46 protein-coding genes and 2 tRNA genes are annotated in these 54,717 nt (G+C 38.7%); 30 read left to right on the top strand and 18 right to left on the bottom strand.

Annotated features, from left to right (window positions below):
• Positions 1 to 64: 64 nt before the first annotated feature.
• On the bottom strand, positions 65 to 1,273 hold the full coding sequence (locus tag I6F53_RS13725; RefSeq protein WP_197239915.1) for an Nramp family divalent metal transporter: 1,209 nt from the start codon (positions 1,271 to 1,273) through the stop codon (positions 65 to 67).
• Between the two features lie 398 nt (positions 1,274 to 1,671).
• Positions 1,672 to 2,934, bottom strand: a complete 1,263-nt coding sequence (locus I6F53_RS13720; RefSeq protein WP_197239914.1) for a valine--pyruvate transaminase — start codon at positions 2,932 to 2,934, stop codon at positions 1,672 to 1,674.
• 191 nt (positions 2,935 to 3,125) lie between these two features.
• On the opposite strand from I6F53_RS13720, the gene I6F53_RS13715 reads away from it, so the two are divergent.
• A complete protein-coding gene (locus tag I6F53_RS13715) occupies positions 3,126 to 3,500 on the top strand; it encodes a TfoX/Sxy family protein (protein ID WP_197178104.1) in 375 nt (124 codons plus the stop codon).
• An 8-nt stretch (positions 3,501 to 3,508) separates the two neighbouring features.
• Here the strand turns inward: I6F53_RS13715 and I6F53_RS13710 are convergent, their stop codons facing one another.
• Positions 3,509 to 4,171 carry a glutathione S-transferase gene (locus I6F53_RS13710; RefSeq protein ID WP_197178105.1) on the bottom strand — a complete coding sequence of 221 codons (663 nt, stop codon included), beginning with the start codon at positions 4,169 to 4,171 and terminating at the stop codon, positions 3,509 to 3,511.
• A 13-nt stretch (positions 4,172 to 4,184) separates the two neighbouring features.
• The gene (locus I6F53_RS13705; protein WP_197239913.1) at positions 4,185 to 6,479 is read right to left on the bottom strand and encodes a peptidase U32 family protein; all 2,295 of its coding nucleotides are present in this window, start codon (positions 6,477 to 6,479) and stop codon (positions 4,185 to 4,187) included.
• A 296-nt stretch (positions 6,480 to 6,775) separates the two neighbouring features.
• Here I6F53_RS13705 and I6F53_RS13700 point away from each other — a divergent pair, with 296 nt between their 5' ends.
• The 5 genes from I6F53_RS13700 (at position 6,776) to I6F53_RS13680 (ending at position 13,929) form a co-directional block, all read left to right on the top strand.
• Positions 6,776 to 7,885, top strand: a complete 1,110-nt coding sequence (locus tag I6F53_RS13700; RefSeq protein WP_197239916.1) for an endonuclease/exonuclease/phosphatase family protein — start codon at positions 6,776 to 6,778, stop codon at positions 7,883 to 7,885.
• 531 nt (positions 7,886 to 8,416) lie between these two features.
• Positions 8,417 to 9,421, top strand: a complete 1,005-nt coding sequence (locus I6F53_RS13695) for an HlyD family secretion protein (RefSeq protein WP_166419438.1) — start codon at positions 8,417 to 8,419, stop codon at positions 9,419 to 9,421.
• Positions 9,421 to 12,231: a ribosome-associated ATPase/putative transporter RbbA gene (gene rbbA / locus I6F53_RS13690; RefSeq protein ID WP_197239912.1), complete on the top strand. Its 2,811-nt coding sequence runs from the start codon at positions 9,421 to 9,423 to the stop codon at positions 12,229 to 12,231. The genes I6F53_RS13695 and rbbA overlap by 1 nt, the downstream gene beginning before the upstream one ends.
• A 2-nt stretch (positions 12,232 to 12,233) precedes the next feature.
• The gene (locus I6F53_RS13685; protein WP_197239911.1) at positions 12,234 to 13,355 is read left to right on the top strand and encodes an ABC transporter permease; all 1,122 of its coding nucleotides are present in this window, start codon (positions 12,234 to 12,236) and stop codon (positions 13,353 to 13,355) included.
• Positions 13,356 to 13,509: 154 nt separating this feature from the next.
• Positions 13,510 to 13,929, top strand: a complete 420-nt coding sequence (locus tag I6F53_RS13680) for an MAPEG family protein (protein WP_197239910.1) — start codon at positions 13,510 to 13,512, stop codon at positions 13,927 to 13,929.
• A 381-nt stretch (positions 13,930 to 14,310) separates the two neighbouring features.
• On the opposite strand, the gene I6F53_RS13675 is transcribed toward I6F53_RS13680, so the two are convergent.
• Positions 14,311 to 16,158 carry an ABC transporter ATP-binding protein gene (locus tag I6F53_RS13675; RefSeq protein ID WP_197239909.1) on the bottom strand — a complete coding sequence of 616 codons (1,848 nt, stop codon included), beginning with the start codon at positions 16,156 to 16,158 and terminating at the stop codon, positions 14,311 to 14,313.
• 389 nt (positions 16,159 to 16,547) lie between these two features.
• On the opposite strand from I6F53_RS13675, the gene I6F53_RS13670 reads away from it, so the two are divergent.
• Entirely contained in the window at positions 16,548 to 16,952 is a 405-nt protein-coding gene (locus I6F53_RS13670) for a GFA family protein (RefSeq protein WP_197239908.1), read from the top strand.
• 6 nt (positions 16,953 to 16,958) lie between these two features.
• Here I6F53_RS13670 and I6F53_RS13665 read toward each other — a convergent pair whose 3' ends face one another.
• Entirely contained in the window at positions 16,959 to 17,756 is a 798-nt protein-coding gene (locus I6F53_RS13665; protein WP_197239907.1) for a hypothetical protein, read from the bottom strand.
• 148 nt (positions 17,757 to 17,904) lie between these two features.
• Between I6F53_RS13665 and I6F53_RS13660 the strand changes: the two genes are divergently transcribed.
• From I6F53_RS13660 to I6F53_RS13650, 3 genes are all read left to right on the top strand, one after another.
• The gene (locus tag I6F53_RS13660) at positions 17,905 to 18,297 is read left to right on the top strand and encodes a hypothetical protein (RefSeq protein ID WP_197239906.1); all 393 of its coding nucleotides are present in this window, start codon (positions 17,905 to 17,907) and stop codon (positions 18,295 to 18,297) included.
• A 118-nt stretch (positions 18,298 to 18,415) separates the two neighbouring features.
• The gene (locus I6F53_RS13655; RefSeq protein WP_197239905.1) at positions 18,416 to 19,819 is read left to right on the top strand and encodes a M28 family peptidase; all 1,404 of its coding nucleotides are present in this window, start codon (positions 18,416 to 18,418) and stop codon (positions 19,817 to 19,819) included.
• Between the two features lie 116 nt (positions 19,820 to 19,935).
• Positions 19,936 to 20,382, top strand: a complete 447-nt coding sequence (locus I6F53_RS13650; RefSeq protein WP_197239904.1) for a DUF4826 family protein — start codon at positions 19,936 to 19,938, stop codon at positions 20,380 to 20,382.
• Positions 20,383 to 20,453: 71 nt separating this feature from the next.
• Here the strand turns inward: I6F53_RS13650 and I6F53_RS13645 are convergent, their stop codons facing one another.
• From I6F53_RS13645 to I6F53_RS13590, 12 genes are all read right to left on the bottom strand, one after another.
• Complete coding sequence (locus tag I6F53_RS13645; RefSeq protein ID WP_197239903.1) at positions 20,454 to 20,912, bottom strand: GNAT family N-acetyltransferase; 459 nt, start codon at positions 20,910 to 20,912, stop codon at positions 20,454 to 20,456.
• 154 nt (positions 20,913 to 21,066) lie between these two features.
• The gene (locus I6F53_RS13640; protein ID WP_197239902.1) at positions 21,067 to 22,224 is read right to left on the bottom strand and encodes a ribosomal protein uL16 3-hydroxylase; all 1,158 of its coding nucleotides are present in this window, start codon (positions 22,222 to 22,224) and stop codon (positions 21,067 to 21,069) included.
• An 88-nt stretch (positions 22,225 to 22,312) separates the two neighbouring features.
• Positions 22,313 to 23,683, bottom strand: coding sequence for an adenylosuccinate lyase (gene purB, locus I6F53_RS13635; RefSeq protein WP_024611468.1), 1,371 nt, complete (start codon positions 23,681 to 23,683; stop codon positions 22,313 to 22,315).
• A gap of 31 nt (positions 23,684 to 23,714) precedes the next feature.
• Positions 23,715 to 24,317 carry a high frequency lysogenization protein HflD gene (gene hflD / locus I6F53_RS13630; RefSeq protein WP_024589171.1) on the bottom strand — a complete coding sequence of 201 codons (603 nt, stop codon included), beginning with the start codon at positions 24,315 to 24,317 and terminating at the stop codon, positions 23,715 to 23,717.
• Positions 24,317 to 25,417 (bottom strand): tRNA 2-thiouridine(34) synthase MnmA, encoded by a 1,101-nt coding sequence (gene mnmA, locus I6F53_RS13625; protein ID WP_197239901.1) that lies wholly within the window; start codon positions 25,415 to 25,417, stop codon positions 24,317 to 24,319. The genes hflD and mnmA overlap by 1 nt, the downstream gene beginning before the upstream one ends.
• Before the next feature lie 509 nt (positions 25,418 to 25,926).
• The gene (locus I6F53_RS13620) at positions 25,927 to 26,367 is read right to left on the bottom strand and encodes an NUDIX domain-containing protein (protein ID WP_197239900.1); all 441 of its coding nucleotides are present in this window, start codon (positions 26,365 to 26,367) and stop codon (positions 25,927 to 25,929) included.
• Positions 26,360 to 27,046 carry a pseudouridine synthase gene (locus I6F53_RS13615; protein ID WP_197239899.1) on the bottom strand — a complete coding sequence of 229 codons (687 nt, stop codon included), beginning with the start codon at positions 27,044 to 27,046 and terminating at the stop codon, positions 26,360 to 26,362. The genes I6F53_RS13620 and I6F53_RS13615 overlap by 8 nt, the downstream gene beginning before the upstream one ends.
• The gene (locus I6F53_RS13610) at positions 27,046 to 27,375 is read right to left on the bottom strand and encodes a TusE/DsrC/DsvC family sulfur relay protein (RefSeq protein ID WP_197239898.1); all 330 of its coding nucleotides are present in this window, start codon (positions 27,373 to 27,375) and stop codon (positions 27,046 to 27,048) included. Before I6F53_RS13610 ends, I6F53_RS13615 begins: the two co-directional genes overlap by 1 nt.
• A 3-nt stretch (positions 27,376 to 27,378) precedes the next feature.
• A complete protein-coding gene (locus I6F53_RS13605; RefSeq protein ID WP_197239897.1) occupies positions 27,379 to 27,645 on the bottom strand; it encodes a DsrH/TusB family sulfur metabolism protein in 267 nt (88 codons plus the stop codon).
• Positions 27,642 to 27,998: a sulfurtransferase complex subunit TusC gene (tusC, locus tag I6F53_RS13600; RefSeq protein ID WP_007580210.1), complete on the bottom strand. Its 357-nt coding sequence runs from the start codon at positions 27,996 to 27,998 to the stop codon at positions 27,642 to 27,644. The genes I6F53_RS13605 and tusC overlap by 4 nt, the downstream gene beginning before the upstream one ends.
• Entirely contained in the window at positions 27,995 to 28,348 is a 354-nt protein-coding gene (gene tusD, locus I6F53_RS13595; protein ID WP_197239896.1) for a sulfurtransferase complex subunit TusD, read from the bottom strand. The genes tusC and tusD overlap by 4 nt, the downstream gene beginning before the upstream one ends.
• Before the next feature lie 55 nt (positions 28,349 to 28,403).
• Complete coding sequence (locus I6F53_RS13590) at positions 28,404 to 29,069, bottom strand: Bax inhibitor-1/YccA family protein (protein ID WP_197239895.1); 666 nt, start codon at positions 29,067 to 29,069, stop codon at positions 28,404 to 28,406.
• 251 nt (positions 29,070 to 29,320) lie between these two features.
• Here I6F53_RS13590 and I6F53_RS13585 point away from each other — a divergent pair.
• From I6F53_RS13585 to I6F53_RS13490, 20 genes are all read left to right on the top strand, one after another.
• Positions 29,321 to 29,411 (top strand) — tRNA-Ser (locus I6F53_RS13585).
• Between the two features lie 83 nt (positions 29,412 to 29,494).
• Positions 29,495 to 29,585 (top strand) — tRNA-Ser (locus I6F53_RS13580).
• Between the two features lie 164 nt (positions 29,586 to 29,749).
• The gene (locus I6F53_RS13575) at positions 29,750 to 30,619 is read left to right on the top strand and encodes a LytTR family DNA-binding domain-containing protein (RefSeq protein ID WP_197239894.1); all 870 of its coding nucleotides are present in this window, start codon (positions 29,750 to 29,752) and stop codon (positions 30,617 to 30,619) included.
• 119 nt (positions 30,620 to 30,738) lie between these two features.
• Positions 30,739 to 31,560 carry a CPBP family intramembrane glutamic endopeptidase gene (locus tag I6F53_RS13570; protein WP_197239893.1) on the top strand — a complete coding sequence of 274 codons (822 nt, stop codon included), beginning with the start codon at positions 30,739 to 30,741 and terminating at the stop codon, positions 31,558 to 31,560.
• A gap of 11 nt (positions 31,561 to 31,571) precedes the next feature.
• Positions 31,572 to 31,820 carry a hypothetical protein gene (locus tag I6F53_RS13565; protein ID WP_197239892.1) on the top strand — a complete coding sequence of 83 codons (249 nt, stop codon included), beginning with the start codon at positions 31,572 to 31,574 and terminating at the stop codon, positions 31,818 to 31,820.
• Positions 31,821 to 31,991: 171 nt separating this feature from the next.
• The gene (locus I6F53_RS13560) at positions 31,992 to 32,372 is read left to right on the top strand and encodes a hypothetical protein (protein ID WP_197239891.1); all 381 of its coding nucleotides are present in this window, start codon (positions 31,992 to 31,994) and stop codon (positions 32,370 to 32,372) included.
• Between the two features lie 128 nt (positions 32,373 to 32,500).
• Positions 32,501 to 32,959 carry a GAF domain-containing protein gene (locus I6F53_RS13555; RefSeq protein WP_166419653.1) on the top strand — a complete coding sequence of 153 codons (459 nt, stop codon included), beginning with the start codon at positions 32,501 to 32,503 and terminating at the stop codon, positions 32,957 to 32,959.
• Positions 32,959 to 33,237: a hypothetical protein gene (locus I6F53_RS13550; protein ID WP_166419658.1), complete on the top strand. Its 279-nt coding sequence runs from the start codon at positions 32,959 to 32,961 to the stop codon at positions 33,235 to 33,237. Before I6F53_RS13555 ends, I6F53_RS13550 begins: the two co-directional genes overlap by 1 nt.
• A 15-nt stretch (positions 33,238 to 33,252) precedes the next feature.
• Positions 33,253 to 33,903 carry an RNA chaperone ProQ gene (gene proQ / locus I6F53_RS13545; protein WP_197239890.1) on the top strand — a complete coding sequence of 217 codons (651 nt, stop codon included), beginning with the start codon at positions 33,253 to 33,255 and terminating at the stop codon, positions 33,901 to 33,903.
• A gap of 26 nt (positions 33,904 to 33,929) precedes the next feature.
• Positions 33,930 to 35,954: a carboxy terminal-processing peptidase gene (prc, locus tag I6F53_RS13540; protein ID WP_197239889.1), complete on the top strand. Its 2,025-nt coding sequence runs from the start codon at positions 33,930 to 33,932 to the stop codon at positions 35,952 to 35,954.
• A gap of 179 nt (positions 35,955 to 36,133) precedes the next feature.
• Complete coding sequence (nhaC, locus tag I6F53_RS13535; RefSeq protein WP_197239888.1) at positions 36,134 to 37,597, top strand: Na+/H+ antiporter NhaC; 1,464 nt, start codon at positions 36,134 to 36,136, stop codon at positions 37,595 to 37,597.
• Positions 37,598 to 37,643: 46 nt separating this feature from the next.
• On the top strand, positions 37,644 to 40,238 hold the full coding sequence (gene pepN, locus I6F53_RS13530) for an aminopeptidase N (protein WP_197239887.1): 2,595 nt from the start codon (positions 37,644 to 37,646) through the stop codon (positions 40,236 to 40,238).
• Entirely contained in the window at positions 40,239 to 40,460 is a 222-nt protein-coding gene (locus I6F53_RS13525) for a DUF2835 family protein (protein WP_149592249.1), read from the top strand.
• 251 nt (positions 40,461 to 40,711) lie between these two features.
• Positions 40,712 to 42,811, top strand: coding sequence for a DUF1302 domain-containing protein (locus I6F53_RS13520; protein WP_197239886.1), 2,100 nt, complete (start codon positions 40,712 to 40,714; stop codon positions 42,809 to 42,811).
• Between the two features lie 13 nt (positions 42,812 to 42,824).
• Positions 42,825 to 44,189: a DUF1329 domain-containing protein gene (locus tag I6F53_RS13515; RefSeq protein ID WP_166419648.1), complete on the top strand. Its 1,365-nt coding sequence runs from the start codon at positions 42,825 to 42,827 to the stop codon at positions 44,187 to 44,189.
• 132 nt (positions 44,190 to 44,321) lie between these two features.
• Entirely contained in the window at positions 44,322 to 45,317 is a 996-nt protein-coding gene (locus I6F53_RS13510; protein ID WP_165740267.1) for a WD40/YVTN/BNR-like repeat-containing protein, read from the top strand.
• Entirely contained in the window at positions 45,317 to 47,638 is a 2,322-nt protein-coding gene (locus I6F53_RS13505; protein ID WP_166419647.1) for an efflux RND transporter permease subunit, read from the top strand. The genes I6F53_RS13510 and I6F53_RS13505 overlap by 1 nt, the downstream gene beginning before the upstream one ends.
• A 208-nt stretch (positions 47,639 to 47,846) precedes the next feature.
• Positions 47,847 to 52,688 (top strand): NAD-glutamate dehydrogenase, encoded by a 4,842-nt coding sequence (locus tag I6F53_RS13500; protein ID WP_197178137.1) that lies wholly within the window; start codon positions 47,847 to 47,849, stop codon positions 52,686 to 52,688.
• Between the two features lie 120 nt (positions 52,689 to 52,808).
• Positions 52,809 to 53,819, top strand: coding sequence for a quinone-dependent dihydroorotate dehydrogenase (pyrD, locus tag I6F53_RS13495; RefSeq protein WP_197239885.1), 1,011 nt, complete (start codon positions 52,809 to 52,811; stop codon positions 53,817 to 53,819).
• Between the two features lie 120 nt (positions 53,820 to 53,939).
• The gene (locus I6F53_RS13490; protein WP_197239884.1) at positions 53,940 to 54,470 is read left to right on the top strand and encodes a cell division protein ZapC domain-containing protein; all 531 of its coding nucleotides are present in this window, start codon (positions 53,940 to 53,942) and stop codon (positions 54,468 to 54,470) included.
• Positions 54,471 to 54,717: the final 247 nt, after the last annotated feature.

The raw sequence follows: 54,717 nt of genomic DNA, 5'->3' as shown, positions 1-54,717 counted from the left end.
TCGCTTTAGCATTCACTATGATGTGGCTACCAATGTGGGCTGATTAATATATGTACTACAAAGATCAACAGCCCCTAGAAATCAAACTAATTAGTTTGTAACTACTTAGCCCAAAAATTAGGATTAAAACGGGTAGAGTGACTAGGTTTAAAACCACAGAGTTTGTGTAGTTTCCCATAACGCCTTTTTGATTAACCAGCCATACAAGGTAAGTACTAACAATAGGGAGCAATAACCCGTTAGCTGCTTGCGCAAATATAATTACTGCTACAGGGTCTAAACCGAGTGAGGCAACCGCAGCACCAAACAATAAAATAACAATAGCAACGCCTTTAAAGCGTGCGTTACTCATATCGTTTGACCAACCTAACATGCCACACACAGCATAAGCACCAGCAAGTGGCGCTGTAATCGCGCTTGTTAAACCTGCTGCAAACAAGCCAATAGCAAAAAAGTAATGAGCGGCATCACCAAGTAATGGCTCTAGCTGTACGGCCATGTTAGCAGCACTAATTTGCCCCGCATCTGTACCATAAAATGCAACCGATGCAGTAGATAAAATAGCGAGCGTGATCACACCGCCTAAGGTGATTGATAGGCCTGTATCAACATTTGTTTGTTTGATCACTTTTTCCATATCGCTGTTACTGTCGTGTCTAGCAGCGAGCACGCCGGAGTGTAAAAATAAGTTATACGGCACAATGGTAGTGCCAACTAAAGCGAGTATAGTTGTAATAGAACCCTCAGGCATACTAGGGATAAAACCAGCAAATACATCACTGAGCGAGGGTGCAGCCATTACAAGTGTTGAGATAAACACTAAGCTCATTAAAATAACGAGTAGAATTAGCGCGTTTTCAACCACTTTATGTTTGCCGCTATACAGTAAAGCAGCACTTAAAAAAGCAATAAGTGGTGTCCATACTTGAGAGCTAACTTGAGGGAATATTTCAATTAGGCCCATGCTAGCGCCACTTAAGTTACCCGCTTCATAAGCTGCACTGCCCACGCCAATGGCGCTAATAACTAAAAATATAGCCAAAGATTTAAATAAGGGCGTTTGAATATGTGCTCTGAGCGCTTGAGCTAAATCTTGCCCGGTAGCAACGCCAAGGCGCGCCGCCATAGATTGTAATAATATAGTGGCAATTACTGAAAATAGTAATGTCCATATAAGTGCAAAACCAAAGTTTGCACCTGCCACGCTGGCAGTAGTAATGGTCCCTGGTCCAATGAAGGCAGCGGTGACGAGAAGTCCTGGTCCTAATCGCATAATTGACCTTAATAGTGCTATTGCACGTTTTTATTTAAAGTTACATCCAACGTTTAAAAACGATATTTATACGCGATGCCTGTTGTGTCATTGCTGCCACTTACAGTAAGTGCCTTGCAGCGATTATCGCCCCTTGGCTGGTTCTCATTTAACAAGCATATGTTAAAAAAGGTCGCGTAGGATACCAATTTATATATATATTTAAAGGGGATAAAGTGCGTTTGAATAAAGTTTAAGCTAAAAGTGGGTATGAGTAAGTGTTACAAGCTAAGGTTCAAAGTTAAAATAACGCTTACTGCACAAACAAGCAGAGTATTAAATGCAGTAAATTTTAAACGAATATATAAGCCAATCGAGTTAAGTAGGTAATGCCGATATTTATATCGGCATCATTATATTTACTTTATTAGCGATTTAATCACTTCTAAGCCTTTTTTTAGAGTATTGGCATCAGTAGCATAGTTAATACGAATACACTCGTGCTTGTGCGGCCAACTGTCGTCAATGCCAATAAAAAAGTTGTGCCCAGGAATTACATACACATCTTGAGCTTTAAGCTTTTGATACAACACTTCGCTGGTTATTTTTGCATCTTTAAACCACAGCCACATAAAAAATGCGCCTTCAACTTTGTGCAAATAAACAGGCAGTTCGGCAAATACTTCATTAAACAACTCAATCGCTATGTGTGCTTTATTACGATAAAAAGGCAACACGACATTACGGCAAAGCGGGAGTAGTTCGCCGTCGTTAATTAATCGAGTCACTAAGCTTGGGCCAATACTGTTTGGCGATAACACCATACTGCCATTTACGCGCCCGATGGCTTTAATAATCTCATTATTGGCAACTACAATACCGCTGCGTAAACCAGGTAGGCCAAGTTTTGAAAGTGACATACATAAAATAATGTTTGAGTTCCACGTTAGGTTTGCATCGGTGTAAATACAACCAGGGAACGGATCGCCATATGCATTATCAATAATAAGCGGTATAGCGTACTTATGTGCAAGCGCATCCAAATGGCGTACTTCTTCATCGGTAATTACGTTGCCGGTAGGGTTTGTAGGGCGTGATACACAAAGTGCACTAATACTACTGTCGGTTGCTAATACGTTTTCAACTGCGTCAAAATCAATCACATATTTAAATTGTTTTGAGCCATTTTCAGTATTTAGAATTTCGATATCTGGTTTTATGGCAACAAACATATCATCCGATAAACCTTGGTCGGCATAACCTACGTATTCTGGCGCAAGGGGAAATAAAATCTTTTTATGGCTGCCATCAGGCATTTCACCTGCCAGCATATTAAACAACACAAAAAAGTTAGCTTGGCTGCCATTACCTAGTGCTACGTTATCGGCGCTAATATCCCATGCATATTCTTTACTTAGCTGGCCCGCCAATGCAGCTCTAAACTCGTCGTTACCGGTAGGGCCATCGTAAAGGCCAAATACTTGCGATACTTTATTACTAGCAACTAGCTTTTGTAACTCGGCTAAAAACACATCATTTACTTGTGGCACTAATGCGGGGTTACCGCCACCCAGCATAACAATATTAGGATTGTTGCTGTTTTTAGCACCGCCTAAGTCTTCCATTAACTGAGTAATGCCGTTGGGCTGTGTAAATTTAGTGCCAAAGTTTGAGTAGTTCATAATACCTGTTTTACGCTAGTAAAGGGGAGGGCAGTATAGCGTAAATTATGTGCTTAAATTGCATGTTGAGAATAATTCACGGCATTGTTTTATTGTGTACAAGGCCATTTATTTTAAGCATTACAAATACAGTTATTTAAAATACAATTGCGCACAAGTAGTAAATTTATATTAGAAGAAATTAGCTAATTATGGCATTTGATCGCGGTTTAGAAGAAAGGCTTTACGAGTACTTTGAGAGTCGTGACGATTTAAAGGTCAAAAAAATGTTTGGCGGTTTATGCTTTTTACTCTCAGATCATATGTGCTGCGCTATTATCGACGATAAATTAATGGTGCGTACGGGCGCTGATAATTATGAGCATTGTTTAGCTAAACCTCATGCAACCAAAATGGACTTTACGGGTAGGGCCATAAAAACCATGGTATATGTAATGCCTGAGGGGTTTGAGTCAGATACAGATTTAGCTCAGTGGCTTACCATTGTTAGTGACTTTGTTGATTCACTACCGCCAAAAAAGGCGAAACTAAAAAAGGTTAAAGTCGCAAAGCAAATTTCTGTTTAAACAAAAAGTTACTTTTTATTTTTAACGCCGTATAAAAATTCTTCGCCGCAGTCCATATACAAATCAAATTTGGTCATTACTTTGGTAAACATCGGGGCGTGCAAAAATTCGTTTAACCATGCGCGTATGTGTGCATATTCGCTTTGTAAGTACCAGTGTTTATCTACGCGGGCAAACTGCCTAATAAAAGGAAGTAGGGCATAATCGGCTAGGCTTTTTTCATCGCCCATTAAGTATTTATGCGTGGTTAGTTTTGCTTCAAATTGCTTAATAAACCCTTCGCAGGCTTTTTGGTAATAAATTTGCGCCATGTCTTTTGTACGAGCATAAAATTTGTATTTTTCGAGGACTGGCTTAAATTGCGTGTCGTTTAGCTTAATTAACTCAAGCATACGCTCAAGTGCTAGCGGGTCCTGAGTATGCAGTAAATTATGCGGATCGTTTTGTTTAAGCGCCCAGAGCATAATGTCTAGGCTTTCATCTATTACGTGGCCATTAGGTAATAACAAAACTGGCACCGTGCCTTTTGGCGATATTTGCAAAAGATGCGGTGGTTTGTTTTTAGTTTTAATAGCGCGTAGTAGCACTTGTTGCTCTGCCATTAAAATACCCATTCGTGCACGCATTGCGTATGGGCAGTGTTGTAATGAATATAATAATGGCAATGTCATGTTATTACTTACCTTAACTGTTTAAGCCTTCAACATATTGCTGACGTGTTTTTACTTTTACCATCTGATTTAACTGATCAGCTGCTTGTGTTTGCCCGCTAATTAAATTTTGAAAATGGGTGAGTAACACAGTTTTATCTAGTTTTTCTTTATCGCCTGAGCCAATGTCGGTTAAATCAATCATGAACTCGTCAAACTTATCGGCGTAATCGGTCACAATATCCATATTTAAAAATTGCTCATGATTATAAATGCTCGGATAGCCGCCTTTTTGTTTATCAATGGCAAAGCTAATGCCTTTAACATTGGTAACGGTTGTTTCTTTTTTACAGCTCAGCATACAGCTGGCATCAATACGTGGTTTTTTACAGCCAACGGTTTGCTGGAAAAAACACTGGCGGCTGGTCATCATTAGTATTGGGTGATAAATGCTGTACATCATTTTAAAGTTGTTAGGGCGTTTAATACTGCGCATTTGCTGCTTGTTTATTTCGTTTGAAATAAACGCGCCTTTAGCATTTAAATCCTCTTGTAGCGTTAATAACGCATAAGAGTTTGTGGTGTTTAATAACGGGCCTGCAATCCAGTCAATGCCCATTTGCACTGCTTTGTATGCCACGCCGGTGTTATTACTAATAATAAGTTTAGGTTTCGCCACTTCTAGTAAACGCACGGCTTCGTCAAAGTCTTTACCAATTAACACCGCCGGGAACCACGGAATTAACTGCGGGTGCTCTAAAAATACGTTGATGTATTTATCGTTATCGGTTCTAAAGCTCTCAGGTAATTTAAAGTAAACATCGCCATCTGTTAAATCACATAGGTGAACGTCTTTTATGTCCGATATTAAAATAGAGAGTGTTGTTTTGTTTTTATCTGCTTTTTCGTGGCTTACTAGTTTTGGTAATTCAACAGGGGCGAGTACGTCTTTGCCTTCGTTTAATAAAAACGCGACTTGCTTTTTAATACGGGCGAGCTCTTTAAACGGAATGCTTAAGTTGTTGCCTAAGTTTGAGTAATCCATATTTTTAATTTCAAAATTGGCATTACTAAAGCTTTTAAAGCGTTTATCAATAGCAGCAATATCAACAACCGATTTATCGGCGGTTTGCATAGGCATTTGCGATTGAACTTCAAAGCGTAGAGGCTCTTTTTCGTTTTTATTCGAAAGCGTAATATCGTTTTTATCTTCAATAATTATGTTTACAGTGAATGGCTGATTTAATTGCCCTGAAAATTCTAATGTAAGCTCGCGCTTTGAAATATCTAAAAATTCAATTTTCTTTTTAACTAACGAATCAATTTCACTTTTTTGAGTAGAAAGCTCTTGCTGTGCATCGTAAATTTGCACGACCGAAATTGCGTTGTTTTTTTCATTTGCGTGATCAAAGCTATGGTCGCGCGGGTTATCGGTAAACATGTTTTTGGTCATGTCGCCGGTTAAAAACTTATTAGTAAAGTTACGGTTAAATACTTTGTATAAGCTTGAATCGTCTTCAATTAGGTTACCGGTTTGCACAAACGTGTCTATTTGTTTGCGCCAGCTATCAATAACCGTATGTACGTAGTTAGCGCCTTTAATACGGCCTTCTACCTTTAACGAATCAACACCTGCGGCTACGAGCTCTGGCAGGTCGAAGTAAGCTGAGTTATCTTTTAAGTTTAACGGATGCTTGTTACCCATTGCAGTAGGCTCGTACTCATCACGACATGCTTGTGAGCAACGACCACGGTTACCCGAGTTACCTACACTTACCGAGCTTGAATAACATTGCCCCGAAAACGCGATACATAAAGCGCCGTGCACAAACACTTCGGTTAATACATCGCATTTATGTGCTACGTCGGTCAGTATTTTAATTTCAGTTAAGTTAAGCTCGCGCGATAAATTTACACGCGTAGCGCCAATGCGCGCTAAAAATTCAACCTGTGATTCGTTATGCGTAGTTAACTGAGTTGATGCGTGAATATGCAAAGTAGGAAAGTGCTTTTTAACTATATTGAATAACCCTAGGTCTTGCACAATAATGCCGTCGAGCGTGGTATTTACTAGTTGGTTTAGTAGCTTAAATAGCGCACCCATTTCATGCTCTAATATAACCACATTTAGTGTTAAAAATATTTCACAGCCGTATTCATGCGCTAAGCGCAGTGCGCCGTTAAGCTCATCAAACGAAAGATTAGACGCTCGGTTACGTGCATTAAAGGTATCTAACCCACAATAAACCGCATTAGCACCAGCTACAATGGCGGCTTTTACTGCGTTTACATCACCGCCTGGGGCTAATAGTTCAATCTTTCTACTCATTACAATGTCGCTTCGTTCATATTTAATTGTCGCGAATTTTATCTGTTTAGGCGCGTTAATGCTATTTATTGAGGGATATAATAAATACATAATTAAAAGACTGTATAAAATTGTAATTAAGCTGGCTGATTTATTACGTAAACATGTAATAAAATGATAGTTTATAAGCAAGCTAGTCTTTCAACTTTACTTAGGCGATACCCATCAGTAATCAAAATATTAAACAGTTAAATACAGATTTAAACGCTCAAGAAGCTGTAATTACCAACACTCACCTAAAAATAGCCACATTTAATCTGTTTAACTATCTTGAGCCACCCAATGCATACTATGAGTTTGAGAAAATTTATACCGCGCAGCAGTGGGCTAAAAAGCAGCGTTGGATTGTTGATTACTTAACAGAACATGCGCCTGATGTGATTGGTTTTCAGGAAGTGTTTAGCATTGATTCGTTAAAAGAGTTAATGAGTGAGCAAGGTTATAATTACTTTGCAGTAGTTGATGAGCCTGAGGTGATTGACGACTTTATTTATAAACGCCCCGTAGTGGCAATCGCCTCTAAATACCCGATAGTTGAAGTGGCGTCGGTTGAGCACGATAGCGAGCTTGCAAGTGCACTTGGCCTTAATAGTGAGTTTACTTTTAGTCGCAAGGTATTAAGAGCGACCGTTACTTTGCCGCACATAGGCAATACTGATTGTTATGTGGTGCATTTTAAATCTAAGCGCCCAATGATTAATGTTGATGAGCACAATAAAGAGCTAACAGCCGAGCAAAACATAATTGAGATTTTAAAGGCGAATGTAGCGGGCGGCTGGGGCTCAACTATTCAGCGTGGCAGTGAAGCTACATTGCTAATGATACAAATGATTGCTCGACGCGAAGCGACGCAGCAACCGATGGTATTAATGGGAGACTTTAATAATGAACTTGCGGATGGTGTATTAAGTCATTTGCTCACTAATACATTACGCTTTGCACCTGCATTTGACGCTAAAACCTACTTAGCTAAATATTGTTTAAATGACTCGTGGGATTTGTTTGTTAAGTCGCAGCTAAGCAATGATGAAGTTACTAGCGACGATCTAATAACAAACGATGTACAAAGTGATTGTGATAGCAATAATAGTGAGATTGTTGATTTAGCGGATAAAAGCCAAGTAAAAAATACAAAAATAACAAAGCCAGCACCGTTCAGAGCGCCTACACATTACTATGGTGCTAGCAGCTCTGTACTTGATTACATTTTATTGTCGTGTGAGTTTGACGCTAGTTACGATGACAGCTTTTTTGAAGTAAGCGCTTATAACACTTACGACAGGCACTTAATCAACCCCGAGTACGAGCGTGATGATTTAACTACCGACCATGGTGTTGTTTTAGTAACGCTTAAATTGAGATCATGAACGGTCTTTTATGAATGAATTAACACTAAACCTTGTTTATGGTTGATTACTCTGCAGCAGAACTCACGTGCTAGTGCACGTTCTGAAAAAACCATATCAATAGTTGAACCAGCGTTAAAAGAGCAGCCTTTTTATTAAAGGGCTTAAATACGGTGCCCCTATATTTATTCGGATATTTAAAGAACCTGATACTCTTTTTGGCTTAATCTTATATTTTTGGAGACTAAAAAAATAAGCCGTTTTTGGTAGGGCGTACCTTATTTGTAATCTTTATTATTGCGTTGAATGTTTTTTGATCTAAATCATATTTATAAACGCCAGTAATGTTAGATTATTAATAGGGGTACTGACATTTAAAATTCATTAAAACCATCTACTATCGTGAAGTAACAAAGTAGAGTCACTCCTATACTACAATTAACTAGTGCATTGATAGTTAACACCTAAGATAGTGCAGTATTAGCCTAATCTTATTAAATACGCCAATACTAACTATATTTACCCACTTTTATATACATGGAGTTTTACCGCATGACGATTAAATCGACACTCAAATCTATCAGTACAATCGCTGCTGTGATTATATTGGGTGGGGGTGGTTGGTATGTTTGGCAAACTCAGCAATCTGCACTGCTATCTGAGCAATTGCCAGAGAGCGTAGCCTATGGGAATGGTCGTATTGAAGCGACCGAGTACGATATTGCAACAAAATTGCCGGGTCGCTTAATTGAGGTTTTAGCACAAGAAGGCGATATGGTCGAAGCCGGTCAAACCTTGGCAGTTATTGATACTGAAGATTTAAATGCACAATTACGTGAGGCTAATGCAGGGTTACGTGTTGCTACTGAGTCACGCAAATATGCTTTGGCAATTGTAGAACAACATAAAAGTGAACTTACTTTTGCAGAAACCGAGTTACGTCGCTCAGTAACACTGCTTAAACAGGGGCATATTTCAAAAGAAGTGGTTGATCAAAAGCGGACAGCTTCAGCAACAGCGCAAGCAGCTTTAAAAGCGGCAAATGTAAAAGTGGTGCAGTCGGATGCAGAAATAGATGCGGCACAAGCGCGTATTGAACGATTACAAAGCAATATTGCCGATAGCACACTTAAAGCGCCGATTAGTGGCCGAATATTATATAGATTAGCAGAGCCCGGTGAAGTGCTTGGCAGTGGTGGTAAGGTTTTTTCTTTGCTTGATTTAACCGATGTGTATATGAGTATTTATTTGCCAACAGCGCAAGCTGGCAAAGTAACCATAGGCTCTGAGGCACGCATTGTAATAGATGCAATAGCACAATATACGTTACCCGCCAAAGTTACTTTTGTATCAGCGCAAGCACAATTTACGCCTAAGTCAGTAGAAACGCGTAACGAACGTGACAAACTGATGTTTAGAGTAAAAGTGAAGCTAGACTCAAAGTTATTAAACGATCATATTGAACAAGTTAAAACAGGTGTACCTGGGCTTGCTTATGTTTTATTAGCACCAGAGCAAAATTGGCCTATGCAGTTACAGGTTAGAGTGCCTGAATAATGGCTGATGCAAACAATAGCGAAAAGCAGAGTAATAAAGCTAAAAAATATTTTAGTGTAGTAAAGCTGACTCAGGTTACTCATTGCTATGGCAATAATTTAGCGTTGGATAATATTAACCTAGAGTTACCTGCAGGCAGTATGGTAGGTTTTATAGGCCCAGATGGCGTAGGTAAGTCGAGTTTGCTCGCGCTTATTGCGGGAGCACGTGCCGTTCAAAAAGGTGACATTGAAGTGTTAGGGGGCGATATGCGTAGTAGCCGTTTTCGTACCTCAACTTCGCCACGTATTGCTTATATGCCACAAGGATTAGGCAAAAACTTATATCCCACTTTGTCTGTTTTTGAAAATATTGATTTTTTTGGCCGTCTTTTTGGACAAGAAAAAAAAGAGCGCCAGCATCGAATTAAAAACCTATTAAAAAGCACTGGACTCACTGAGTTTGCCGATCGCCCTGCAGAAAAACTCTCAGGCGGGATGAAACAAAAACTCGGTTTGTGCTGTGCGTTAATTCATGACCCTGAGTTATTAATTTTGGATGAGCCAACAACGGGGGTCGATCCGCTTTCCCGTCGTCAATTTTGGCAATTGATTAACCATATATGCGCTCAGCACACTGATATGAGTGTACTCGTTGCTACCGCTTACATGGAAGAGGCAGATGATTTTGATTGGCTAATAGCTATGGACGATGGCAAAGTTATAGGTACTGGTAGCCCAGAAGATATTAAAGCACAAACAGGGAAAAAATCGCTTGATGAAGCATTTATATCATTATTACCTGAAGAAAAACGTCATGATCATCATGTACTTGTAGTTCCTCCTCGCCAGAAAAATCTAAATACAACAGAAGCCGCTATTCAGGCTACAGCGCTTAGTAAAATATATGGCGATTTTACGGCGGTTAATAATGTTAGTTTGCGTATTGAACAAGGCGAAATTTTTGGCTTTTTGGGGTCAAATGGTTGTGGCAAAACCACAACCATGAAAATGCTAACAGGCCTGCAACCGGCATCTAGTGGCGAAGCTAAGTTATTTGGTCAAGTTGTTGATGCTAACAATATAGAAACCCGTAAACGCGTTGGTTTTATGTCGCAAGCATTTTCACTTTATAATGAGTTAACTGTTGAGCAAAATATGGTGTTGCATGCGCGCTTATTTCATTTGCCTGCAGAGCAAATAGCGCCGCGTGTTAATGAATTAATTATACGGTTTAACCTTAAAAAATACCGTGATGATTTTCCTGTCGATTTACCATTAGGTATTCGCCAGCGTTTATCACTTGCAGTAGCGGTAGTGCATAGTCCTGAAATGCTAATACTTGACGAACCTACCTCAGGCGTAGACCCTGTTGCACGTGATGACTTTTGGGAATTACTTATTGAGTTATCGCGGGATCAGGGCGTTACTATTTTTATTTCGACCCACTTTATGGATGAAGCCGCACGCTGCGATAGAATATCGTTAATGCACGCAGGAAAAATACTCGCCAGTGATACACCCGCTGCACTTTGCAAAGCGCGTAGTGCTGATACTCTCGAAGATGCCTTTATTACTTACTTAGAAGAAGCGGTACTTGAATCTGCTGCTTCAAGTTTGCCAATTTCAGCAGTTGACGAGTCTGATGCATTATCAGATGAGTTACTTACAACATCGACCACTCATAAAAAGAAAGGGAATGCCGCTTTTAGTTTATTACGATTATTTGGTTACGCACATCGCGAAACGCTAGAGCTATGGCGTGATCCTATTCGTTTAACCTTTGCGTTGTTGGGCTCAATTATTTTAATGTTTATTTTGGGTTACGGTATTACCTTTGATGTTGAAGATTTAAGCTTTGCGGTGATGGATCAAGATCAAACCCCTGAGAGTCGAGATTACATTCAAAATATTGCAGGATCGCGTTACTTCATACAAAAAGCCGATATTAAAAGCCCTTCAGAGCTAGATAAACGAATGCGCAGCGGCGAGTTAAGTGTGGCAGTTGAAATTCCGCCTAATTTTGGTCAGCAATTGAAACGCGAGCGAAAACCAGAAATTGTAGTTTGGATTGATGGTTCAATGCCTTTTAGGGCGGAAACTATATCGGGTTATATGACGAGCTCGTATTACACTTACCTCACTGATTTATCATTGCGTACTTATGGGGTAATACCCAATTTGGTACCTGCGAATATTGAATCACGCTATCGTTATAATCAAGACTTTAAAAGTATTGAGGCTATGGTGCCTGCTGTTATTCCACTTTTATTAGTGTTTATCCCTGCGATATTAATGGCGCTGGGTGTTGTACGTGAAAAAGAATTAGGTTCAATTACAAATTTATATGTTACACCGGTTACGCGACTCGAATTTATTATTGGTAAACAACTGCCTTACATTTTAGTTAGTATGGTGAGTTTTTTTGGTTTAGTTGCCCTTGCTGTCACTGTGTTTGGCGTTCCGCTAAAAGGAAGTTTATGGGCGTTGAGCGTGGCTGCATTATTGTATGTAACAGCAACAACGGGGGTAGGGCTGTTAATTTCGGCTTTTACTAAGACACAAATATCGGCATTAGCAGCATCAACTGTGGTTGTATTGATGATTGCAGTTAACTTTTGCGGGTTGATTGACCCTGTTTCATCGCTAGAAGGCTTTCCTGCAATAATCGGAAAACTGTTTCCAACTACCTACTTTTTAGAAGCATGTCGTGGTGTATTTAATAAAGCACTTAACTTTTCTGATTTATCGGCGCAGCTTTTACCTTTACTTGCTTTTATACCGGTACTGACTCTAGCCAGTGTATTTTTACTTCCAAAGCAGGATAAATAGCCATGCAACATCGCGGGAATATTCTTAATTTAGGTATTAAAGAACTGCGTAGCTTATGGCGCGATAAAGTGCTGCTATTATTTGTATTTTTTGCCTTTACAGGATTAATTTATGTTGTGTCTTCGGCAACTTCTATCGAATTAAATAATGCACCTATTGCGGTTGTTGACGACGATCAATCACAATTATCTAAGCGTATAATTAATGCATTCTACGACCCTTACTTTAAAACGCCTGACGTTATTGCATTAAGTGAAGTGGATCCTTCACTTGATAACGGAAGCTATACCTTCGTGCTAAATATTCCGCCACACTTTGAGCGTGACGTACTTGCGGGTAAGCAACCCACATTGCAAGTGAATATAGACGCCACTCGTATGTCGCAATCATTTATTGGTGATAATTATATTCAAACAATTATCAGTGCTGAAATTAATGAATTTGTGAAAGGTTATCGAGCGTTATACACACTACTTATTAAGCAATCGGCGCACATAATGTTTAATCCAAATATGACCAGTGTGTGGTTTGGTAGTGTAATGGAATTAATGAATGTTATTACCATGATTTCGATTATTTTAACGGGAGCCGCAGTAATACGTGAGCGTGAACACGGTACGCTAGAGCATTTATTAGTAATGCCATTAACACCGTTTGAAATTGTAATGGCTAAAATTTGGGCCAATGGTTTGGTCATTTTATTACTGACCACTTTTTCACTCTTTATTGTGATTGAAGGTTTTTTACAAGTACCGATTCATGGATCAGCAGCGCTATTTTTGTTGGGTGCGGCAATTCATTTATTTGCTACAACATCATTGGGTATATTATTAGGCACTCAAGCGCGGACTATGCCGCAATTAGGCTTATTGATGATCCTTATATTATTGCCATTACAAATGTTGTCAGGAGGCGTCACACCGCGTGAAAGTATGCCTGATATAGTACAAAATATTATGCTATTTGCACCTACTACTCATTTTGTGAAATTTGCTCAAGCTATTTTGTACAGAGGAGCAGGCTGGGATGTAGTTTGGCCTTACTTTTTGGCTTTATTTGCTATCGGCAGTGTATTTTTTATATTTGCTTTATCGCGGTTTCGTAAATCAGTCGCGTTGGGCTGATAGAGATTATGTACTAGGTAATTTTTATAAATCGATGGAATTACTTACATTTATAAATAACTTTACTAAATTAAGTTTATATTTATCAATTAATTAAGTGCGGCCTAAAACTTGCTCTACAATACCAATTAAAAACACAACAAGGGATTTAATAATGACTGAAGTTGCACTTTCGGCCTATTTGGCATTTTACCTTTACTTAATCCTGTTACTTGTACAATGGGCGGTAGCTACATTTAGTAAAGCAAAAGAGCCTAATGCAGTACCAGGTAAAATAAGCGATGATTTATCGCACGACAGTTTTATATTTAGAGCGCATCGCACGTTTCATAATACGCTTGAAAACAGTGCGTTATTTATAGGTACTGTTTTATTTGCCTTTGTAATAAATTTACAGAGCCCTATTTTTGCAATGTGTGTTTGGGTGTACTTAATAGCGCGCTTAATTCACATGGTGCTGTACTACGCGATTGCTACTGAGAAAAACCCAAGCCCACGTAGTTATTTCTTTTTAATAGGTGTGCTTGCTAATGTGGTTATGCTGGTATTGATAGGGCTAAGATTAATAGCTTAAATTAGGGTCTGTTGAACTTTCGAGGTTGGATTTGCAGCAGTCTGTTTGGTATTTAGGCAAGGCGGAGCCTATGCAGTGTGGTAATTCCTCTTAAATGGGCGATAACGTAGCATAAATGCCAAACAGGCGCTGCCCAAAGGGTTCTTTCTAGGGGCTATTTACTCTTTGTTGCTCGGTTTTTACTTAGCCCACTAGGTTACAAATCTCGCGCCGCGATTAAACAGCCCCTAGTTTGAACAAATTTTAATCCGCAAAGATCAACAGACCCTTGGTTTATAGCCATATAAAACATAAAAGCGAAGAGCCTAGTGGCATCTTCGCTTTTTTGTTTAAAGAGCAGCGCGATGTAAAATCACGCCTACAGTAGGGTAATATTAATGGCTAATCCATTCCTATAAACCCACCCGTTTGGTGAGTCCATAGGGCTGCATAAATACCCCCCTTAGCTATTAATTCTTCGTGAGTGCCTTGCTCCACTACGCCGCCGTCATCAAGTACAATTAATCTGTCCATTTGTGCAATGGTTGAGAGCCTATGCGCTATGGCAATTACTGTTTTGCCTGTCATTAAATCATCAAGGCTTGCTTGAATTGCCGCTTCTACTTCTGAGTCGAGTGCGCTTGTGGCTTCGTCGAGTATAAGTATGGGTGCATTTTTAAGTAGCACTCGTGCAATAGCAATACGCTGGCGCTGACCGCCCGAAAGAGTAACGCCGCGTTCACCCACTTGCGCATCAAAACCTTTGTTGCCTTTGCTATCTACCAAGTCGTTTATAAACTCAAGCGCCTTAGCTTGTTTGGTCGCGTTGATCATTTCATCGTGGGTTGCATCGGGGCGACCGTACAAAATGTTGTCTTTTACTGAGCGGTGAAGCAGGGAAGTGTCTTGCGTTACCATTGCTATATATCGGCGTAGGCTTTCTTGGCTTACGTCTGTGATGTTTTGGCCATCAATTTTTATGCTGCCAGAGTCGGTGTCGTAAAAGCGTAGTAACAAGTTAACTAGAGTTGATTTACCTGCGCCAGAGCGACCGACTAAGCCAATTTTTTCACCGGGTTTAATATTTAAGTTTAAACCGTTCATTACAGGGCTTCGACTAGTTTCGTTTGCTGCTTTACCATAGTTAAAATGTACGTTGTTAAACTCAATGGCACCTTGGCTTACGTTAAGCGTATCGGCGTTTGGTTTATCGGCTACTTCAATAGGGTTTGACAGTGTTTTCATGCCATCAGCTACGGTGCCGATGTTTTCAAACAAGCTGCTTATTTCCCACATGATCCACTGCGCCATGCCGTTTAATCTAAGTGCTAAGCTAACGGCTACCGCAATGGCACCAGCGCTAATTGCGCTAAGTGACCATAAATAAAGTGATACGGCAGCAACAGAGAACACTAATAGGTAATTTAGAGTTTGAATAACAAAGTTTAAGCTGGTTACTAAGCGCATTTGCTTGTAAACAGGCTGCAAAAATACATCCATGCTTTGTTTTGCGTATTGCTCTTCACGTTGGGTATACGAAAACAGCTTAATTGTAGAAATATTTGTGTAACTATCAACAATGCGGCCAGTCATTTCTGAGCGAGCATCGGCTTGTGAGCTGGCAATTCTTTTAAGGCGCGGTACAAAATAAAGCTGCACGCAAATGTATAAAGCTAACCAAACGAGTAATGGGATCATTAAGCGCCAATCGGCTTCAGCCACTAAAAACACCATAGAGCCAAAGTAAACCACGATATACATTAATACATCGAGTAACTTGGTAACAGTTTCGCGAACAGCTAACGAGGTTTGCAATACCTTGGTGGCGATTCTTCCTGCAAATTCATTTTGATAAAAACTAACACTTTGACGCAATAAATAACGATGCGCTAGCCAGCGAATCGACATGGGATAATTACCCAGTAGGGCTTGGTGTAAAATAGCAGAGTGAAAAAATACAACAACGGGCAGCACAACTAACAGCATGACAGCCATTTTGATAAGTTCTGACTTTTGCTCTACAAACAAGGTTTGAGGCGTGTAGGCTGTTAACCAATCAACAAGCTGTCCCATGTAGCTAAATAAAGAAACTTCTAAAATAGCGAGCATGGCGGCACTAATTGACATAAGCAACAGTGACAGTTCCATTCCTTTGGTGTAGTGGCGACAAAAAGCAAACAAAGTCGAAGGCGGCTGAGTAGGTTGGTCCTCAGGAAATGCTTTTGTCATTTTTTCAAATAATCGATACATTTTAAAAACTTAAATGGCAAATAATGATGGGTATCATACCATTTAAGTATTTTTAAATGCAGGCTTGTAAATACTTAATATTAATACTTGAGACGTTAATTAATGTGAGCAAGCTTTTACATAGGACAGCGATTTTAGCATTCGTACTTGAGTTGCGAGAAGATATTAAATTTAGTATTAGATTAAAATTAGGCGCAGATTAGGAGCTGTAGTAATTTGGTTTCTGAAACTTAATCATAAGAATGTGAAGAGATATTCCTTTACAAGCCTATGTGGCCCGGTAGATTATGTTTGCTGGGGAGTTACCAAGCATAAAAAAAACACACCTCAGAGATGAAATAAAGTAGTTCTAGTTTGAAAGTATCAAGTCGTTTTTATGGAGAGATTGTATGTATAAAGGGTCATGTTTATGTGGTGAGGTTACGTTAGAACTAACGGGTGCTATTACGAGCATTATTCATTGCCATTGTTCACTGTGCAGAAAAAACAGCGGGACTGCATTTGCAACCAATGGCTTTGTAAACACAGGTGACTTTACAATAACAAAAGGGCAGGCACTACTTAGCGAGTATAGTTTTAAAGTAGGGCGCACTCGTTACTTTTGTAAATGTTGTGGCTCGCCTGTTTATAGCAGCAACAGCGATGATAAAAGTAGAATACGAATTCGTTTAGGTATAATAGATAGCGATATAACAGAGCAGGTATTATCGCATAATTTTGTTACGTCTAAAGCTAACTGGGAGCAGCTAGAAACAAGCTTACCGTGCTATGAAAAACATGAACCTGGCAGATAACGCGTTTTATTCTATGTGATAAATACTGTTAATATTTTTATAAAGGTCAGGTGCAAAATTCATAAACACAGGTGAGTTTTGTATTTCATCAACGTTTATGTGCATTAATGTTTGTTGGCTTAGCATGATCACTATATTTTTGTATTCGTTAAACTCTATTATTGCTAAACACTTAAAATGTTGCCTCAATAGAACTAAAAGCATTTGCAGCTCTTGGCCAGTTTGTGGATTTAAATTTATGATTACTTGCGTATTTTGCTCACTGCAGCGATTTATATTTTGCCAAAAGCTATCGCTGGTTAAAAAAGGCTGGTGATATTCACCACTAAATATATCGATAGTGATTACGTTAAAGTGATCAGAGCATTGTGTAATAAACAGCTCGGCGCATTGTAAATAGGTGCTGTGCTTAATGGGTAACTTAAAGTACTGGGCAGCAATTAAGGCAATGCTTGGGTTTATTTCTACCGTGTTAAATGTATTTATAGTATTTATGTAAGGCGTATTACTTTGTAAGTGGTACATAATTCGCTCAAACCCTGCCGTGCCTAAGCCTAAATTTAATATTTTTAGTGTATCTACCGGTTTAAGTAAAAATAACATCATACACTGGTTTACCGGTACGATTACTTGATCAGGGTGTATAAGGTTCATAACGCCCTGAATTGTTATGTCTTCATTGGCTTTTTGTGCAAGCGTTAACCACCGGTATTCTTTATTTTGATACACACATACGGGGCCGTATGCACTTTGCTGCGACTCAATAAGGTTACTTTTAACTGTATCTTCTTTTAGCTGACGCATAACTTAAACTATTAATATATAAACAATGACAGTGTGCCACGAAAAGCACATTTTTTAATAGCTATTGTGTAACAAGGTTTGTAATTTAACCTCTAAATATAATATTGTATTAGCAATTAACAAGTTAAACGTTATTCAAGGATTGAAAATGAGAACATTTATTTGTGCAGTACATTTTGTATGCGCTCAGTGGATAAAAAAGTTAGATTCAAGAAATAAAAATACAGCCATTAATGCGGCAACATTGTTAGCGATGATATCAACGTTATATATTTTTCTTTTAGCGATGACCTTCAACGTTCGCTACTTAGATAAAATAATCAGTATTTTTAAGCAAAATCCTTTACTTATTGGTGCTTTATTTTACGCAGTAGTACTTGGAGTCGTGTTTTTAATTTTGGGTGACTTTAACGGTTATAGACGTAGAGTTAGAGCTCGTATAAATAAAGGGAGCTTTAAAAAATATATTTTAGGAATAAAACTTTGGATGTTTGGTTTAATTCCTATGGCCGGCATTATGTTAATTGTGCGACTCAATTAATTCTCTAACTATTGTTATAACTGCGCTTTAGCGTGCTCCTTTCTGCATCTACCTCAAATGTATTGCCATAAAACCTTAGTTCAGTAATGGTTACACTATAATAATTAGGAGCTAATAGATGCTTAAATCACCTTTTAAAATATCAACAAGATTACTTAAATTTAGCGTACTTGCTAGTGCATGTACCATTGCGATGTCAGCACATGGGCAAACACAATTACAGTATACCGACCAACAAAAGTTACACGATATAGCTAGTGAAGTGTCGGCTGAACGTATTGGCAGTGACATTCAAACGCTGGTGGATTTTGGTACTCGTCATACGCTTTCAGAGACTAAATCGGATACTCGAGGCATTGGCGCGGCAAGGCGTTGGATAAAAAAAGAATTCGAAACAATATCAGCCCAATGTGGAGGCTGTCTTGAAATAATAGAAGTGAAAGAGACTATTTCGGGTGAAAAACGCATTCCGAATCCTGTTGAAGTGGTGAATATTGTCGCTATTCAACGCGGGTCAAGTGAGCCTAATCGCATGGTGATGATGTCGGGTGACATAGATTCACGTGTAAGTGATGTTATGGATTTTACTAGCGATTCACCTGGAGCAAACGATAACGCGTCGGGTGTTGCTGGTGTAATTGAAGCTGCACGAGTACTGAGTAAGTATAAATTTAATGGCTCAGTGGTGTATGCAGCGCTTTCGGGCGAAGAGCAAGGTTTGTTTGGCGGTAAAATATTAACGGCTTATGCACAAAAGCATAACTGGCAAGTCCATGGTGTTTTAAATAACGATATGATTGGTAACATTACCGGAATTAATGGTGTAACCGATAACACCACTGCACGTATATTCTCTGAAGGTACCCGTGTTGTAGAAACCAAGGCGCAAGCTAATACTCGTCGCTTTACAGGTGGTGAAGTTGATTCGGCGAGCCGCAATTTAGCACGTTATATTGATACCGTTGCCGACAGATACATTCCTAATTTAGATACGATGCTTGTATATCGATTAGATAGATTTGGCCGTGGTGGGCATCATCGTCCATTTAACGATGCAGGTTTTGCAGCGGTGCGTATTATGGAAACTAACGAGCACTACGATCGTCAGCATCAAGATCTACGCACTGAGGATGGTGTTGAGTATGGCGATACAATTGAAGGCGTTGATTTTGATTACACGGCAAAGCTAACCTCACTTAATGCGGTAACAATGGCGTCTATGGCATGGGCACCTGCACCACCAAAAGAGGTTAAAATAACGGGCGCTGTTACTGCGAATACTTCGTTTTCATGGCAAGAAAGCAGTGACGAAAACGTTGCCGGTTATAAAATTTATTGGCGTTACACGAGCGAGCCGCAATGGCAGTTTAGTCAATACGTGGGTAATGTTTCAAAGTATACGCTTGAAAATGTAGTGATTGATAATTATTACTTTGGTGTTGCCTCTGTTAGTAAAGAGGGCATTGAGTCGCCGGTGGTTTTTCCGGGTGATGTAGGATCGTTTGATCACAATATAAAATAGCAATTTGTCTAAAAACACAGCAAACAGAAGGCTTTAAGGTGCAGACGGCTGTATTATACTTGCACCTTATTTACTAAGCCCTTAGAGTGTAAAAAAGAAGTAAAAAGGTTATTAAAATGGAACAACAAGAAAAAAAACAGTTAACAGCACAAGAGCAAGCTTTAGCAGAACAGCAAGGTATTGCATGGCAGCGTGAATGCTTTCAAGCTGCACAAAAGCATTTAGCCGAAAAAGGTATTATGCCAAAGTCAGTAGTTGATAAAGACAGCCGATTTTTAGCACCTCTTTGTGCGATGTGGAAGTTTAAAGCACAAAATGGTAAAACTTATTGGGTTGTTACAGGGCGCTTACCTACAGATCATGCTGAGGTAAGTGCAGCAACAGATGCACGCGATGCAATGCGTTACTTTTCATTGCAGTGGCAATTAAAAGCGGATCAAATTATGAGTACAGGCGCGCGAGATAAAACGCAGGTAGATTTTGCTAACTTACTTATAAATAGAGCACATGGTTTGTACGAAATATATGAGAATGAACCACTGTGGGCTAACGAACTTAAGTAGCTTAGGTAACTTAAGTTTAGACAAAATAATAACGTAGAGGGTAATAGCTTATTTATTACCCTTTTCTTTATCTAATGAACAAGCGTGAAAGGGGCTGTATTAAAGTGCTCAACTTTACACTGCATACGCTGTCTTGCAATTCCAGCTTCCATAAAAACATTTCCGTGTTCTGCAAAGCCATTTAGCTTAAAACGTCCTACTTCATTTAAAATACAATTAATGCTGATTTCTTCTATGCCTTGGCTAGATGCTAGCTTAACAATAAAATTGAGAAGTGATTTATATACACTGCGATTTCGGTGGGCGGGTAATACTGCTATTCTGCTAATTAAGCCATCAGTACATAATCTACCTGTTGCAACAGGGTGGTGCGCGTCATCTGTAACAAGTACATGTAACGCAAGTTCGTCTAGGCTATCAAATTCGATATGCTTGGGGATATGTAATTCGTAGACAAAAACCCGCTCACGAATTTGTTGTAATATGTCTTTTTGTAAATCCCATTCAACTTTATTAACCAAATAGCCCATTGCATACTCCTATTGATACCAAATTAAAATGAGTGAGCAATCGCAGCAAAATTATTTAAGCCAATATCAGGTAAAAATTAAAATTTTTAACTGACCTGTACACACAATATTTTACGCTGCAAAATGCTCATCATTATTAATAAAATTGGTATTATTACTCTTGGTCTATATTAAACCAGATCCCCTCATTAACAAGTGTAGTAAAAGTTTGAGTAAAAACTAGGCTTGGGTTTGTTAAATTCAGTGCTGAACTTTCAAACTCAGTATTATCGGTAAGTAGTTTTACCGCCGGTAAGTCAGTTAACGGCATAGCGTAATTTTCGCCATTTACACTTAGTAACACCTCGGTTTCGAGCTGCTGGTAAATAGCACGCGTACCACCTAAACGTTCAAACACAGCTTCTTCATTGTTTAAGTCATCAGCTATTTGTTCTGATGTAAATGGAGGCTCTATAGGTGCTAAATCCATTTCATGTTTAGGCTGACTAAGCGTTGACCCCAACCATTGTTTAAACAAGTCGTCGTTTTCTAAAAGGGCAGCCATTAATGTTTTAACTTTATCAACTTCAAGGTTTGTAAGTTCACCTTTTGATTTTCTGAGCGTTATGTTGTGATCGGTATAACGTTTTTGTCCGCTTTCGGTATCAATAATATGATCGGCAAAGCTCGACAATAAATCTTGTTGATTTGGCGCTCTAAAACCAACTGAATAGTTTAGTGCATTTTCTACAGCATAACCTTCGTGAGGGCACCCTGGTGGAATATATAAAATATCGCCAGGCTCTAATATACAATCAATTACTGCTTCAAATGCTTCAACCTGTAGCAGCTTCTTGTTTTGAGAAAATTGCTTGAGTGTGGGGTCGGGTAGGCCTACACGCCAATGGCGTTTACCTTCGCCTTGAATAATAAATACGTCGTACTGATCTAAATGCGGGCCAACACCACCGCCAGGCGTTGAATAACTGATCATTAAGTCATCTATACGCCAGTTAGGAATAAATCTAAATTGTTCCAGTAGCTGTGCAGCATCTGGATGCCAGTGATCTACCGCTTGTACGAGTAGAGTAGAGTGCTCGTCTGTTAATTGCTCAAAGTCTTCAAATGGACCTTGGTATGTTTGCCAATCGTTTTTATGATTCGTAATAATACGTGACTCTATGCTTTCTTCCATTGCTAGGCCGGCCAATTCATTAGCATCAAGCGGGTCTTGAAAATCACTAAAACCTTGTTTGATTAATAGCGGCTTTTTTTGCCAAAAATGGCTTAAAAACTCTTGCTCAGACAAATTATTTATTTTTAATTGATACATACATTATGCCTACTAGTTAGTGCAATGGGGTTAAAACAAAAAAAGCGAAAGGATGATCCTTTCGCTTTTTAAAAGAGCAATTTAGTTTTTAAACTAAATCATCAATAAACTCAACAGCACGACCAATGTAATTAGCAGGTGTTAGTTTTTTCATTTCTACTTTAGCGTCTTCAGGAAGGTCTAAACCATCAATGAAGTCAGCCATTATTTCTTTGTTTACACGTTTACCGCGCGTTAAATCTTTAAGTTTTTCGTACGGCTTTTCAATGCCGTATTTACGCATAACTGTTTGGATTGGCTCTGCTAGCAGTTCCCAGTTTTGATCAAGCTCGTCAGCTAAACGTTGCTCGTTAACTTCAAGTTTGCTTACACCTTTTAGTGTTGATTGGTATGCAATAAGTGCATAACCCATACCTACACCTAGGTTACGTAATACTGTTGAATCGGTAAGGTCACGTTGCCAACGAGAAACAGGCAGCTTTTGCGCAAGATGAGCAAAAATAGCGTTTGCTAATCCTAAGTTACCTTCTGAGTTTTCAAAATCAATAGGGTTAACTTTATGTGGCATTGTAGATGAGCCAATTTCACCCGCAATTGTTTTTTGCTTAAAGTGATTAAGGGCAATGTAACCCCACATGTCACGGTCAAAATCGAGCAGTATAGTGTTAAAACGTGCAATTGCATCAAACAATTCTGCAATATAGTCATGCGGTTCAATTTGTGTAGTAAATGGGTTTAGTGTTAAACCTAAGCTTGATACAAATTTATCAGCATGTGTATGCCAGTCGTAATCTGGGTATGCGCTAAGGTGAGCGTTGTAGTTACCAACAGCTCCGTTAACTTTACCTAACATTTCAACCTGTGCAATTTGATCACGTTGACGTTTTAAACGCATGTATACGTTAGCAAATTCTTTACCCATAGTTGATGGTGTAGCAGGTTGACCATGCGTACGCGTCATCATTGGGATTGTTTTGTATTCAATTGCTTTCGCTTTAATTGCGCTTAAAAGTTCATCGCAATAAGGAAGTAAAACATTTTTACGCGCTTCACTTAGCATTAAACCATGAGATAGATTGTTAATATCTTCTGAGGTACAAGCAAAGTGAATAAATTCGTTTATTGCATGAAGTTCACTGTTATCGGCTACTTTTTCTTTTAGTAGGTATTCAACCGCTTTAACATCGTGATTTGTAGTGCGTTCAATATCTTTAACGCGCTGTGCATCAGCTTCACTGAAGTTATCTACAATGGCATTTAGTAGTGCATTAGCTTGTTCGCTAAATGCAGGTACTTCTTTAATATCGCTTGCTGCAGCTAACGCTTGCAACCAACGCACTTCAACGGTTACGCGGTATTTGATTAAGCCAAATTCGCTGAAAATACTGCGTAGTTCAGTGGTTTTGCTGCCGTAGCGACCATCCACTGGAGAGATAGCCGTTAACGCTGAAAGCTCCATAATAACTCCTAAATTTTAGTTTGAACGATAATTAAATCTTAGTTTTAGCAATGGCGAGTATTTTTCTTTTTGCAAAGAAAAAGTGACGGCGTTTACCGCCCATTTGTCGCCATAACACCGCACTTCTAATGCCGGCTAATAATAATGCACGGATTTTATTTTGAGTGAGCTGCTGTTTTAATAACTCGGGTTTACCATAAACCTGTATTCGGTGCCCAAGGGGGCTCAGCACCGACGAGTATATATCTGCTAAACCGGCGACAACGCTCTCGTCGGTAATAGCAAAATGATCTAAACGACGATGAATATCATCTATTCGTTTACCTAATTCGTTTAAGCTTTTGTCGTTTGCGCTCAATGCGCGCTCAAGTTGCATTAAACCACCTACGTATTTAACTATTTCAACATCTTTTTGAGCGCCAGCAGTTAGCTGCGCCATTAATGTTTTGTAACCGTCACGTAAGTTGTCAGTGCCTTGATAAACATCTTCTGGCGATGCAGGCGATGTTTGGATAATACTTGAAAGTAAGATTTCTAAATCATGTTCATTATTGTTGCCGTATTGGGCAATTTTTTGAACTTGTTTAGCAGCCTGGCACATGGCGGCAAGCGCCATGACTTGGTGTTCATTCATTACTTGATCACCGAATCAATAATACCACCGCCTAAACACACATCTTCTGCATAAAATACAGCTGATTGACCAGGTGTTACTGCTTTTTGCGGCTCGTCAAATAATACACGTGCCATACCGTCTTCACCAACCAATAGGCTACAGCTTAAATCTTCTTGGCGGTAACGTGTTTTTACTGTGCAGCGAGTTGTGCCTTTAGGACCAATTCGGTCTACCCAATGCAGTTGATTAGCGTTAAGACCGTTGCTGTATAGACGAGGGTGATCTTTACCTTGGCCTACAATAAGTACGTTACGTTCTAAGTCTTTATCAACAACATACCATGGCTCACCAGAGCCTTCTTTCATACCGCCAATTAACAAGCCTTTGCGTTGTCCAAGCGTATGGTACATTAAGCCTTCGTGCTCACCTACGTTGTTACCGTCAGTGTCTTCGATAACACCTGGCTGTGCAGGTAAGAACTTTTGTAAAAAGTCTTTAAATTTACGCTCACCGATAAAGCAAATGCCAGTGCTATCTTTTTTATCGTGAGTGATTAGGTCTTGCTCTTCTGCTATGCGGCGTACTTCAGGTTTTTCGATATCACCTACAGGGAATAAAGTTTGGCTGAGGTGCTCGTGGCTTAGCGTATATAAAAAGTAGCTTTGATCTTTATTGTTATCAAGTCCGCGACACATTACGTATTTGTCATCGCGAAGCTCACGGCGAACATAGTGACCTGTTGCAATAAAGTCTGCGCCGAGTGCTTGAGCTGCAAATTCTAAAAAAGCTTTAAATTTAATTTCTTTGTTACACATTATATCAGGGTTAGGTGTACGGCCTGCTTTGTACTCTGCTAAAAAGTACTCAAATACGTTGTCCCAGTATTCTGCTGCAAAGTTAACAGTGTGAAGCTCAATGCCTAATTTGTCGCACACTGCTTGCGCATCTTTTAAGTCATCAGCTGCAGCACAGTATTCATCATTGTCATCTTCTTCCCAGTTCTTCATAAACAGGCCTTCTACTTGGTAGCCCTGTTGTTGTAATAAATACGCAGATACAGAAGAATCAACACCGCCGGACATGCCAACAATGACTTTAATGTGACTATTTTCGCTCATGAATAATTTCGCTTATACAGATTGCTGTTAACTTGGAAAGGCCGCGATTATAGCATGTATTTTGTTTGTGCTTAAAGAGACTAAGGGCGCAAAGAGGGGAATTAGTCAGTATTTTATTTATATATCAAATAGCAAACTAGCCTATATACCCAAACCACCTCAAGATACGGGTTTCAGTTGGAATTAAAAATGATTTAGGCAAGACATTAATTACAAGTAATAGTGGCCCAATTGTTAAAATTAATAACGTAGTATGAATCGTTTTAAACCGACTCTTTGGGTGCTTCACAGGCTTTTATTCTCTGCGTTGTAATTTTTAAAAGGGGCTGTAATTATTGTAAAGTAACACCTTGATATTAAGTATCTGTAAAAACTAAATTGTGCATCTCTAGGTGATTGTGCTCTAAAGTGTTGGGAGCTTAATTTATCAATTTGTTTAATTAAAACGATATATTAAAGCACCTATAGGTGCTTACATTAGGAAGAAAACAACAATGGTTTTTATTTAACTAGCCGTTGTAAATTGTATCTAAACTCAAAGGTGTTTTATTTAAGCTATCCTTAAAACATTTCAGAACTAAAGAGCTTCTGAGTGGCAATGTTTTTATTTGCTCAAACGTATACCAATCGGCGCTGATTATATCGTTATCTATTGGCACTGGAGTTTGTATGTTATCGGGCGCTTCAAATAAAAAACAGAACCGTAAATAGTGCACTGCGTTATCAGCATGCAAATTATACACACCTAAAAAGCTGACTGGCTCAAGCGCTAAGCCTGTTTCTTCAAGTAGCTCTCTGCTTGCAGCTTGTGCAAGAGTTTCGTTTTGTTCTAAATGACCCGCAGGTTGATTGTAGCAAACCTGCTGTGTAAATTTATCGCGCTCTTTGACGAGCAAAAACTCATTTTGCTTTTTTACTATTGCCGCAACTGTTACATGCGGTTTATGCATCAACCAGCCCTTTAATAACTCTGTACTCACCTGAGTTAATATCATCTAAGGTATAGTTGCCAATACTGTAGCGAATGAGGCGAAGTGTAGGGTGGCCAATATGCGCAGTCATTCGGCGTACTTGTCTGTTTTTACCTTCATTAATGGTAATACTTAGCCACGTGGTAGGGATTGCTTTTCGCTCGCGTACAGGCGGGTTACGAGTCCAGATTGTAGGCTCATCAATTATTTTAACATTAGCGGGGAGTGTAAGCCCGTCTTTAAGCTCTACGCCATTACACAAAGCATTAATTGATTCACTTGTTGGTTCACCTTCAACTTGTGCCCAGTAGGTTTTATTGGTCTTTTTATTAGGTGCCGTTAAGGTATTTTGTAATTTTCCGCAGTTTGTTAAAAGCAATAAACCTTCACTGTCTCGGTCTAATCGTCCTGCTGCGTATACTTCTTTAATAGGAATAAACTCTGCAAGCGTTTGTCTGTCGGCGTCATCTGTAAATTGGCATAGCACATCAAATGGTTTATTGAATAACACAATTTTTCTGTCTTTAGATGCTATTTGTGGCTTTATTTCTCTTTTATCAGAAGGTGTTTTGTTAAGTGCACTGCGTGAATAAGTTCGCCCTGTACTTCTTTTAGGTTTGGCTTGTGTTGCTTGATTATTGCTTGATTTACTTCTCATTAGATACACCTAGCTGGTTTTGGTAATCCGGCAATTTTAGTCGCTTGCTTTGCAGGGCCCTTAGGGAATAATTTATATAAATAAAGGCTGTTTCCTTTGTCTTCACCGAGTGCTTTAGCCATTGCTTTTACAAGCATTCTGATAGCTGGGCTGGTGTTATATTCAAGGTAAAAATCACGCACAAAGTTAATAACTTCCCAGTGTTGAACGCTAAGTGTAATGTTTTCTTGGATAGCAATTACAGGTGCAAGTTCCTTTGACCATAAAGTATGGTCGAGCAAGTAGCCTTGTTTGTCGGTTTCAATCTGTTGGTTATTAAATTCAAGCATGAGTTACCACGTAATTGATTGATTAGTTGATAAGGTGAGGGCTACAAAGTCTTCGTAGCTAATGGCTTTATCGTTATCTGTTAATTTTATTGCACGTATTTGTGCGTCTTGCTCAAGTATTAACAGTGTGTCTGCAAATTGCCTAAATTGTTTTTTTGCAAAGCAGGCATCACCTACAAGTAGCACGTCATCATCAGATAAAATTAAATTTTCTAGCTGATTTGCGCAGTAATAATTAAGCGGCTTTGAAAATATATGTAACGTACTCATAGGTTCACCACATGCTGCTGCGCTTTAATTAGTGTTTGTTGTTGGCTAAAGTTGAGTGCTTTTGCCTCTATGAGTAAATCATGTTTATTTAAACCATAATCAAGCAATGATTTTTCACACACGTATATGTTTTCAACATCATAGATTTCGAGTGTTTTAATATTTTTAAAAAAATCTTTTAAGCCAATATTGTTTGGTTGTTGATGCTTTTTTAACGCTAAAACGGCGGGGCCGCTAAACAACCAACTGACATTTTGATCAACAGCAGCAAATATCAATGTCATATCAAGTGCATCACGAATATTTAAATCGTCAAATGGGCTGCACTGACTCATTACTAATACGTTTATCATTTAAATTGCACCCATTTATCAGCGTCGCTTGCAAACATTGCAAATTCAGCTAACCCTGCGACTGTAAATACACCTGTGTTTTTAATATCTAACCCGCGCTTTTGCGCGGCGGTAACACACAGCATTAAATTTAGTTTTTGATCAGCGAGTTGCTGCCAAAATGCTGAAATTTGAAGTTCGTCTGAGGATAAATCAAAGTGGGTAGATGCATGATAAATGCCTTGCTGATATAAAAAAATAGCATCAATAGTGTGCCCTTGGGCTAAACATGCGTTCGCAAACTTAACTAATCTTTGCGTGGTATCGTGATCGGATGGTGGTGTATGTAATGAAAGAACAAAGCGCGACAAAACAATTCCAATAAAAAAGCCCCAATTAAGGGGCTATTTTAACAGAACTATTTAATTAGTCATCACTTGCGCCAAGTAGAGCAAGTAAAGACGTAAATAAGTTATACACGTTTAAGTATAAAGATACTGTTGCGCGAATGTAGTTGGTTTCGCCGCCATTAATGATTCGGCTTGTATCAAATAAAATTAAGCCAGACATAATCAATACAACTGCTGCATTAAGCACCATAAACATCAATGAGCTACCAACAAAAATATTAACAATGCTTGCTACAATCACAACAATTAAGCCAACCGTTAAAAAGCCACCCATGAATGAGAAGTCTTTTTTAGTGTTTAGTGCATAAGCAGATAAACCAAAAAAGATAAGTGCAGTAGAGCCCAGCGCTTGCATTATAAGCATTGGGCCATTAGGCATTGCCGCATAATGGTTAAGTAATGGACCTAAGCCTGCGCCCATTAAACCTGTAAAAGCAAACACCCAAAATACGCCTGATGCTGTATCTGCTTTTTTATTTACAACAAATAATAAACCGAACGAAACAAGTGTAAACACAATTCCCATAAAGTAAGGTAATTGTAGTGCCATTGAAATACCGGCTGTAACTGCACTAAATGCAAGTGTCATAGCTAGTAAAAAGTAGGTGTTTTTAAGTACCTTGTTTGTTTCAATGGTAGACATTACCGGTTTCGCGGTATTGTACGATTGATTAAACGCCATTGTAGAGCTCCTTTAAGTGAAACGTGTGTGTTTCGATAATTTAACTAAAATTAGATTACCAACTCTTATATGTTTGGGCAAACCTTTGTAGATCAATAGAGTTAAATATTTAAATAAATGTGCATTGGAGACTAAATTAAAAACATTTCGCTCTAACTTTAGACAAATTAATTATTTTTTAAGCACTTAAACAATTAATTTAAAAAAAAGCTTCACAAAAGGGATGGGTTTCCCTATTATGCAGGCCGAGCGGAGAGATGGCAGAGTGGTCGAATGCACCGGTCTTGAAAACCGGCATGGGTTTATAGCCCATCTAGGGTTCAAATCCCTATCTCTCCACCACTTATTAAATAAGTGTGTGGTAATTAAAGTATCATTCATTTAAATAGTTATTAGTACACTCTTACTTTTAACTTAGCAGTATCGGAGAGATGGCAGAGTGGTCGAATGCACCGGTCTTGAAAACCGGCATGGGTTTATAGCCCATCTAGGGTTCAAATCCCTATCTCTCCACCATATAACAAAAAAGCCCGCTGATTTAGCGGGCTTTTTTGTGTCTATAGAAAACTAAAATGCATTATCGTTAAATAGACTTCATATAACTGAGAAAATGAAACCAGTAATTAGCGATGAATTTGTGGTATTTTATTAGCAAGCGTGTTTTTAAAGGTATGTAAAATATGACGTTGTGGCTTAAAGATGATTTAGCGTCAAGAAAGTTGGTTGTATACAGGGCAATTTTATTTTCGATAGTAACTCTATTTATTCTATTCGTATTCCAACCTTTTGGTACAACCAACGATACTGAACCTTATAAATTACTCCGCCTTTCAGGTTACGGCTTAGTCACGTTTTGCGCTTTATTGCTTTCGGGTTTTATTGAGATACTTTTAATCCGGTTAAATCTTAGCAATAAACTTCGAATAATAGTGACCCCCAGCCTTTATATTTTAATTACTGCTTTGTTTAACCACGGATATTTTGTTGTTGCTATGTTAGGGGCTTGGCATTGGCAAAACCAAATACTCTTCATTGTATATACATTAGCAGTTGGGTTATTCCCGATTAGTTTCATATTTGTTGTCAATCGTCATGCAAAGCATATGGTCTTAACAACTGAAATAATACCGGTTGTTAAGACTAAACAGCCTTCTTGTGAAGAGGTAGAAAAAAATAACGCCCCCCCACATCGCCTAATAACACTTATTGGCGATAATAAAGGTGACAAGCTAACAATTGCGCTATCGGATATATTGTTTATTAAGTCAGCCGATAATTACTGTGAGCTCGCAACGATAGAAAACGATGTTGTTTCTCATAAATTGCTGCGCATAACGTTAACTGGTTTATTAAAGCAATTACCACAAAATACATTTTTATATCGCTGTCATCGGTCTTATGCAGTTAATTTACAATTAGTCGCAGTAAGTAAAGGGAATGCCGGAGGGTTACAGTTATCGATGAACTCATTTGATTTCACAATTCCAGTTTCGCGAACTTATGTTGATACCATTAAACAGGCCTTGTTGTTAACCCCTGATGTTTGTTGATGGCCCCAAAAACGTGTAGTTAGCACCTAAAAATGAAATTTAACCCTAATTGATCGATTTCATAATTAGTGATTGCCATGATTAAGTTGAATTTAAAATTGTAACTTAAGAAGGTACGTATGAAACATACAATTAAAGCACTGCTACTAATCGTCACATTTATATTTTGTCATTACATGATGAAAGAGTTCTGGGGGGATAACTGGGTAAGTGTCCTATCTGCTCTTGATCAACAATCAGCCCTTTTGTTATTTCCCGCTAAATACTTATTTATTTATGGGCCATTGCTAGTTGTGGCAACATTATTATTTAAACATGAGAGTTGGTACAACGTTTTAGGTGTCGACATTGAAGGTTTTCAACGTTATTTACTCGCAGCGGTGGTCTGTTGCACACCTATGGTGATAGGTTACGCTTATTTAAGTAACGCGCTAAACCTTTCAATTACGGGAATAATTACAGGTTCAATATACGCGGGAGTTTTTGAAGAAATAATTTTTAGGGCTGCTTTGTTCGGCGTGTTATTTCGTTTTTGCCGTTGGGGGTTTATTCCCGCCGCATTAATTAGCTCAACGATATTTGGTTTGGGTCATATTTATCAAGGACACGATGCTATTTCAGCTGTGATGGCTGTTGCAATTACAACAATAGCAGGAACTTGGTTTGCGTGGTTATTTTGCGAATGTGGATACCGTATTTGGTTTCCACTATGGATGCATATATTTATGAATGCGGCTTATGGCATATTTAGCATGTCAGGTGGTGCAGCAGGGGACTTAAAAGGCAATTTGTTCAAGGCGACTGCAATAATTTTAAGCATACTCTACGTAAACTTACTTATCCGTCGTGGTAAGCCGCGTCAAATAACACTCTCTACATTATTTAAGAAACGTCCAGGTTTTTCGTCTCAACATTATAAATTAGCAACACAAAACACTTAAAGGAGATAATAATGTTTGAATTATTTTTAATTATAATGATTTTTTTGTCGCCTTTTTTACTTTTAGTGCTAATTAAAAATTACTTTACTAATAAAGCGACTGCTAAAGAGACGTTACTTTTATTACAAGATAAAAATCAGAAAAATACGATTGTTACGATGCAAAAAAAGTTAGACTTTTTAGTTGAAAGAGTCATAGTGCTTGAAGAGTTGGCGATAAATAAAAATATCGATTTATCACAAAAAATAGCTCAGTTGTAACTGCTGAGCTATTTGTTATTTCTTTTAAAAACTGGGCTTTATTAAATTACCTAGCTTATATGTTGTATGTTTTATCATCATAAATTACGACCATAGTCTCTATTTCTAAGCTTTAGATCTTGGTGCATGCTTAATACATTAAATTTTATATGCTGTATTAAGGATTATTAGATGAAACATCAACTTGCAAAAAGCGTCGCGCTTTCATTATTGTCCCCAGTAATTATTGGCAGCTTGCTAGGTTTGTATTATGCGTTAACGCTACAGGGTGATTTCTTATCTGTATTTTTTCAACTGTTGATGACGGCTATATCAAATGCACATATTGTAGGTTTAACAATGGCGGCCTTTGTTGTGCCAGGATACTTACTGATGTTTAAATATTCTAAAGTTAATTATTCGGGTGTTTTAACACTCGGTTTATTAGGTGGCGCTATATTTAGTTACTTATTAAGTGCCTCAACTGGCGAGATATTTTTGATTAATAGTGCTATGTCAGCATTTGCTGCTGGACTGTTTTTATTTGGTCTTCGTAAATCGGTAAAAAAATAATCGCAGCATTATTAACCAAGCACGCTGATAAACGGTGCGATTTCCTTTTTTTTACCTCCAAAAGGTTCCAATTTTTCACGACAAAGAGTACCTTTAGCTACTGTATGTTTAATAAGAAGTAGTTTGGTATGCAAAAGCAAGATTTTTACCAGTCATTAGTTAAGCAAACGCAATCGCTGATAGCTGGTGAATCTAATGTAATTGCCAATTTGGCAAATATAAGCGCGCTATTATTTACCTCTTTAGAAGATGTAAATTGGGCGGGCTTTTACTTTATGGATTCTCCTACTGAATTAGTACTTGGCCCGTTTCAAGGCAACCCTGCATGCATCCGTATTCCAGTAGGAAAAGGGGTATGTGGAACTGCTGCGGCAACCGCAGAAACACAATTGATTGAAGATGTTCACGCTTTTGACGGGCATATAGCCTGTGATGCAGCGTCTAACTCTGAAGTGGTTGTACCTATCATGAAACATGGTAAAGTATTTGCAGTACTAGACATTGATAGTCCAAGTATTGGCCGATTTGATGCTGATGACAAAGCTGGCCTTGAAGCATTAGTGAAATGCTTAGAGGCGAGTCTGTAATGAAAGATTTGCTAAATGTTCAAGACTACCTATTTGCTGTGCAAGATGTTGGCGACTGGGAAGGCGAAGAAGAACATGTAGCGGAAACGCTCAATGATTTAATTCATATTGCATGGGATCGTCTTCCAGATGATTCAGAATGTGAATTTATTGATGAAACAATTAATGGTATTTGGGAACACCTTCGAGGTGATATGGCTGTTATAGAAGCCGATTTCGAAGAGTTGGTCGACTGGGTAATACACTACGTCGATTCGTCCCTTGATGAAAAGATGTGAAAAATAGGTTCTAAAATGGAAACCACAAACAAGCTAAAAGATATTAATGAAGTGTTGGAATTTTTATATCAAGAATTCCCACAATGTTTTAAACAAAAAGATGGCATCAAGCCGCTTAAAGTCGGTATTTTTAAAGATATTGCTGAGCGTATTGAAGGGTCTGAAAAAGTAAGTAAGACTCAAGTTCGTCAAGCGCTTAGAAAATACACGTCTAACTGGCGTTATTTAGAAGCTGTGACTAAGTCAGAGTTTCGTATTGATCTTGATGGCAATCAAGGTGAAAAAGTTGAGCAAGAGCATATCGACCATGCGCAAAAAGCATTGGAAGAAAGCCGCGCTAAAATGGCAAAACGCAAAAAACAACAGCGTCCACGTCAAGATTCTGATTCTAAATCTTTCAAGAAAAAACCAGCTCATGCTAGCAAAGCAGGCGATAAAAACGCACCTGCTGCTAACAAATCTGCTAAAGCAGCGCCGGCTAAACGTTCAGGAAAAATTGAACCTTTACCAGCAACTGAGGTCAAGGTTAATAATAAGGTTAAGGTTAAACTTGGCCAAGCACTTGTAAATGCAGTAATCACTGAAGTGAACAAAGATGACGTTCATGTTGAATTAGTGACAGGTATGCAAGTTAAAACCAAAGCTGACAGCTTATACATCGTTTAAGTTGTCAATAAATTAAGGAGTTGTGTATGAGTAAAAAGTTTACGCTCATTCCGTTAGTTGCTGCCCTGTTTTCAGGTTCATTATTTGCTGCTGTAGAAGCCGTCACAATTGACGATTTACCCCAGCTTAAGCAAGAGAGTCAACATGGTACTGCTAGCAAACGAGTGGCTAGCTTATTTGCTCGTTCACACTATACACCGGTTCGATTTAACGATGAGCTTTCTAGTAAAGTGTACGATCGTTATATCGAATCCCTTGATTTTAATAAAAGCGTTTTCTTAGCAAGCGATATCGCCTCTTTTGAGCAATACCGTGATGACTTTGATAACGCTATTACTACCGGCAAATTAGATTTTACGTTTGATATTTTTAACTTAAGTCTTAAACGCCGTTTTGAACGTTACGAGTATTCACTTACTTTACTTGAAAAAGAAATGACGTTTGATAAAGAAGATGAATACTTTTTTGACCGTGAAGATTCAGCATGGCCGGTGTCTCAAGCTGAGCTAGATGAAATTTGGCGTGAACGTGTAAAGTACGATGCACTGCGTTTAAAAATGACAGGTAAAGATTGGGAAGGCATTAAAGAAGTGCTGACCAAACGCTATAAAAATGCAGAAAAACGTTTAGTACAATCTAATTCAGAAGATGCTTTTCAAATTGTTATGAACTCACTGGCACGCAGTATTGAGGCGCATACGTCTTATTTATCGCCGCGTCGTGCAGAGCAGTTCAAAATGGATATGGACTTAGAGCTTGAGGGCATTGGTGCCGTATTAAGCCCTGATGAAGATTACACAGTTATTCGCAGTTTAGTGCCGGGAGGCCCTGCAGATAAAACAGATCAGATCAAAGCTGATGATCGCATTATTGGTGTTGCCCAAGATGGTGAAGAATTTGTAGATGTAATTGGCTGGCGTTTAGATGACGTAGTTGATTTAATTAAAGGTCCTAAAGGGACTAAAGTACGTTTGCAGTATTTAAAGGGTGTTGACGCTCATGGTGCACCTAAAGTTGTTGAAATCACGCGTGATAAAATTCGACTTGAAGATAGAGCGGCTAAATCAGAAGTATTTGAAGCAAAATACTCTGATTTAACAAGCAAAGTAGGCGTGATTGAAATTCCTGGCTTTTACAATAACCTTTCGAAAGATGTAAAAGTTGAATTAGCTAAGCTTAAAGAAGAAAAAGTTGAAGGTATTATTATCGACTTACGCCAAAATGGCGGTGGTTCTTTATATGAAGCAACACAGTTATCTGGTTTGTTTTTCGATCAAGGTCCTGTTGTTCAAATTCATACCTTAAATAATCGTATTGAAGAGCAGAAAGACCGTGACGGTATCACTTATTACGATGGTCCTTTAACTGTTTTAGTTGATCGTTACAGTGCCTCTGCTTCTGAAATATTTGCAGCAGCAATGCAAGATTACGGTCGTGCGGTTATAATTGGCGAGCAAACATTTGGTAAAGGTACTGTACAGCAGCACAAAGGCTTAGGCCGCGCTTACGACCTATACGATAATGCGCTGGGTAGCGTGCAATATACAATTGCTAAGTTCTACCGTATTAACGGTGGTAGTACGCAACATAAAGGTGTTATTCCTGATATTTCGTTTCCATCTGCAATCGATCCTGCAGAGTGGGGTGAAAGTAAGCAAGATAATGCACTTCCATGGGATAGCATTGTTAAAGCGAAATACAAAAAACTAGGTAATTTAACACCTATTATTACGTACCTAGAGAAACAGCACGAAGTACGAATTAAATCAGAGCCAGAATTTGGTTATGTATTTAGCGATATTACTTTATATAACGAAGAGAAAGACCGTAAAACTATCTCTTTGGTTGAAGCTACGCGCATTAAAGAAAAGGACGAAGGTGAAGCACGTGCACTTGTACGTACTAACGAACGTCTTAAGCGCTTAGGTAAAGAGCCGGTAGAAAACTTAGACGATTTACCAGAAGTAATTGAAGAGCTTGACCCATTTTTGGAAGAAGCAGCATTAATTACTCAAGATTATATTAATTATGGTCGTATAGCTAAGAAGTAACAACTGGTTTTACCTCTATAAAAAAGGCGCTTTAGCGCCTTTTTTACTACCTAAAATTTACTAAATTGTTATAATCTCTGATTACATAAAGTTGAGCTAGATCAATCATGCTCAATTAATGCGCTTTACGTGCTAAAAATAATAATTAAACACACAGCAAGTGTGCAGGAGTCTCTACTTTGAAGCTATTGGATGATAAACCAATCAAGCCCGCCTCGTTTTTTGATGCATTAATTCCTATCACTGTATTAATTTGTTTGCTTGGTGCAGCCGTATACTTATTTGGTGATAACTCTTCTTCAGGTCCTAACCAAATTGCACTTTTATTTGCTACTTTTGCAGCGGCTTTAATTGGTCTTAAAAATGGTTATACGTGGAAAAAGTTAGAACAAGCTATGATCGAAGGCATAACACTTTCGCTTGGTGCTATCTTAATTTTACTTATGGTAGGTGCGTTAATTGGCACTTGGTTACTTTCGGGCACGGTACCCACTTTAATTTATTATGGCTTACAAGTTATAAACCCTAGCTGGTTTTATGCAGCGAGCTGTTTAATTTGTGGCATTGTAGCTATGAGCATTGGTAGCTCTTGGACTACGGCCGCTACGATAGGTGTTGCCTTATTAGGTGTTGCAACGGGTCTTGGGCTTGAGCAAACAGTAACGGCTGGCGCTGTTATATCTGGCGCGTACTTTGGTGATAAGCTAAGCCCGCTGTCTGAAACAACCAATTTAGCGCCAGCAGTTGTAGGCGCTGATTTATTTGAGCATATTCAACACATGCTATGGACGACAGTACCGAGCTTTGTAATTGCACTTATTATATTTATATTCATGGGATTTAATGCAACGGCTTCAAGCGAAGCAGGGCGTATTGATGAAATAACAGCTATTTTGCAGCAAAATTTTAATATTGGTTTTGAAATGCTGATCCCGCTAATTGTATTATTAGTTTTAGCGATTAAAAAAATGCCAGCCTTTCCTGCTATCTCTATTGGTGCTGTTGTGGGCGCTATTTGGGCTATGTTATTTCAGTCAGATTTAATTGCTAGCCAAATTGATGTGTCTCAAGGACAGTTAGTAGGTTACTTTAAGCTTGTTTGGACTACGTTTTTTGATGGTTTTAGTATAAGTACAGGCGATGATAAAATGGACTCGCTACTTAGTGGTGGCGGTATGTCAGGAATGCTTACAACTACGTGGTTGATTATGACTGCACTGATGTTTGGTGCCATCATGGAAAAAACGGGCCTTCTGGACATTTTTGTTAAAAGCATACTTAAAATAGCTAAAAGTACGGGCTCATTAATTGCAGCAACAATTGCAACGTGTATTGGTACAAACGTTATAGCAGCCGATCAGTATATCGCGATTGTTGTCCCTGGCCGTATGTTTAAAGATGAATATGAAAAACGTGGTTTGAAGCCTGTTAATTTATCTCGTACATTGGAAGATGGCGGTACAATTACTAGCCCACTTATTCCTTGGAATACTTGTGGTGCTTACATGCAAAGCGTTTTACTAATAAACCCTTTCGATTATGCACTCTACGCTTTCTTTAATTTAATTAACCCTGTTTTAGCAGTTGTTTATGCCTACTTAGGTATTAAAATTTTACGTATTAAACCAAAACAATCTGCCTAATTTTAATAGCGCCTTTTAACTTTAAAGGCGCTATTTTGGAGTATCTATGACTGAATCAAGCAAACCTCAAGCACAATACCTTAAAGACTATAAAGCCCCAGACTTCCTAATTGACCACACAGAGCTAACTTTTGACTTACAGCCATTATCAACCAAAGTAAGCTCTTTGCTAACACTTACGCGTGTTGGTGATAAAAAAACACCTTTAGTACTTGATGGCATTGACTTACGTTTACTGTCTTTATCTGTTGATACGGTCGATATAACTGATTATGAAATTATTGGTGAGCAACTAATAATTAATAATCTGCCAGATAATTGCCAATTAAGCATTGTTACTGAGATATCACCTGAGACGAATACCTCTCTAGAAGGTTTGTATTTATCAGGCGGGGCGTACTGCACGCAGTGTGAAGCGCAGGGTTTTAGAAAAATAACCTATTATATGGACCGCCCCGATGTACTAGCCACATTTGATGTAACTGTTATTGCAGATAAAAAATACCCGCAATTACTTTCTAACGGTAATCAAGTTGATAGCGGTGAAACACAAGATGGTCGTCATTTTGTGAAATGGCAAGACCCATTCAAAAAGCCAAGTTATTTGTTCGCACTTGTAGCAGGCGATTTTGATGTTTTAAAAGATACCTACACAACTAAAAGCGGCAGAGATGTAGAGTTAGCATTGTTTGTTGATAAAGGTAATTTATCTAAAACACCCCATGCTATTGCTTCACTTAAAAAAGCAATGCAGTGGGATGAAGAACGTTTTAATTTAGAGTATGACCTTGATATTTATATGATTGTAGCCGTTGATTTTTTCAACATGGGTGCGATGGAAAATAAAGGGCTGAATGTATTTAACAGTAAATGCGTATTAGCCAATCAAGAGACAGCGACAGACAAAGACTATCATACGATTGAATCTATTGTAGGTCATGAGTACTTTCATAACTGGACTGGTAATCGAGTTACTTGCAGAGATTGGTTTCAGTTATCGCTAAAAGAAGGTTTAACTGTATTTAGAGACCAAGAGTTTAGTAGTGATTTAGGTTCTCGTGCACTTAACCGTATTGATGCGGTTAAAGTAATGCGTACACATCAGTTTAGTGAAGATGCAGGCCCTATGGCTCATCCAATTCGTCCTGAGAAAGTTATTGAAATGAATAACTTTTATACTGTCACTGTATACGATAAAGGTGCTGAAGTTATCCGTATGATGCACACATTATTGGGTGAAACTAACTTTCAAAAAGGCATGACTCTTTATTTTGAGCGCCACGATGGGCAAGCAGTTACATGTGATGACTTTGTAAGTGCGATGAGCGATGCATCAGGCGTTAATTTAGGGCAATTTAAGCAATGGTACAGCCAATCAGGTACACCGCGTTTAAATGCGGTTCAAAACTTTGATAGCAGCTCTAATACATACACTTTGACAATAGATCAAACAGCACCGGCTAATCAGCCAGATAATAAACCACTTCATATTCCATTTGCTATTGAATTACTTGATGCCCATGGAAAAAGTATTGCTCTGCAATATAAAGGTAAAAAGCTAGATCATGTGCTTGATGTAACAAACACGACTCAAACATTTACCTTTGATAATATAGTAGAGAAACCAGTTGCTGTTTTACTCGAAGATTTTTCTGCGCCTTGTATTTTAAATCAGCAAACAACAGAGCCAGAACTATTACACATTATGCGTTTTGCGCGCAGTGATTTTTCACGTTGGGATGCACAACAGCAACTATTTATTAAAGCCGTTAAAGCACAAATCACCGATGCAACGAATAGTGTATTAAGCAGCGAAATTATAAATGCGCTACGTATACTTATAAACACTAAAGAGGGCGATTTAGCTTTAATTGCAGAGCTGTTTAAATTACCAAGTTTTGACACGTTAGCTGCTGAATTTGATGTAATACCTGTTGATGAAATTATCAAAATAACAGAAAAGTTTGAGCAACAAATTGCTGATGAACTTGCTGATGAGCTGCTTAGTTGTTACGAATCTCTTGAAGATGATGGGAGTATAAGTGCAAGCGCAGTTGCAAACCGTGCCTTGAAACAAATATGCTTACATTATCTAGCTAAAACACAAAAGCCAGAAGCTGTAACCTTTATTAAGGAAGCCGCAAGCTCGACTAATATGACTAATTTACTTGGTGCCCTAAGCGCTGTGGTAAAAGCTTCACACCCTATTAGAGACGAGCTTTTGAGTCATTTTGATAGTCAGTGGCGTCATGATGTTTTAGTGATGGATAAATGGTTTGCACTGCAAGCGATGCAATCAGGCAGTAATGCTATAGATGATATTAAAGCACTTTACGAACACCCGTGTTTTGATTTTTCAAATCCTAATCGTGTACGTGCACTTGTAGGAAGTTTTAGCCATTTTAATACAGCGCAATTTCATCGGTCTGATGCCCAAGGTTATGCGTTATTAGGTGATTTACTAATAAAACTTAATGCAATTAATCCACAAAATGCATCGCGTATGCTGACACCATTTATGTCGTGGAAGCGTTACGATGATGTACGCTCACAAGCAATGAAACTGCAATTACAACGCTTAGCCAATTTAGATGGCCTAAGTGCTGACTTGTATGAAAAGGTTGAAAAAGCGCTCGCATAAATGATTGAGTATTATTTTACCCTAAGATTGAGCTATAACGAATGCATGGATTACTACCATGGTCGTTTTAGCTCATTACAAGTTGTAGAGGATGGCGGTAAAACGATTCGTTTTACCGCTACATATTTAAGGCCCTTCATTTCGAGCTTGGGTGTACGTGGTCGTTTTAGACTCTTATTAACCCCCGAAAACAAGTTTATCCGCCTAGAACGAGTGGCCTGACACTCGGTTTTTATGTTATATATACATAAAAATATTGTATTTTTGTTAATTTCAATTTGTCCTATTGTTAAATTACGTGTATAAATTATCTGGTACGACGTCTTACCAATACGTAAGCGTCAACCAGAATAAAAATATATGACTGATTTTAGCGAGTATTTGTAATTTTTCAGATTCGCTTCTATCGTTATGATTACACTAAAAACAATAACTTGATCACACAAAATGACCCGCGACAGGGGGGAACCAAAATGATAAGAAGATCGCTTTTTGTTAAAAATAAAATCGCTATAGGTTTAGCAGCCGCTAGTTTAGGTTTATCTGCAGCCAGTACTCAAGCTGTAACATTTGAAGCTGGGGGTTTTGATATTACCTTCGATTCAACCTTTTCATATGGGCAAAGTGTCCGTGTAGAAGATAGAGACTTTAGCTTAATTGGTAAAAGTAATAATCCAGCTTTTGACTGGACAGGTTACAACCCTGCGCTAAGTAACACTATTTACTCATCACAAGATGTATGGGCACAACCGGGCTCTTACTCAAACAATGGTGATGCGGGTAATTTAAATTTTGACAGTGGTGACTCATTCTCAAAACTATTGAAGGGAACACACGACCTTTCAATAAATAAAGATAACTACGGTTTGTTCACTCGCTTTATGTATTTTTATGACTTTGCATTAATGGATGGCTATCACGCTTATTCAAATCCTACATCTGGGCAGGGTGTTGATCCGTGTGATGATAAAGACACTAAAGCACAAAGTTGTGCCGACATACGTTTACTAGATGCGTTTGTATGGGCCGATTTTGATTTAAACGACGGAAATAATCCTTTATCTGTTCGTTTAGGTCAGCAAGTAGTTAACTGGGGGGAAAGTACGCTTATATCTCATGGTATTAACGTAAACCCAGTTGATATTGACCGATTGAAAGCGCCAGGCGCTGAGCTTAAAGAAGCATTTATACCTGTTGGTATGCTTTGGGCATCGCTTGGTATTACTGAAAACATCACGCTTGAGGGTTTCTACCAATACCAATGGCAAGAAACGCGTTTACCAGCAGCCGGCACGTATTTTTCTACTAATGACTTTGCAGCAGAAAATGGTTATCAGCAGAATGTTCAGTTAGGCTTTACGTCTAATCCTGATATTGATGTTGCTTTTTTAACGGATAGTTTAAATAACTTAAAATCTGACTTTGCACTAGCAGCAGCTTCTCAAGGAATTGATCCTTCAAGTGCCGAAGGGAGTGCTTTATTAGCTCAAATGTACCTTGCATATCCAACTAAGGTCGCGCTTAAAGGTAAAGGGGATAATGGTAAAACAGAACCTGAAGATGGCGGTCAGTACGGTCTTCGCTTAGGGGTGTTTTTACCTGAGTTTAATGATACTGAAATTGCGTTATACCACGTAAACTACCACAGTCGTCGTCCGCTTATCTCTGGTCGCGTATCAAACTTTTCTCAGGCTGCTATAGCTCAAGATTTAGCAATGATTATGACTACAGAGATTACCTCTGATAATGTGGCTGATTTAACTGCTTTTTCTAAAGCTGAAAACGACTATCCTGAAGATATTAAACTATACGGTTTAAGCTTTAACACCACTATTGGTGAAACAGCTTTTGCGGGTGAATTTGCTTTTCGTCAAGACGAGCCTCTGCAAATTGATGACGTAGAGTTACTTTATACAGCTATGCCAGAGCAGTTAGCGCTTGCCGGTATTCGTCCTGATTTTGCGGGTATTTCGCAAATGAGTTTTGGCGATGCTATAAGCTCTGTTGGTGCGGGTGAAGTTGCCAAGGGCTATATTGAACGTGATACATCACAAATTCAATTTACGGCTACTCATTTATTTGGCCCTTCATTAGGGGCTGATAGTTGGGCTGTTGTTGGTGAAGTGGGTGCTGTAAAAATTCATAACATGCCAGAATATGACGAAATGCGTTTGAATGTATCCGGTACTGGTCGAAGTGGCACAATTACGGGCCCAGGCACTACTGATTACTCAACATTGCAACTTGGTTTATCAAACGGCGCTGAAGAAAAATCATTTGCTACTGCATCTTCTTGGGGATACCGCTTAATTGCTAAAGGTGATTATTATGACCTTTACGATGGTATTAACTTCTCTCCTCGTTTTGTATTTTCTCATGACGTAAATGGTAATACACCAGATCCTATGTTCTTATTTATTGAAGACCGTAAATCTTTAGGTGCGACCATGAACTTTAACTACCAAAATGCGTGGTCACTTGACGTGAGCTACAACTCGTTTTGGGGCGGCGGCGATATTAATACTTTCTCAGACCGCGATTACGTTTCTTTTAACTTAAAATATTCTATTTAGGGGTAACATTACTATGATTATAAAACCTACCCTCATTGCTACTGCTTTTTGTAGCTTGTTTGCAAGCAGCGCAGCTTTAGCTAAATTAAGCGCTGATGAAGTTGCTCAATTAGGTCAAAATTTAACGCCATTAGGCGCTGAAAAAGCAGCGAATGCTGATGGCTCTATTCCTGCGTGGAATAATGGCATTACATCTGCACCAGCAGGTTATGAACCGGGTATGCATCACCTTGACCCATATACCACTGACAAAGTGCTTTTCACTATTGATAAAAGTAATATCGAAAAGTACAAAGCCAATTTAAGTCCGGGTCAAATTGCGTTATTTGAAGCATACCCAGATACATTTAAAATGCCAGTGTATGAAACACGTCGCTCAGCGTCTTATCCTCAGTTTGTTTATGACGCAACTAAAAAGTTTGCACCAACAGCTGAATTAGTTGAAGGCGGAAATGGTATTAAAAATACGGCAATTGGTATTCCTTTCCCTATTCCTAAAACGGGTTTAGAGGCAATTTGGAATCACTTATTACGTTACCGTGGGCAGTCTATTGAACGTTTTGGTGGTCAAGCAGCTCCAACAGCGTCAGGCTCTTATAACTATGTTGGCTTTGATGAACAGCTATTAGTTAAATATTCAGATCCGAGTGCAACACCCGCAGAGCTGCAAGACTCAAACATTTTGTTTAAGTTTAAACAAAGTGTTACAGAGCCTGCACGTTTAGCCGGTACAGCCCTGCTTGTTCATGAAACGATGGACCAAATATTAACGCCACGCCAAGCATGGACTTACAACTCGGGACAACGTCGTGTTCGTCGTGCACCTAATGTTGCATATGATGCACCAGGAACAGCAGCAGATAGCTTACGTACTACTGATGACTTTGACATGTTTAATGGCTCGCCAAATCGTTACAACTGGACACTAAAAGGTAAGCAAGAGTTATATATACCTTACAACAGCTATAAACTTCATAGTGATAAATTAGAGTACGATGACATTTTAATGCCTGGCCACATAAACCCAGAACATACACGCTACGAAAAACACCGTGTTTGGGTTGTTGAAGCTAACTTAAAAGACGATACACGCCATATCTATAAAAAACGTGTGTTTTACATTGACGAAGATAGCTGGCAAGTACAGGTTACGGATATTTATGATAACCGCGACCAACTTTACCGTGTAGCAATGGCTTATGGCCTTAACTACTACGAAGTACCTACTCAGTGGAGTACGCTTGAAGTTTATCATGATTTGAATTCACGTCGTTATTTAGCAATTGGTTTAGATAACCAAGAAAAAATGTACGATTTTTCACAATCGTTTAACGATAACGAATTTACGTCAAGCGCATTACGTCGCGCAGGTAGATAGTTAGAAGTTAGGCACTTAACGTATGTTAAGTGCCTTTTCCTTTCACATCGCGTTTGTCTTATACCAAATCGCGCAACGCTTTCCTCAGTATATAAAGACAAACAATTCTCTCGTTCAAGGCGATTAAAATTTATGAAGTATTTAGTATATGCCAGCCTGATCATAAGTGGTGCGAGTGTTGCTCAGGATGTCCCTGAAAATGCAATCAGTGCAATTAAAGCAGATAAAACCCTACTTACTGATATAACAAACACAGGTAACGGGCTAATTGCAGTAGGCAAGCATGGTACCGTTATTAAAAGTGACACTGGTAATAAATGGCAACAAGCTGAACTTGTACCGACTCAAGTGCTATTAACAGCTGTTGACTTTAGCGATGAAAATAATGGCTGGGCATGTGGACACGATGCCACCATTATCAATACTACCGATGGTGGTATTAATTGGCAGTTACAACAAGTTAAACCAGAACTAGATAAACCCTGCCTTGATATCCTATTTGAAGATGATTTAAAAGGTTTTGCAGTGGGCGCCTATGGTATGTTTTATCAAACCACCGACGGTGGTAAACATTGGCAAAAGCGCTTTTTAGATTCGTTACTGTTTAGTGATGACAGAGATTACTTAAACGATTTAAAAGAAAACGATCCCGAAGGGTATGAAGCAGAAACAGCTTCAATTTTACCGCACTTTAATCGAATCGAAAAAACAGATAACGGATTAATGTTGGTTGGTGAAATGGGTTTAATGGCCAGAAGCATTGATGATGGCGAAACTTGGCAAAGGATTGAGGAAATTTATCCTGGATCATTCTTTGCAGTTGCCTCTGATAGCACGCAAGAAATTGTAGCAGGGCTTCGAGGTAATGTTTTTGCAAAGCAAAATGGCGAACAAGAGTGGCAGCATTTCGAAAATGTAAAAACTGCGACGATCAACAACATCATTAATTACAATAACAAACAATGGCTCATGCTCGCCAATAGTGGCGTTATTTTTCATCTTCAAGATGGGTTACTCACCCATGAGCAGTTAGCCGATGGTAAAGCAATTTTAGATGGCGTGATTTTAAATAACAAACTAATCATGGCGACAGAAGATGGCATTAAAGTGAAGGAGTTAACCCCTTAATGCATAAGTTACTCGATTTTATTGAAAAGGCGATTTTTAGACATCGCCTAATTATGCTTATAAGTTTTGCGCTTATAAGCTGTTTACTGGTATTCAAAGCAACTCAAATTCAATTAGATGCCTCGTTTAATAAAAACATCCCGTTAAATCACGACTATATGAAAGTATACACTAAGCATGAAAAACAGTTTGGTGGTGCAAACAGTATTTTGATTTCAGTGTGTGATGACAGCGGCAATATATTTAATCCAGAGTTCTTTACTCAATTAAAAGCGGTTCACGATCAGCTTTATTTTATTCCTGGCGTAAATCGTCCATTAGTTAACTCTATATTTTCACCCAGCGCTCGTTTTGTTGAAGTAGTCGAGGATGGCTTTGCAGGCGGTCCAATTATTCCTGCTAACTTTAAAGCGGATACGCGTGGTTTAGGTGTTGTAAAAGAAAACATCGAAAAAGCAAAAGTGGTAGGACGTATGATTGCCAGCGATTACTCGTGTGCAATGGTAACGGCCCAGCTTTTAGAAACTGATCCTCAAACTCAACAAAAATTAGACACTTTAGCTTTTGCACAAAAGCTAGAAAGTGATTTAAGAGAACCTTTAAGTACAGATAAAGTAAGTATTCATATTATTGGTTTTGCAAAAATGGCAGGTGATATAGCTGAAGGCGCAAAAGGCGTGGTTGTATTTTTTGCCATTGCTATCGCCTTTACATTTATTATGGTTTGGCTATTTTGTGGTAGTTTGAAGTTAACCATTTTACCTATTGCCTGTTCTATTATTGCAGTTGTTTGGCAACTTGGCCTGCTTTCAAGTTTAGGCTTTGGCCTTGACCCTATGTCTATTTTGGTGCCGTTTTTAGTATTTGCGATTGGTGTAAGCCATGGTGTGCAGATGATAAATGCGATTGGTAAAAAAGTAGGTGAAGGAAAAAGTACTCGTATCTGTTGTCAGTCAAGTTTTAGGGCTCTATTAATACCCGGTGGTATTGCACTACTTTCAGACACTGTCGGCTTTTTAACATTACTTACTATTGATATTGGTATTATCCGCGAACTTGCTATTACAGCGAGTTTAGGTGTAGCCGTCATTATATTTACTAATTTAATTTTACTGCCAGTTTGGGCATCGTACATGAACTTTGAAAATAGTGTACATATTCAATCTGGCGACGCTGCAAAGCCTAACATGCTTGATAAAATTAGAGACCTTCTTGTAAAAGCGACAGATCCTAAAATCGCTAAAATGATTATTGGTTTTACCCTTGTTTTATTTGCACTAGGTTACTGGCAAGCAGATAAAATGCGTATAGGCGACTTACACGCAGGCGCGCCATCTCTGCATCAAGATGCGCGTTATAATCAAGATACATTTTTAATATCAGACAAGTACACTATCTCGTCAGATATCTTAAAGGTAATAGTCGAGGCATATCCTGCAGCATGTACTGAACATGATGTGATGCAGAGGATTAGCCGTTTCCAATATAAAGTAGAAAATGTGACCGGTGTGCAGTCTGCTGTTAGTTTGAGTTCTGTAGCTCAATCGGTTAACGCAGGGTACAACGAAGGCAATCTGAAATGGCAGAGTTTGCCACGAAATTCAGCAAGCTTAGTACAGTCAACATCTCGAGTAGAAACGAGTACAGGCCTACTTAACGGGGATTGTTCGGTTATGCCTGTGATTATATTTTTAGATGATCACAAAGCACAAACTATCGATACTGTGATTAAAAGTGTTAAGCAATTTGCTAAAGAAGAGGGCACTGATAAATTAGCATTTAAATTAGCGTCTGGCCCTGTTGGTGTAATGGCAGCGACTAATGAGTCGGTTGCAGAGGCGCAAATACCAATGATGCTTTACGTTTATGGTGCCGTTATTATTTTATGCCTAATGAGCTTTAGAAGCGTAAAAGCAACAATAGCCGTAGTATTGCCGCTTTATATTGTATCAACACTTGCACAAGCACTTATGGTTCAATTAGAAATAGGCTTAACCGTTTCTACACTGCCTGTAATTGCGTTAGGTGTTGGTATTGGTGTTGATTATGGTATTTATATACTGTCGTCAATGATGGGGCAGCTTAAGCAAAACGTACCACTGAGTATTGCTTATCGTAATGCACTTGTTGAGCGTGGTAGTGCTGTATTGTTTACAGGGATTACATTAGCTATTGGTGTGAGTACGTGGATATTCTCAGATCTTAAATTCCAAGTTGATATGGGTATATTGCTAACCTTCATGTTTTTAGTAAATATGTTAGGTGCGGTATTGTTATTACCCGCTATTGGTAGCCTTCTCTGGACTGACCAGAAAAAATAATGTGAATAATTTTGCTCCTAAATGGCCTGTAAAGGCCATTTATATCTACAATTTGTGAATAGATGACCAAATAGCTGAAATGCTTAAAATGTTTTCATCGAAAAGGCTGTTTATTAGCTGCAAAAGGGTTAGAATTTGATTGACTCCACGCTAATGAATAGCTGTACAAATTTCTGCTCCTGAGCAGTAATAGATTAAGGAACATACAATGACACGAAATGAAGGCCAAGCCTCGGTTATCCTAGATAATGTCTGTAAGCTGATCCAGAAAAAAGTTCGCGCTGATAATGTGTTACTCGTTGAGAAATTCGCCAAAGCCTTGTACAGCAACATGTCTAAAGAGGATTTGGCAAATCGCAACGATAGTGACCTATATGGCGCAGCATTAAGCCTTTGGAACGCACTAGAAAAAAATACTACCGACGACGCTGTTATCCGCGTTTTCAACCCTGAAGTGGCAAAAGATGGCTGGCAGTCATCGCATACAATTGTAGAAATTATTACTAAAGACATGCCGTTTTTAGTTGATTCTGTTCGTATGGCCATGACTCGTGAAAATATCGCCTCTCACTTATTACTTCATTGCCCATTAAAAATTAAGCGCGATACAAACGCTAAAATTTCTGGATTATCAAATTTAAAAGCAGAGCAAGAATCTTCATCTACTAAAACAGTATTCTTTATTGAAATCGACCGTCAGACAGATTCTTCTGTGATTGAGTCTTTCAAAAAAGAGTTAGAATCGGTTCTTGTTGATGTGTCAGTTGCTGTTGATGATTGGCAACCAATCCGTAAAAAATTGATGGCAGTGACCAAAGAGTTACCTAAGCGTCATCATAATAAAACAAAAGAAGAAGTGTCAGAAACAACAGAGTTTTTAGATTGGTTAGCTAAAGATAACTTTACCCTAATGGGTTACCGTGAATATGAACTAAGCCCAGTTCAAGGTGATTACCAATTAAAAGGTAAAATGGAATCAAGCCTTGGCTTGATGAAAAACTCTACTGAAGAACACACACGATTATTATCAGAATTACCAGAAGTTGCTCGCCAAGAAGCACGTAGTAGCAACTTATTGATCTTAACTAAAACTAACTCTGTTTCTCGCGTTCACCGCCCAGCTTACATTGATTATGTAGGTATTAAGCGTTTCGACGATGAAGGTAATGTAATTGGAGAAGACCGCTTTATTGGTTTGTTCTCATCAAGCTTTTACAATAACAGCGCTACTGATGTACCCGTATTAAAAAGTAAAATTAATCGCATTATGGAAATGTGTGATTTTGCTAAAGGCACGCACGCTTACAAAGCTGTTTTAAACATTTTAGAAACCTACCCACGTGATGAGCTTGTTCAAGCGCGCGAAAGTGAGCTACTTGAAGTTGCTATGGGTGTTTTACAAGTACAAGAGCGCGATATGTGTCGCTTGTTTGTACGTAAAGATGCGTATGGTCGCTTTTTATCTTGCATGGTTTATGTACCTCGCGAGCGTTACAACACAGCCCTGCGCCGTGAAACGCAAGATATATTAGCTAATGCATTTAATTCTGACGATAAAGTCGAATTTACTACTTATTTCTCTGAGTCAACACTGGCGCGTACACATTACACCGTTCGTGTGACCGACAACAAGATCGAATATAACGTGAAAGACATCGAAAACAATTTAGTAGAAGCTGCGCGCACGTGGGAAGATAAACTTCAGTCTGCACTTTTAGAGTCAGCGGGCGAAGCACGTGGTAACGATTTAAATCGTAAATATTGTAATGCGTTTGCACGCTCATACAAAGATGAAGTACTGCCAAGTGCTGCGGTTGTTGATATCGAAAAGTTAGAATTACTTAGCGATGAAAACAAGCTGGAAATGCTTTTCTACCGTCCGCAAGAAGAAGCTAATAGCAATATTGTACGATTAAGCTTATTCCATAAAGACGAGCCAATTCACTTATCTGACGTTATGCCAATGCTTGAAAACTTTGGTCTGCGTGTTGTTGGTGAAACGCCATATTCAGTTAAAACAAGCGATGGGCGTATTAATTGGATAATGGACTTCTCTATGCTTATTGACAGCAAAGGGATGGCAGACTTTGATAAGATTTCAGCACGTTTTCGCGCTGCATTAACCAATGTTTGGGGCAATCGCCTTGAAAATGATGGTTTTAACCGTTTAGTGTTAATGGGTGGCTTAACTGGCCGTGAAGCCTCTATTTTACGTGCTTATGCTAAGTATATGCGCCAAATTGGTGTTACGTTCTCTCAGACTTACATTGAGAGCACATTTGCTAACTACCCAAATATTGCTGCGCAAATTGTTAACTTATTTGCTAAAAAGTTCTCAGTTAAGAGCCCAGCAAGTGCTAAGACACTTGAGAAGCTAAGCACGCAAATTTACTTAGAACTTGAAAATGTAGCAAACCTTGATGATGACCGCATTATACGTTTATACGTAGATATGATTGTTGCAACGCTGCGTACTAACTATTTCCAAAAAGATGATGCAGGTCAGTTTAAGTCGTATGTATCATTTAAAATACAACCTAGCTTAATTCCGGATGTACCGCTTCCTCTTCCAGCGTTTGAGATTTTTGTTTATTCTCCTCGCGTAGAAGGTGTGCATTTACGTTACGGTAAAGTCGCGCGTGGTGGTCTGCGTTGGTCTGACCGTCGTGAGGATTTCCGTACTGAAGTACTTGGCTTAGTTAAAGCGCAACAAGTTAAAAATACAGTAATTGTACCTGTTGGTTCTAAAGGTGGCTTTGTATGTAAACAACTACCTAGTGAGCGCGAAGCGTTTATTAAAGAAGGCCAAGAGTGTTACAAAATCTTTATCCGTGGTCTTCTAGATATAACAGATAATATTGAGCGTGGTGAAGTAGTGCCAGCGCGCGATGTTGTTCGTCACGATGAAGATGATGCATACCTAGTAGTTGCCGCCGACAAAGGTACTGCAACGTTCTCTGATATTGCTAATGGTATTGCAAACGAATATAACTTCTGGTTAGGTGATGCATTTGCATCTGGTGGCTCAGTGGGCTACGACCATAAGAAAATGGGTATAACGGCTAAAGGCGCATGGGAGTCAGTAAAACGTCATTTCCGTGAAATGGATATCGATTGTCAAACTACCGACTTTACAGTTGTGGCAATTGGCGATATGGCGGGTGATGTATTTGGTAATGGTATGCTGTTATCTAAGCATATTCGTTTACAAGTTGCCTTTAACCATATGCACATTTTTGTTGATCCTAACCCTGATGCTGCTACATCTTACCCAGAGCGTGAACGTTTATTTAATATGCCGCGTTCATCTTGGGAAGATTACAACAAAGAGTTAATTTCTGCCGGTGGTGGTGTTTTCTCTCGTGCTGCAAAATCAATTACGCTTAGCCCTGAAATGAAAAAAATGTTGGGCACTAAAAAAGCAACTATGACTCCAAATGAGTTAATGAAAGCCTCATTAATGATGGAGTTTGATTTACTGTGGAATGGCGGTATTGGTACATACATTAAAAACTCTAAAGAAACTGATGCAGATGTAGGGGATCGTGCAAACGATGCACTACGTATCAACGGTAGAGACTTGGGCGCTAAAATAATTGGTGAAGGCGGTAACTTAGGCGCAACTCAATTAGGTCGTGTTGAATTTGCAGCTAAAGGCGGTCGTGTAAATACTGACTTTATTGATAACGTAGGGGGTGTTGCCTGTTCAGATAACGAAGTTAACATTAAGATTTTACTTAATGGCTTGGTTGCTGAAGGTGACTTAACGCGTAAACAACGTGACGAGCTACTTTATTCAATGACTGACGAAGTATCTGAATTAGTATTAAAAGACTGTTACCGTCAAACGCATACTATTTCAATTACGCAGTCTAAAGGTACTTCAACACTAAAAGAAAAGATTCGCTTTATTCATGCGCTTGAAAAAGATGGCAAGTTAAACCGTGCTATCGAGTTCATTCCAAGCGATGAAGAATTAGCAGAACGTGCAGCAGCGGGTAAAGATTTAACTCGCCCTGAGCTTTCAGTGCTAGTGTCATACGCAAAAATGGTATTAAAAGAGTCGTTAGTAAGTGATGAAATTACTGAAAACCCTTATTACCGTCAGTTGCTTGTTAAGTCATTCCCGCGTCCACTACGTGAGAAGTTTAACGATGCGATGGATAATCATCCGCTTCGTAAAGAAATTATTGCAACTAAACTCGCTAACAGTATCGTTAACGATATGGGTTTAAACTTCATGGTACGTATGCATGAAGAAACCGGTGCTAATGAAGCTGAAATTGCAATGTGTTACTCAATTGCTAGCGAAATATTTGAAATGCGTGATACATGGTCTTCTATCAGTGCACTAGATAATAAAATACCAGCAGCGGTTCAAACTGAAATGCTTTACCAACTTCGTCGCACTGTTCGCCGTACAACGCGTTGGTTCTTACGTCATCGTAATAAGGCACAAACGATTGAACAAGGAATCGAATTCTTTGCTCCAACATTTAAAGATTTAAGCGATAACTTAAATACGTACATGATTGAAAAAGAGAATGACCGCATTGTAATTGAAGCTAATAAGTTAATTGATGCCGGCGTTCCAGCAGATATAGCTAAGCGCATTGTTTCTTTATCAAGCTTGTTTTCTGTGATGGATTTAGCTGAAGTTGCTAATAGTTCAGGTAAGAGTATTTCGATGGTATCGAATACTTACTTTAAACTAGGCGCAAGAATGGGTCTACATTGGTTCTTAGAGCAAATTACAAAGCAACCAGTCGCAAATCATTGGCAAGCGCTTGCTCGTTCATCTTATCGTGAAGAGCTTGATTGGCAACAACGTACATTATCTGAAGTTGTATTAAATAGCTTTGAAGGTGATGAAAGCGATGTTGATAGTCAAATAGATGAGTGGATGGATAGCCAAGATTTATTACTTCAACGTTGGAAACAAATGTTGGCTGAGTTCAAAACATCACAAAGCCATGACTTTGCTAAGTTCTCGGTTGCACTGCGTGAACTAATGCTACTAAGTCATAACTGTGATACATCAGGAAAATAATTTAGCTTTAATCAGCTATTTGTTTAGTAAATAAATAACTGATTGTTAAAATTGTTATACAATACCTCAGCCTTGTCTGAGGTATTTTTTTGTCTGGAATTTAAAAAGAGGATTATATTGATGTTTTATGATTTAGCTCGCCGTTTTATGTTTACCCGTGATGCGGAGTGGGCGCATGAGTTTGCACTTAATAATCTTCGTCGTTTTGCTAATACGCCTCTAAATTTAGCTTGGTCACAAAATGTTTCAGATAAACCCGTAAACTTTTTGGGCCTTGAATTTAAAAATCCTGTAGGGCTTGCTGCTGGCCTTGATAAAAATGCAGAATGTATTGATGCTTTTAGCCAAATGGGATTTGGTTTTATCGAAGTAGGTACAGTGACGCCACGTCCTCAAATAGGTAATGACAAGCCACGTATTTTTAGGCTGCCAGAGTCAAACGCAATTATTAACCGTATGGGTTTTAATAACAAAGGCGTTGATAACTTAATTGAAAATGTAAAAGCAGCTAAATATAGCGGTGTACTGGGTATTAATATAGGTAAAAACAAAGATACGCCGAATGAGCAAGGTAAAGATGATTACATTCACTGTATGCGTAAAGTATTTGAGCACGCCTCATACATTACAGTAAATATTTCATCGCCAAATACACCTGGGCTTCGTGATTTACAGTACGGTGCAGCGCTTGATGATTTACTACAAAGTCTTAAAAATGAACAGTTAGATTTAATTGCAAAGCATAACAAACAGGTTCCAATGCTGGTAAAAATTGCACCGGATCTAGATCAAATACAAATACAGCAAGTAAGTGAGTCACTTTTAAATAATAAAATTGATGGTGTAATTGCCACAAACACAACGCTTGAACGAGCCGCAGTCATCGGGCAGCAATATGCAGAAGAGGCGGGCGGTTTATCAGGTCACCCTGTTAGAATGCGCTCTACAGAGATAGTAAGTGAGTTAAAGCGCTTAACACAAGGTAAGTTACCAATCATTGGAGTCGGTGGTGTTGACGATGCTACATCTGCAAAAGAAAAGTTAGATGCAGGCGCAAATTTAGTCCAGGTTTATACTGGGTTCATCTACAAAGGTCCACAATTGGTAAAGTCGATCGTTAACGGCTTATAAGGATCAGTTATCTAAGCTTTTGATCGTTCAATAAATGTTCTAAGTAAACGTTTTATAAATGGTCAAAAGCGGTTATACTCTAAACAATAATAATTATTAAACATTCCCAAGGAGGAGCAAATGTTACAAGCATCAAAGCAATGGCAGTGGATTGCTTGTCCTGATAAAAATCGTTTGTTACTTGATTTAAATGACGACATGCAATTATGCACGCCTTATAAATTAAGACAAGTTACCGATTCTGTTTTTAAAAATCCACGTTTTAGCCTTGAAGATGCTGCATTTTACGAACAAGTTTATAATTATTTAGATGGTTTTGAATTGTGGTCAGCAGCTCAAATTTGTCAAATATCATTAAATGCAACCGCCGTTAAGTACCACTTAAAACCTGTACTAGCTAAAAGTTGGTTTTTTAAAGAATACACTGGTACAGAGCCAAGTGTAGAAGCGATAGTTAAATTAACGTCTAAAGCGCAATCGGGTGATTTTTTAATTGTAGAGCATTGCCCTGATGCATCTATTTGTTTAAATTTAAGCGAAACCTTTAAATTAGACGAAAACTTATCTTTAGCGCAATTTGAAGTAATCCGTATTTTGAATAATCGAGTACACCCCATCCTAAATCAGCAATACCAAAGTCAAACTGCCTAGGGTCTGCTGATCTTTGCGGATTAAAATTTGTTCAAACTAGGGGCTATTTAATCGCGGCGCGAGATTTGTAACCTAGTGGGCTCGATAACTGCTCCTGCGTTATTCTACTGGCTTACATCCATGTAAGAATAAGTAAAAACCGAGCAAAGCTTCCGCGTCCTGCTCACGCCCCTTACCTACATCCATGTCATAGGTAGGTACTTAAGAAAAATTTTAAGTGCAGCCTTAAAAATTTGGCTCTACCCCA

It is taken from the genome of Pseudoalteromonas sp. SWN29 (assembly GCF_015864465.1).
Taxonomy (GTDB): Bacteria; Pseudomonadota; Gammaproteobacteria; order Enterobacterales; family Alteromonadaceae; genus Pseudoalteromonas.
The sequence above is the reverse complement of the archived record's forward strand: the minus strand, read 5'-3'. Positions and strand labels throughout refer to the sequence as shown.

Coding starts and splice junctions, on each gene's coding strand:
- I6F53_RS13725 (WP_197239915.1), bottom strand. CDS start 1,273: ATGCGATTAGGACCAGGACTTCTCGTCACCGCTGCCTTCATTGGACCA.
- I6F53_RS13720 (WP_197239914.1), bottom strand. CDS start 2,934: ATGAACTACTCAAACTTTGGCACTAAATTTACACAGCCCAACGGCATT.
- I6F53_RS13715 (WP_197178104.1), top strand. CDS start 3,126: ATGGCATTTGATCGCGGTTTAGAAGAAAGGCTTTACGAGTACTTTGAG.
- I6F53_RS13710 (WP_197178105.1), bottom strand. CDS start 4,171: ATGACATTGCCATTATTATATTCATTACAACACTGCCCATACGCAATG.
- I6F53_RS13705 (WP_197239913.1), bottom strand. CDS start 6,479: ATGAGTAGAAAGATTGAACTATTAGCCCCAGGCGGTGATGTAAACGCA.
- I6F53_RS13695 (WP_166419438.1), top strand. CDS start 8,417: ATGACGATTAAATCGACACTCAAATCTATCAGTACAATCGCTGCTGTG.
- rbbA (WP_197239912.1), top strand. CDS start 9,421: ATGGCTGATGCAAACAATAGCGAAAAGCAGAGTAATAAAGCTAAAAAA.
- I6F53_RS13685 (WP_197239911.1), top strand. CDS start 12,234: ATGCAACATCGCGGGAATATTCTTAATTTAGGTATTAAAGAACTGCGT.
- I6F53_RS13680 (WP_197239910.1), top strand. CDS start 13,510: ATGACTGAAGTTGCACTTTCGGCCTATTTGGCATTTTACCTTTACTTA.
- I6F53_RS13675 (WP_197239909.1), bottom strand. CDS start 16,158: ATGTATCGATTATTTGAAAAAATGACAAAAGCATTTCCTGAGGACCAA.
- I6F53_RS13670 (WP_197239908.1), top strand. CDS start 16,548: ATGTATAAAGGGTCATGTTTATGTGGTGAGGTTACGTTAGAACTAACG.
- I6F53_RS13665 (WP_197239907.1), bottom strand. CDS start 17,756: ATGCGTCAGCTAAAAGAAGATACAGTTAAAAGTAACCTTATTGAGTCG.
- I6F53_RS13660 (WP_197239906.1), top strand. CDS start 17,905: ATGAGAACATTTATTTGTGCAGTACATTTTGTATGCGCTCAGTGGATA.
- I6F53_RS13655 (WP_197239905.1), top strand. CDS start 18,416: ATGCTTAAATCACCTTTTAAAATATCAACAAGATTACTTAAATTTAGC.
- I6F53_RS13650 (WP_197239904.1), top strand. CDS start 19,936: ATGGAACAACAAGAAAAAAAACAGTTAACAGCACAAGAGCAAGCTTTA.
- I6F53_RS13645 (WP_197239903.1), bottom strand. CDS start 20,912: ATGGGCTATTTGGTTAATAAAGTTGAATGGGATTTACAAAAAGACATA.
- I6F53_RS13640 (WP_197239902.1), bottom strand. CDS start 22,224: ATGTATCAATTAAAAATAAATAATTTGTCTGAGCAAGAGTTTTTAAGC.
- purB (WP_024611468.1), bottom strand. CDS start 23,683: ATGGAGCTTTCAGCGTTAACGGCTATCTCTCCAGTGGATGGTCGCTAC.
- hflD (WP_024589171.1), bottom strand. CDS start 24,317: ATGAATGAACACCAAGTCATGGCGCTTGCCGCCATGTGCCAGGCTGCT.
- mnmA (WP_197239901.1), bottom strand. CDS start 25,417: ATGAGCGAAAATAGTCACATTAAAGTCATTGTTGGCATGTCCGGCGGT.
- I6F53_RS13620 (WP_197239900.1), bottom strand. CDS start 26,367: ATGCATAAACCGCATGTAACAGTTGCGGCAATAGTAAAAAAGCAAAAT.
- I6F53_RS13615 (WP_197239899.1), bottom strand. CDS start 27,046: ATGAGAAGTAAATCAAGCAATAATCAAGCAACACAAGCCAAACCTAAA.
- I6F53_RS13610 (WP_197239898.1), bottom strand. CDS start 27,375: ATGCTTGAATTTAATAACCAACAGATTGAAACCGACAAACAAGGCTAC.
- I6F53_RS13605 (WP_197239897.1), bottom strand. CDS start 27,645: ATGAGTACGTTACATATATTTTCAAAGCCGCTTAATTATTACTGCGCA.
- tusC (WP_007580210.1), bottom strand. CDS start 27,998: ATGATAAACGTATTAGTAATGAGTCAGTGCAGCCCATTTGACGATTTA.
- I6F53_RS13590 (WP_197239895.1), bottom strand. CDS start 29,069: ATGGCGTTTAATCAATCGTACAATACCGCGAAACCGGTAATGTCTACC.
- I6F53_RS13575 (WP_197239894.1), top strand. CDS start 29,750: ATGACGTTGTGGCTTAAAGATGATTTAGCGTCAAGAAAGTTGGTTGTA.
- I6F53_RS13570 (WP_197239893.1), top strand. CDS start 30,739: ATGAAACATACAATTAAAGCACTGCTACTAATCGTCACATTTATATTT.
- I6F53_RS13565 (WP_197239892.1), top strand. CDS start 31,572: ATGTTTGAATTATTTTTAATTATAATGATTTTTTTGTCGCCTTTTTTA.
- I6F53_RS13560 (WP_197239891.1), top strand. CDS start 31,992: ATGAAACATCAACTTGCAAAAAGCGTCGCGCTTTCATTATTGTCCCCA.
- I6F53_RS13555 (WP_166419653.1), top strand. CDS start 32,501: ATGCAAAAGCAAGATTTTTACCAGTCATTAGTTAAGCAAACGCAATCG.
- I6F53_RS13550 (WP_166419658.1), top strand. CDS start 32,959: ATGAAAGATTTGCTAAATGTTCAAGACTACCTATTTGCTGTGCAAGAT.
- proQ (WP_197239890.1), top strand. CDS start 33,253: ATGGAAACCACAAACAAGCTAAAAGATATTAATGAAGTGTTGGAATTT.
- prc (WP_197239889.1), top strand. CDS start 33,930: ATGAGTAAAAAGTTTACGCTCATTCCGTTAGTTGCTGCCCTGTTTTCA.
- pepN (WP_197239887.1), top strand. CDS start 37,644: ATGACTGAATCAAGCAAACCTCAAGCACAATACCTTAAAGACTATAAA.
- I6F53_RS13525 (WP_149592249.1), top strand. CDS start 40,239: ATGATTGAGTATTATTTTACCCTAAGATTGAGCTATAACGAATGCATG.
- I6F53_RS13520 (WP_197239886.1), top strand. CDS start 40,712: ATGATAAGAAGATCGCTTTTTGTTAAAAATAAAATCGCTATAGGTTTA.
- I6F53_RS13515 (WP_166419648.1), top strand. CDS start 42,825: ATGATTATAAAACCTACCCTCATTGCTACTGCTTTTTGTAGCTTGTTT.
- I6F53_RS13510 (WP_165740267.1), top strand. CDS start 44,322: ATGAAGTATTTAGTATATGCCAGCCTGATCATAAGTGGTGCGAGTGTT.
- I6F53_RS13505 (WP_166419647.1), top strand. CDS start 45,317: ATGCATAAGTTACTCGATTTTATTGAAAAGGCGATTTTTAGACATCGC.
- I6F53_RS13500 (WP_197178137.1), top strand. CDS start 47,847: ATGACACGAAATGAAGGCCAAGCCTCGGTTATCCTAGATAATGTCTGT.
- pyrD (WP_197239885.1), top strand. CDS start 52,809: ATGTTTTATGATTTAGCTCGCCGTTTTATGTTTACCCGTGATGCGGAG.
- I6F53_RS13490 (WP_197239884.1), top strand. CDS start 53,940: ATGTTACAAGCATCAAAGCAATGGCAGTGGATTGCTTGTCCTGATAAA.